Genomic DNA, 57,671 nt, shown 5'->3' on the forward strand with positions numbered 1-57,671 from the left:
GCAACCCCGCCAAAATCAACGAGGTTATAGATGCAGCTAAAGTCGACACTTTAAAACGCATCCAATGGCTTGAAATCTGTTTATTCTTGTTCATAAAAACCTCTAACTAATCCTAACCTCAGGTTGAACCTGATTTTTTGAGAAATTGTCCCAAACTATATTCAGAAATTTGAGTCGTAAATGGCACACTTAACTTATTTAAGCACTCAGACACCGTGACTTTATCTGCCGCACTAATATCGGTAATAGTCGGATCGATATAACTCGCTCTTTTCAAACACGCATTTATATCTGTCGCAGAAGCACTACTTAACACTGGCATGACAGAAATCGCAGTCACCACCAGCGTTTTTGGCTCATCGATTTTTGCCCCATCAGGATCAGTCCCTTCAGGCACACCACTAAAAGGCAACACAGGTGTAATGGTTGATGTTCCAACACGTACTGAAATCTGCGTCAAAGCTGCAGAACGACCACTACTAAAGAAGCCATCCTCGTATTTACAAAAACTATCAATCGTTCCTAAATTCGATGTTTGTAACTTTGAAGAATTATCGATATACGCAAGCCCTGCTCTGCGTAATGAAAAAAAATCTTTTTCTGAACCTTTGTAGCAAAAAATAAGTTCTCTATTTCGGTTTGCATCCATTTTGGGATAACCAAACAAATTTGTGCCAAGCAAATAGGTTTCAATTTTTGTTTTGTCTTCAATAGGAATAAAAACAGCATCGGTATTTTGATTTAAAATTTGAATGGCTTGACCATTAGTTGCCACCTTAAGCCCAAATAATCCTGACTTTGCCGCCATCGCACCTATAATGGTGATTACAATCAAAACAAAGAGGACTGCAATCAAAGTTGAACCCACTTGTGTATTGGATTTTAGACTCATTGTGCATCTCCTATTGCATTACGTAAGGCAACAGCTTGCTCCAAAGGAACTCTTAAAAATTTCCCAGTAACGCCAGTCGGATTACTGACGGTATATGATTCATTTAAAAGTGTGTAAGTGGTAGGAATAACTGTGTTTCTACCAGAGTTATCAACAGAGCGTATAAGCACGCCTAATTGAAGTGTGACAGGTCGAATCGTACTTGCAGCATCCGCAAATTGCTTTAGGGTAAGATAGCTCATTTGGTTTGAAGGATTAACAACACCAACAAGCACTTTAAATTGATCCACACGCTGTAAAATCACTTGACCGATACTACTATTGGTGAGATCACTTAATTCAGGGGCTTCTACACTAGAATCATAGCGACCTGCTGCACAAGCGAGAACATAGTCATTTTTACTTTCGTCATCTTTTCTAATAAAATATTTTTGTACAACCACTGTAGTTGCTGAGGTAATTTTTTTCCCTTCACAATCAAAACCATTAAGCTGAGCAGGTTTATATTGAATCACTAAAATGTCACTTTTTACATCAGCTAAAGTGTCACCTGTTGCTGTTGAACTTAAAGCTAAATCAGTAGTTTTTATTGTGGAAGGATAGTTTTCTTTTTTAACAATCAAACCAGATAAACCACTATTTTTCATTATTCGCCCCCCCACATCTAAATTGGTTTGACGAATATCTGCTGTTATATAGCTCATACCAAAACTGGCATTATCTTGTACATTCTCCATAGCTTTTTGGTATGAAAGCGTAGACTGTCCACTAATTAAAAGTTGTATTGCAGCAGCAACTATTATCAGACCAAGCGCCAGAGCTACCATCAACTCAACAAGTGTAAAACCTTTAATATCCAATTCCATTAAAATGCCTCCACTACCACACAACGCGCACCTGACTTATATTTAAATTTATCTGCTTCAGTACATGCCGCTGTATCACTATTACTTTGAGATGCTTCGGTTTCATCCCATGCTACATATATACAATTTCTCAAGTTTTTTGTATCAGGACAGGAAAGTACAGCAATAGTCATATTCTTATTTTTTGCTAGTTGAGTTACATCTGCAATGTCTTTGAGTGCAAATTCATTCGCAGTACAATACTGATTTAAACACTTTGAAGTGACTATCGAACTCACACCTTTATACGTACCTAATCTATTAAAATACATACGCTCACCTAAATTTCGAGCAATATTAACCGCTTCGATTTTACGTAAAGCCTGCTCTCCCATGCTCATAGATTTGTACTGTAACAATGCAAAGCCTAAAACAGCAATTCCCAATAAGAGCATTGCAACTATGACTTCCATCAAACCTACACCTTTTTGATATTTCATATTTTTCTCTTATCTTTTTATTAGCATGATTTTAAAGCCCTAGTGACAAGCCCCAACTGAGTTATAGTCAAAGATTCAACTTTTAAGCTCTTACTGTGTTTTACACTTATACAAACTGGATACTCTGCTTTTTCAGTTTGAACCTGACCATTTGCTAAAAATGAAATTGCCTTCACATTATTATTTTGCAACTCTAGGTTCGTTCCCACCCCTGTGCTTATATCAAAACTTTTTGCCGTAGAAGGAACACTAAAAGAACTATCCAACTTCAGTACAGAAATTTGTCGAGTCAGACGTGCATTATTTTTTGCCTCATTTAAAGTAAAAAGAATCTTATCTATCCCCTTCTTTAATTCATTCCTTTGAATCAAAGATTGAAAAGAAGGTACAGCGATCACCGCTAACACTGCTAACACTGCTATCGTCACCATCAACTCAATTAACGTAAATCCCCTGAAAAATCGCATCGCATTGTCCAAATTACAAATCTACACACATACAACACTAATGTTTTATTTTTAAAAACAAAATAACAGAAAGATAAAAGGTTATTTTTCAAGATAATCGGAATAACACTTTGATTTAAAAAAATTTTATTACAATAAAATGAAATAATTATCACTTAATCAATAGATTAAAAAAAATCTATCACATAATATAAATTATTAACAAAATAAAACTACTATTAGATAGATATCGTGATTAGAAACAACTAATAAAAAAAAATATGGAAAATAAAACAATAATACTTACTATTTTTAGGACTTATTTTTAAAATAAAAAATGATACACCTGAGATTTACATCAAAAAAAACCTAATGAAAACTTCTATTTTCATTAGGTCAATTAAAAATTTAATCAACACAGATAAATACTTAACGCCCATCCCATATTGAACTAGAAGATAATGCACATGTTGTAGCAGCTTTTACCCAGTATTTTTGTCCATCATCATTTAGACAGACAACACCATTATCTTTTTGACTTGTGGTTGAAATAGGCGTAGCGGTTAATCGCCAAGAACGGTTACTAAAACCCACAGTATTAGTCCCATTTGTAGTTGGTGGTTTTCCTGTACCGTCTGTTAAGGTAATCACATAATAAGCTGTGCCTGTCTGTGGAAAATTCATTGAGTTTCCCGTACCACCAATAGTTGTAAAATCTAAATTCTTATAACTCTGATTAGTCACATAATATGCTTGAAATCTATGTGCTATTTCGATCAATTTAGTTTGTACCTCAGCTCTATTTGTCCTTACTTTATATTGAATATAAGATGGATAAGCAATAGCAGCTAATATGCCAATAATTGCAACTACAATCATTAGCTCAATTAATGTAAATCCTTGATTATTCTTATTAGAACTCACCATTCATTTACCCCTCCAACACCACAATTACTATAGCTAATATTGGCGAAAGCCGTATTTTTACATTTATAGCCTTTACTATCTAATAAGAAACTAAATTTTTTACTATAAGAATCGTTAGCATTTGCCTTCATTACCCAGCTTTGTCCTGTCGCAGTACTATCATTTAAAGCTGGATTTGTTGCCATTCCATCTACAATAAGAAGTGTATAACTTGTGTTAGGAATATTATATGTCGTAGAACCAAGAGCAAAGCCAACATAGCTAAAGTTTCTTGCTTTATGTTTTTCTAACTCTTGAGCAATTCTAAGCATTTCTTGGTTCACTTTTGCAGCTTCTGCTCTCCTCATATATTGTTGATAAGATGGAATTGCGATTGCAACAATAATTGCCACAATCACTATCACAAACATCAATTCTATAAGTGTAAATCCTCTTTTCTTCCTTATTGTATTTTTCATTTTTATTCACCTTACATATTTCTTTCAGACCATTTTATTGGCTCAAGCTTTAAAGGTGTTTGATATTGTGCATTTACAGCCCCATCCTTACCACTCAAAGGACCTATTCTTGAACCATTATTTGTACTCATCCCTCCTACAATAACGGGTATTACACCAGCACCAACATCACTTCCCATACTTGTTGCAGTTGAAAAACTACGACCATCGGTTGATGTACCACAATTAACACCATCTGCGTTCATATTTCCAAAAGGTAAACAATAATTTTTGACATATGAGCGACCTTTAATACCTGCGCTACAACTTGAAGATGTTCCATTATCTGCTGCATCAAAATAGCTTGTAAACAAGGTTCCTTTTATTGCAGAGAACTTACTTAAAACTTTATAACGTGCCACGCCAGTTGCTAAATTTGAATCAATGTCATTTCCACTTCTACCTAATGTATTAGCAGATAAAGTATTAAACCATCCTTTAGTTGTTATGAGATTCATATTTTCTAGCATTTTTACTGATGTCAAATTCGCTGCAATATCTTGCATATTTGCTGTAGTTGCAGTCCCAGTAAATAATCCAGTCGTTAAATTAGTATCATCTGTAATTGAATATAAATCTGTACGCCCCACATCACGATCAAAAATACCATACACTCGATCAGGAAGCCCCGTGGTAGTGGTTAAATCATTCGATACTGGCGAGCTTTGATCTCCTGAACCAATACTAATTACAGCATAGCGTGTAGCATTATTTGTGCCAGCTAAACCGCCAGTTAAATGTACTGTAAAAGTTGGCATATTATAAAAACGTGGAGCTACCTTACTTGCTCGCTCAGTATCAGTGATGAAGTTAGCAATTCGCACAATTCGTTTAACACTAAAATTTCTAGCTGGAGTTGCTATTGTTGCATCTGTAGAGCTGATTGAAGCTATATTATCAATATCAACACGAAAGACTTGTCCACCTAAATCTCCAAAATATAAGTTATCAATAAAACCATCACTATCTCGATCTACTGTTTTAATTTCACTGACTACACTATATTTTAGATCACTATTAAGGGTTTTTTGAGTCGTATTATCTGCTGTAGCAGAAGTTGAATTTGCTGTACTGCTCCCCCACCACAATAAATCTCCAGCAGTTACATTTTCTGTTGTATTTGATTCAGCCGCAAAAATATATACTCCATTACCTTTTGTTGCAGTGGTATTCGATTTATAAGATGGAGAGTCATAAACTGGATCATACCCTCCACCAACAATCATGACTAATTGAGGCTTACCTTTCCACTTTATCCAACCAACTGCTGGTTTTGACCAACTTTGCCCCATGCAATTTAAAGGAGTAGTGTTAGTACAAGCTCCAGTAGGAAGACCATTTGCCCCAACGGCTGTATTTCCTAATGTCTTAAATAAAAATTTTGGAGCACTTGATTCAATATTTTTCAAGTCAAGTCCATAATAATTCGCTCCACCACGTCTCAACCCACCATAAACATTGAGCTTATCTGCTTTTAGAGAATTACTTTCATCATTAGCTATATAATTTGCATAAACTGACCATGTACCATCAATACCTGAATAAAAGTCTGCTATTGTACTTTGAAGAGTTTTAGCAACAAAACCTTGCTTTTGTCGATCAATCATTTCTTTAGGTAAAAATGAGAACTTTTCCTCGCCAGAACTTGCATCTACAACTTGCAATAATCCTTGGCTCGTACCAAATAATATATAATCCTTACGATTAATATAATCACCAACATTAACAGCTGTAGCGCCAGAACCAGAGGCTTTTGTTGCAATCTTACTTTGAGTTGTAAATGCTAAAGGTGTTGAATTAATCGTAGCACCCATTTGTCGCAAAGGTGCTGCACCAACTAACGATGTTGGCACTGTTGGGGTTGAAACACCAAAACCCAATAAATTCAATAAATATGCTTTATCTGGATCTTGGCTTGCTCTTAATATTTCTGCTGTATTTGTAGTAGCAGTTGTATTATTAGAAGCAATTAAAGTTAAATCTGTATTCGCAGAAGTAATAGGTGATACTGTACTACCTGCAACAGTTCTATCTGTATAAAGTTTTCTACCTACTGCAGTTTGTACTGGAAGCTTGGCAGATACACCACCTTGAGTAGCATTTGCACTATCTGAACTAGAACTCCAAAAATCTGTTGTTGGGTTTAAATTTCCTGTTGTAGCATTAACAATATTATTTGAGTTTTTATCTTTAAATGTATTATCTACAGCCTTATATTTTTTTATATTTCCCACCCAAGTACCAACTGCTTGGCTTGAGCGTGTATCAGGTTGAAATTGAGAATAGTAAGCAAATGGCAATTGTTGCGTAACATTTAAAGTATCTACTGGAATTGAGGGAAGTCCACTATTTAAAGAAGGAATATCTGTTTGCAAATCAGCTACAAAATTTTTAATGCTATCTGCTAAATCTGAGGCAGATACAATAGGATAAAATCCTCCTTGACCATATCCACCAACTTTACCGCCTGAATTAAGAGCTACACTATCATTTTCCTTCTCCCCCAAATTACAGGCATTGATGGTATCTTGGGTTACTTGGGTTTCTATGTTATTCACAGTATAACTTTGTCCAACTGTTAATGAATTACATTTGTAGTATTTTCTAAGTTTTCCATTTACATCTGTTATATTTATGGATGCTGTATCTGCCATATACGGCATAAAACTATTACCAAAACCAGCTACAGCAACCTTTATACTTTGCTCGTTATTATAGAGTTTTTTTGCAAATTCTCCCATACACGTCCATCCAAAATCTGTAGTTCCACTTCCAACAGATTTTATCCTTCCACCACTATAATCATTTGGGCAAGCAAAACTAGAATCACCTAAAGCGTTTCTCATTAATACTTGAGCTGTTGTTCGAGGAGTTTGTGTTGGTGCAGCATTTGTAAGTAAAAATATTCCTGAACTATTGCAACTCTGACTATTTGCAGGTACAGGAGACAAATATTCATTTACATTTGAACTTTTCTTTGAGTTTGGATTAGAATATTCATAACCACTAGCTGCATAAGGTCCCCATGTTTTTCCACCTGAAATAAAAGCAGAAATAGCTTGTGGTTCAACAGATGTATTATCACTATTTCGAGTTGATTTACCTAACATATAGGCTCCCGCTTCAGCCAGTGCGCTTGCAATGGGTGCTTTACCACCACTATCAAGAGCAGTTACAGCAACCCTTAATTTAAAACGTTGATCACCATCTAAGGGAGTTGCTGTTGTCAAAGCTGGTACTAATATTTTCGCAGATACATCATTACCTCCTTTATGATAAGTATTAGCATCTGTAGCACTTTTACTCTGGAAGAAGCCATTTGCTGGATACTGTTTATTTCCACCTGTTGAAGTAATAATATAACTAGAAGGTGATTGTGCAGACATTTGCCCCAATCCTAGACGGATATTAGAGCTAACACTTTGGTCACCTAATAGTATAGACATAGCGATTTTCATACGATCTTGGCGACTATATTTGAATCCTTTGATCTTATTAATCTCAGCATTTTTTGTTGTAGTATTTGCACTATATAAATTAGAGCTTGTATAAGCCTCCCCACAATAAGGTATATTCCATGCAAAAGTCGAACCTTGTGTTCCATTCGTCAACGTTTGCTTACCATATACGACATCTAAATCATTTGTAGTAATAGATCTTAGATTGATACCTCTGCATTCTGGATAATCTAAATAAATAGATCCAGCATCAGAACCATCAGCTCGTGGCGGTCTAGGTCGTGGTGCTTGGCTTGATCCATCATTATCATCCATTCCTCCTGAAGAATCTAACATTAATAGTAAGCTAGTAACACCTTGTGTCGGTTGACGATAAATAAGTAAATCTGGAGGAGGTTCACTACTTACATTTGATGAAAACAACCCTCCAGCAACAAAAAAACCAATTGCAATTGCTAGTGTTTTTTTCTTGAAGTTCATGCTTTTTTTTTCAAAATTATTCATTTGTATTCTCCAATTTTTCACACTATTGAGGTGAGTTACTTTGTTTATAATCAGTAACTTGTGCGTTGTAAGGAATATCATTTGTTCTTAAACAACTGGTTTTTGTTGTTCCTGTAGGTGTTGCAGCTTCAGCAGGGTTGTTTTTCAAACAATTTATAAGGGTTGTATTCGTAGCACTTGACATCGCAGGCATTAGTGAAACAACATTTACTCTTATTCTCATTGCTGGATTTACGAGTTCAGTATCTGTTCCTGGAATATAATTTTCTAAAGGACTACTCGCTTTATTTTCCACCTTGATTGTAACTTGTGTCATAACTGCCTTACGACCACTGGTAAAATTATCAGCACTAGCTGGGTTACAATAACCCTTACTTAATCCAGTTCCGCTCACAAACTTGCCCACTGTGTTTGTATCAAAAGCCTGCTCATTATTACGTGTAAAACAATATGAAATTTCTTGCCCAATGTTTTCAGGCTGAGCTGCATAACCAATAGGACCAAATTTACTTGCATTAAAAATTTTCTGCTTCTCTGTTCCAGCTTCAAGTTTAAAGAAATAAGCATCCGTATTTTGTAGTAGTAATGATTGAGCTTGACTATTTGTTGCTACTTTTAAACTCAGTAAACCTTGACGTATTGCAATCGTTCCAATAATGGTAATCACGACCAATAAAATCAAAATAATAACCAAGGTATTTCCCAACTGCTGAGAAAAAGATGATGTCTGTCTATTCATGAACTCGCCCCCAAAGCATTTCTCAGCGCAATCGTTTGTGTTACAACTTGATGTAAAAACTTCTTGTCTTTAGTCACTAAACTTACATCTTGATCCAACACTCTAAATGTTGCTTTATTTTTATCTTCTAATTCTTTTGATGAGGAAACACTATCATTTGCTTTCATCAAGAGCCCTAACTGTATCCCCCTAATACGTGGCAAAGTTCCTGATGTTGGATAATTATTAATACTGATATACCTTAAGTTTTTTTGTGCTATCGCATCCACAGGTAAAGCCGATTGGTTTCCTGTACCTGTGCCTGCAGCAGCATTATCATCACTAACAGCCAATAAGATACGCATATACTCAACATTTTTTATAATAGTCTGCGCATTTGCATTTAAACCATTTAAAACGTAGGGCAACACAACCCCATCTGTGCCTTTCTCTGTAGGTTTTGTAAAAGGATAAAATCCAGCATCACACTTTAAATCACTGCCATCAATAAAATAGCGCTGTACAATCATGCTATTTGCTACGACATTATTACCTTCACAATCAACTGTATCCTCAGCAACATAATATTGAATCGTCAACTGATCACTTGCAGTATCAGTCAATTTTCCTGTCGCACTTTGTGAAGCATTGCTAGTTAATAGTGTGGCTGCAGGGCGTGATGTTAAATCACTTGGAAAGTTCGTATCTGCGATCACAATGCCACCAAACTTTGTTGTACTTGTTACTAATGGCTTTTCAGCATTGTAGTTAGCCTTACGTAAATCACTACTAATATAACTAATACCGAAGTTGGAATTATCCTGAATATCAGCCATTGCTTTTTGTAAGTTCAAACTCACTTGCCCAGTAATGAATAACTGTGTAGCAGCTGCCACTATTAATAATCCTAAGACAATTGCAACCATGAGTTCTACAAGCGTAAAACCCTTATTTTTATATTTTTTCATTTAATAAGCCTCCAAAATTACACATTTAGAGTTATCTTTATAAATTCCATACTGTGCACAACTATTTTCATCCGCACCATCACTTGGTGTTGTCTTATCCCAAGCTACATATATACACATTCTCTGATTAGCAATATCAGATGGGGAGACCGTTGTTTCTTCCTTACCATCAGCATTAGTTCCCGTTGTCGTTGTTGAACTTTTACAAGGTATTAAATTTATCTTCATACCTTGTGAAAAAGCCTTATTTACAACTTGCTGAACATCTTGTGTAGCCAACTGTGAACTTGTGCAACTATTTGTTTGATAACAGGATGACCATGTATAAGCATCTTCAGAATCTTTATTATTATTTATGGCACTTACATAAGCTGAACTGTCACTACTACTTTGAATAGCTGTATTATCCGCTTTTAATAATGTTAATGCATATGGATTTATTCGGATTCTTTCAGCAAAATCTCGTGCTATATTCATTGCTTGAACTCGATTTAATGCCTCATTTGTCGCTTCCACTGCTCTCAACTGTAAAGCTGTAAAGCCAAGCACACCAATTGCCAATAACAATAAAGCTACTAGGACTTCGATCATTCCTGCACCTTTTTCTTTTTTTAATTTATGCATTAGCAACTCCCCTCCCCATCCAAAGTAATTCCACCCATTCTTGTTAAAGTTATTGTTTTTGATTTATTAGCAGAAGCGTTACAGATTATGAAACTTGTAGATGAAAACACACCACTATTAGAATTTTTTAACGTTCCATCTGCTGTAAAAATAATAGTTGGAATACTTACAGGTGCCGTTAAAGCAGTTCCAGTACTAGGCTGCCAGTTATAGATATATTGCGTATCTGTGGCTGTTGAATTTAATTGAACTGTGATCTCTTTACGTAATAAAACAGCCTGGGTTTTAGCTGTTGTTAATGTTCTAATAAACTCTCTGGTTGTTGAATTTAACTTTTGCTTAGACAGAATATTTCCCATAGACGGAGCTGCCATGGCGGTAATAACCCCCAAAACCGCAATCGTCACCATGAGTTCAATCAGCGTGAAGCCCCTATTTTTTTTATTCATTTTGGTTCCTAAAACAAAACCTATTTATTAATATTCTATTAACAATTTATACAAAACCAATACATAGTAGACAAAAGGCATAAAAAAACCGATAACTGATTAACAGTTATCGGCATAAAATGTTAAGAAATATTTAAGCTTGCGTGACTTGTATTCTTAATTCTTTAGGTAAGCTAAAAGTTATATTTTCTTCACGTCCATCTAATTCTTGTGGTGCTTCTGCTCCCCAATCCTGTAAACGCTGTATCACTTGTTTAATTAAAATCTCTGGTGCAGATGCCCCTGCGGTTACACCAATTTTTTCAACATCCGTAAACCACTCTTTTTGTAATTCATCTGCATTGTCAACCAAATACGCATGTTTACCCATACGTTCTGCTAACTCACGTAAACGATTAGAGTTTGATGAATTTGGCGACCCTACAACAAGAACAATGTCACATTGCGTTGCTAAATCTCGAACAGCATCTTGACGATTTTGAGTTGCATAACAAATATCGTCTTTACGCGGTCCCTGAATCTTTGGAAACTTCTGACGCAAAGCATCAATAACTTTCGCTGTATCATCAATAGACAACGTTGTTTGTGTGACAAAAGCAACCTTTTCAATATCATTAATTTTTAAAGAATCAACATCTTCCTCATCTTCAACTAAATAAATTTGACCACCATTTTTAGTGTCATATTGCCCCATTGTACCTTCAACTTCTGGATGACCTTCATGCCCAATTAAAATGGCTTCGATGCCTTCACGAGCATATTTCGTCACTTCAATATGAACTTTAGTAACCAAAGGACAAGTAGCATCAAATACTTTTAAGCCACGACGCTCAGCTTCTTGTTGGACTTGTTTTGAAACACCATGCGCACTGAAAATTACAATATTATCATCAGGCACTTCATCAAGCTCATCAACAAAAATTGCACCACGTTGACGTAAATCATCAACTACAAATTTATTATGTACCACTTCATGACGAACATAAATGGGAGGATTAAAACACTCAAGTGCGCGATTGACGATTGCAATTGCACGGTCTACGCCTGCACAAAAACCACGTGGATTAGCCAATACAATTTTCATAACACCCTCAAGGCTCACTTAAATTTACTTAGAAAATGACAAACAATCTATAAAAGCTATTTTGTTTGTTCGCACTCTACTCTAAAATAGAGAAGATATTTTATCATATCAGGAAAAATATCATGTCGGGTCTATTGTTTGTCGTTTCTGCTGCATCAGGAACAGGCAAAACATCTCTCGTTAAAGCCCTGCTAGAACGTGTAAGTAATTTACATGTTTCTGTTTCTCATACTACACGTGGTCAACGTGTTGGTGAACTTGAAGGCGTTCACTATCATTTCACCACAAAAGAAATTTTTCTTGAACAAGTGAATCAAGGTGGATTCATTGAATTTGCTGAGGTTTTTGGTAATTATTATGGTACTTCACAAAGTACTGTAAGAGAACAATTAGCGAAAGGACATGATGTTTTACTCGAAATTGATTGGCAAGGCGCTGAACAAGTTCGCAAACTTTTCCCTGAATCTAAACAAATCTTTATTTTACCACCGACCCAATTTGATTTACGCCAACGCTTATCAAATCGTGGTACAGATTCGGTTGAAGTGATTGAACATCGTTTAAGTTGTGCTGTTGAAGACATGCAACAATATGTCAATTTTGACTATATCATTATTAATGATGATTTTAATAAAGCATTGCATGACTTAGAATCTGTGATTAATGCAAATCGCTTAAAACTCAGCCAACAAGCAAACAGACATCAACTTTTAATTCAAAAATTAATTACGCCTCAAGACAAAGGAAGCGATGATTAAACTTGAGTATAAAGTTAAAGCATTTTATACTGCACAGTCTATTTAAAAATTTACATTCATACGAGAACTCTTATGGCACGCGTAACCGTTGAAGATTGTTTAGACCATGTAGACAACCGCTTTGAGCTTGTACTAGTGGCAAGCAAACGCGCGCGTCAATTGGCACGTCAAGGCATTGAACCAACTGTAGAATGGGACAATGATAAACCAACTGTTGTTGCACTACGTGAAATTGCAGTCGGTCATGTAACCAAAGATATCTTGAAACAACGTGATCAAGATTACCAAACTTCAAGTCTTGACCTTGCGCTTTCAGTAAACAATTTAAATTTGGACGGTTTTTCTTTTCAATAAGTTGAACTTTCTTAAAAAGCCTAGTATTTACTAGGCTTTTTTATTGCAATTTATTTAGATAATCAATCGACAAAATTCAAAATATTTGTTAAAAAAATAGATACTTTTTAATTTTAAAATTGACAATTCATTCAATATGCTTTTCATTAGGGCATTAGTGAAATCTTTTTTAATTTTGTAACTCGGAAAATAGGTGTTCTATGCCAGGCCAAGAGGTCAGCCAAGCCAAGCGACAGCTCAATATTATTATCGACGCTTACTTAAAACCAAGCGAAGTCGAGCAAGTGCTTGCGGCATGTGATTATGCAGATATTGCACATGATGGCGTAACACGTAAAAGTGGTGAACCCTACATTTTACACCCTATTGCTGTGAGCTGTATCTTAGCGCACATGCGAATGGATGCAGAAACATTGATGGCTGCCTTATTGCATGACGTCATTGAAGATACTGATTTTAGTAAAGACGATATCACTGATAAATTTGGTCGTATTGTGGCTGAGCTTGTAGATGGAGTGACTAAACTCAGCCATTCTAGTGATAAAGAATACAATAAAGCCGCTTCATTTCGAAAAATTCTACAAGCGACTCTACAAGACCCACGTGTCATTATTATTAAGCTTGCTGACCGTTATCATAATATGACAACTTTGGGCTCTCTACGCCCTGATAAACGTGCTCGTATTGCTCAAGAAACCTTTGATGTTTTTGTACCTATGGCACGTTTAGTCGGTATGAATGAAATGGCAGATAACCTTGAGCATCTGTGTTATCAAAATCTTGACTTAGATATGTATAATGATGTGCAAGAATCTTTGCTATCAACCAAACCTGAACGATGTCAATATCAGACTGTTTGGGAACAAAATCTTGCAGACTTATTACATACTTATAGTATTGAAGGTCGTATTAAAAAGAAAAATAACAATATTGAATTACTGCGTCACTTTGTAAAAAATGAAATTGATTTACAAGAACTTACCCATAGCCATGCCTTCGAAATTATTTTAAAAACGATTGCTGACTGTGACCGTTTAGTTGAAGCTTTACGTGAAAATTTCCAAGTTCTGCATTATGAAGATCACATTCGTTATCCACTGCCTGGTGGAAATCAATCCTTAATGATTCGCCTTAAAGGTGAAAAAACCACATTATCTTTAACCATTCAAACCGAGTTAATGCGTAAAGCTGCTCGCTTTGGCGTAGTCTTGGGTGAAAATGCGCCTCAAGCCTGCCGCTCAGCCATTCAAGCCTCCATGAAAAATTTAAATATTTTAGTGGATGGTGACTGTGCTAAAACGACCTTTAATGATCTGTTAGATTATTTACATCAAGAGAAAATTTGGGTCTACACACCACATGGTCAACTTCATGAACTTCCTCAGGGAGCAACAGCCGTAGACTTTGCCTATTCTGCAAGTTTGTTTTTAGGTAATCATGCTGTAGGTGCTAAAATTAATGGTGAAATCAAACCACTTTCCACTCCCCTACAAAGTGGTCAAGTCATTGAAGTAATTACCGATGTATTAGCAACGCCAAATCCTGATTGGCTAAGTTTCATCAATACACAAAAAGCACGCCGTGCGATTCAAAATATTTTAAAAGATCAAGATATTGAAGAACAACGTTTAGTTGGGCAACAAGCCTTAAATCGTGCTTTAAAATTATTTAATTTATCAGTAAAAGATTTATCTGAGTCTGATTGGGCTGATTTATTACAATGGCGACATGTCAGCACCAAAGAAGCACTATTTGAACAAATCGCTGTTGGTGATTTACTGCCACAATTGGTTGCTAACCATTTATTTGCGCAAGACCAAGATGAAAATAATGCGTCACAACGTTTGATTCAAGGCACAGAAGGCGTTGATGTAAAATATGCACATTGTTGTAACCCTGTTCTTGGTGACCCAATTCAAGGGCATATTTCACGTCGTGGCTTAATTGTGCATCGCGCACGTTGTCATAACTTACTGCACGAACAACATTTGCATCCTGAAAATATTATGCCTTTGCATTGGAATTCAGAAACTGAAGATGATATTAACTTTAGTGCATATTTAAGTATTGATTTAGTGCTCAGTGATGAACAGATTTCTGAACTTATTTATTTATGTCGTAAATTAAAAACAGGTGTTGAGTCTGTACAAAGCCGTGATGACAAAACTTTTGTCAATATTGTGGTGAAAGATCGTAAACAAATTGCACAAATCATTCGTGAGCTACGCATGCTTTTTGGTTTCCCTCGCGTAACACGTCTTGCTATGCCCATTGCAATAACACCTGTTTCCAAAGCGTGTTAATCAGATAAACCGATATGTCTTTGGAGAATACAATTCATCCGATATGATGAATCTAATTGAAAAATAGGAGAAATTGATGTCCCGCCAAGTGATTCATACCGAAAATGCCCCAGCCGCAATTGGTACTTATTCTCAAGCAATTTTAGTTGGAAATACGCTATATCTTTCGGGTCAAATTGGTTTAGATCCGTATAGTATGGAATTGGTCGAAGGCATTGAAGCTCAAATTCGTCGTGTTTTTGATAACTTAAAAGCTGTATGTGAAGCAGCGGGTGGTTCTCTAGCAGATATTGTAAAACTGAATATTTTCTTAACCGATTTATCTCACTTCCAACTTGTAAACCAAATTATGGGTGAATATTTTGCTCAACCTTATCCTGCTCGTGCAGCTTTAGGTGTTGCTAGTTTACCAAAATCGGCTCTGGTTGAAATGGATGGTATTGTTGTAATAAACCAATAACATTATATTTATTCAATACTTATTTTAATTATAAAATACCACCGATCAGGTGGTGTTTTTTTATCCAAAAATACGATAAATAATTTTTAGCTATTTAAATGAATTTCATTGACAAACGATAACAATTATCAATAATATCTATTATCGCATTTAACACTGTGGTTCATTCTCATGTACGTTTGCTTGTGTCGTGGTATTACAGATCAAGATATTAAAGATGCCATGGCTGATGGCGCTGAAAGCTATCGTGAAATTCGTGACTTACTCGACTTGGGTACATGTTGCGGACGTTGTGCCTCTGAAGCAAAAAGTATCATTAATGAAGAACTGGCTTTAATTGCAGCACGTCTTTCTGTTGCTGCTTAGCATCTTAAACTCACACCAGATAACAATAATACTCTATGATCCTAACAGATCATCTTCCTCTCCCGCTTCGACTCAAGGCGGGTTTCTTTTATATAATAATCTTATTTTTAAAGATCACTTTGCAGCAAAAATATTATTTAAGATGAAATGATCTTTTCTCATGATTTTGATTGCGATTTTCATTTGCCGTTCAATAAAGCCCTCGAAACTTTTGATAAATTTGATTAATATAAATTATGGATTGCCTTGAAATAATTTAAGGCACACGTTTTAAATGGAGCATTCACCATGAAAGGCAATCGTGACGTTATTAATCAACTTAACCAAGTGCTTTATCATCACTTAACAGCAATTAATCAATATTTTTTACACTCACGTATGTTTAATGATTGGGGTATTGAGCAATTAGGTTCAGCAGAATATAAAGAGTCTATTCGCCAAATGAAGCATGCCGATAAAATCATTGAACGTATCTTATTTTTAGAAGGCTTACCAAATTTACAACATTTAGGTAAATTATATATTGGTCAACATACGCTAGAAGTACTCAATTGTGATGTTCGTAAAGTGAAAGAAAATATTGAGGCTTTACAAAAAACCGTTGCGCTTGCTGAACAGCATCTAGATTATGTAACACGTGATCTTGCCCAAGAAATTTTAGAAAAGGAAGAAGAGTATTGGGATTGGTTAACCACACAAATTGATTTAACAGATAGCGTTGGTATTGAAAATTATATTCAAAGCCAGCTCTAACCAAGACTTAAATAAAAATCCCTTTATCAATGTAAAGGGATTTTTTTTATTGTTATTTCTCAGATTTAGGGAGTAAATCCTGATAATCATGTTTCTCTCGGTGTAATTCACCTAAGATCCAAAGTTGATGTTCTGCTTCTGCCTGCTTGCCATTAAAAGCTAAAACTTGAGCATATTTAAATAAATCATATTTAGAAGCTAAATTTGCCACCATACGATCAATATACTGTAACTGCTCATCAGACAACTTAGTAAATGGATTTAATCCAATCCACCAAATACGTTCTTTAAATTGTGATAATAACCAAATCTGTTGATTCATTACGTCTTGCTGTGTGGCTGTTAATGGTTTTTTGATATTTACAAACACACTTTGTTGGCGATATAGCTGATAATCTCGATACACCACCCCACATAAAACAATGCCGATCAGCACTAAACTCAATGTAACTGCTGGTTTTAAATTTTTACTTGGTAAATAAGAATATTGTGCCTGAATAATACCAAGCAAGAGTCCCATAGGTAATAAAAAATATGCGTAATGAATTGGATATTCTAAAAATGCATGAATTAAAATTGCACAAACCATTAAAGTTGCAACTAAAGAAATAGGTTCTTTAATGCCTTTATTTAACCAATATAACCAACCTGCAACATATAAAACAATCAACCCACCAATTGGAATACCATTCCAAATTAATAAATCCAAAATGACATTATGTGCAGTCTTATACCATTCCCAATTTGGTCTTAAATCAAAAGCTGCAATTTGTGCCATACCTGTTTGATTCCAACCATAACCAAACCATGGCTGTTGTTGAATGGCTACCCAAGCTTGCGACCACATATCTAAGCGCTTATAACCTGAAGAAGCTCGCTCCACAACAGTTGCAGTATCTACAACGCCTTGTGTTGAAATTTCATTCATTAAATGATTTAAATAAGGCAAACAACCAATCGCAGCGACAAAAACACCAACCCACATTAATAATTTTACAAAATTAAATCTTTTTGGTTTATTAAATTGTTTGATCGCTAAATAAATTAAAACAAATATACATACGACCCAAGAAGTACGTGATTGAGTCAAGGCAATTGTAAAAAGTAGAACCAAGCTTGAAGGTACAAGAATAAAATTCGAAATCAAGCGTTTTTCATAAAAATATAAACAGGCGAAAACACCCATTGTTAAAAAAGTCGCTAAGTTATTGGGTTGGGCAAAGTTAGCATAAGGACGATTTCCTTTTAAAAAATTCATGAATGGTGCAAAGTATGAATTTATCCCAAGCCATTGGAAAATCGCAATCATGCTTGAAAGCAAAGCCACAATCAAAATCACAATACTTATCGCTGTAAAGGTTTTTTCTCGATGCGCTTTTTCTAATGATAAGTTATAACCTACCACAACCATCAGCCAGAACATCAACAGATATGCTGTACATAACAAAGCATTACTAAAATAAAGAATCTGCCCAAAACCATATTGAATTATTGGAATCAATAGAATAGGAAGTGCTAAAAGCTGTGGTTTTGGAATTTTTAAATCTTTTTTCACAAACATACATAACAGTGTAATGCCTGATAAAAAAGCCAAAACTTCACTACCAAAAGTTGTCCATGGCAGTTTATGAAATGGCAAGAGATATGCCAATGCTAAAAACAATGCGGAGAGTATAGGTAAAATGGCTTTCATTGAAAAATGCGCAAAAAAAAACTGAGTGAATTATACACTTAGCTTAATGTATCTCGATAACTAAATACCCTTACAAGTCGATGGCAAATATATCTGCCTTATATTATTAGAGGCACATTCCCATTGAGCTGCTCCATTCCCAGCATAATTCATCATCGCAAAAATTAGTTGTTTACCTGCTATCCCTGCATTTACACCAACATTTGAAAATTTAAACTCAAAAGCACATACTGCACCAGTATAAGTTGTATTTAAAGCAATAGATTGAACATATTTAGAATTAATGAAACCTGATGAGTCAAACCCTAAATCACTAACAGTAGTTGGGCAAGTACCACTTTCTCCATAAATAGTTATTAACTCTCCTTTATATATAGAAGCCATATTTAAAGCTTCTGATACATGAGCACGAGTCGTATAGTTTTGATATGCTGGAATGGCTATAGCCCCTAAAACTCCAATAATCATAACCACAATCATAAGTTCAATGAGTGTAAAACCTTTCGTAACTCCCATTTCTCATTCTCTATAAAGATGTAAGGCACTTAAAATATTACTTAAAAATTACTCATAAATAAAACAATTAAATTATTGTAAGAGAAAATTGACGTATTATGCCCTTTAGTGTCATTAATAGATATTATATTGCATTCTGTACCCTAAATAAGCTAAAAATCGATTATACTATTAAAGTAGTTTATAAATCCTAAACATTATGTCTAAGAAAAGAATTTTAATTATTACTCGAAATCTCCCTCCCCTTATTGGTGGAATGGAACGATTGAATTGGCATATAGCAGATGAGCTTAGCCATAATCATGAGGTAATATTACTCAGCCATAATAAAGGAAAAAAAATTGCTCCTGCAAAATGTAATTTTTATGGTGTAAGACTGAGTCCTTTACCTATTTTTCTTATTTTAGCTTTTTTAAAAACTTTTTTTATTTGTTTAACTCAAAAACCTGATGTACTTTTCGCAGGAAGTGGATTAACTGCTCCAATTGTCGTTTTTTGGGCAAAAATATTCAGAAAAAAGAGCATTGTCTACATTCATGGACTGGATATCGCAACAAATCATCCTATTTATAATTTTATATGGGTACCTGCAATCCGAATAGCAGATAAAATTATTGCAAACAGTACACCTACATTTGATATTTGCATTACAAAAGGAGTCCAACAAAATAAATTAGCAATCATCTACCCTGGTGTTAGTTTTCCTCCAAAATTTAGAGATGAACAACTCATTCAACAATTAAAAAATCAATATAATTTACAGAATAAAAAAATACTGATTTCTGTGGGTAGATTGACAGAACGCAAAGGCCTAAATGAGTTTATTGATTTAAGTTTTTCTAACATTGTAAAAGCAATACCGAATACTGTACTTGTGATTATTGGGGATACACCAAATCAGTCTTTAAATAAAAATCTACAATCCAAAGAGCTTATTTTATCTACTGTAAAGAAACATAATATTGAGAATAATATTATCTTTACAGGTAATATTAATGATGATGAAGTATTATCGAGCTTTTATTATTTAGCTGATTTACATATTTTTCCAGTGAAACATATTCCAGATGACCCTGAAGGTTTTGGTATGGTGGCAATAGAAGCGGCTGCACATGGTACGCCTACCGTTGCTTTTGCTACAGGGGGAATTGTGGATGCAGTAAAAGATGGTGTTTCAGGTTGTTTGGTAGAAAAAAACAACTACGAAGTGTTGGCTAAGCAAACGATAATGGCATTAAAACAGACTAAAAATATTGAGCAATGTCAGCATTTTGCAGGGCAGTTTGAATGGAGTATTTTTGGCAAAAAGATTGTTGAAGCGAGTGTACTGAAGTGAATATTCTATTCATCGGAAAACGTTTTTATACAAATCGAGATGCACTTACAGAAAAGTATGGGCGAATTTATCAATTACCCTATCATTGGGCAAAGACTGGAGTTGATACCAAACTCTGGCTCATTGACTATCACTCAACTGAGTTTATAGCACAACAAGACGACAGTTTAGCAATCATTTCTACACCAGTAAAAAATGGCAGAGTGATCAAACAATATTGGCAAGAAAGTAGAAGTAAAAAAAAGCCAGATATTATTATAGCTAGTGGTGATTGCTATATTGGCCTGCTAGGTTATCATTTAGCGAAAAAATTAAACGCTAAGTTCGTGTTTGATGTTTATGACAAATATGATGAATTTGGTGGGTATATAAAACTTTTAGGTTTTGATTTATTCGCCTATTTGTTAAAAAAATCAGACCTAAGAATGTTCGCTAGCCAAGCTCTGTTAAAACAATTGGGTATATTGGAACATGATTTTATCCTAACAAATGGAATCGATAGAAAACTATTTAGAAAGATCGACAAAAGTGAAGCTAGAGATAAACTAAATATTCACACAGGGAATAAAATAGTAGGTTATTTTGGTAGCATGGAGGCTGATCGTGGTGTGGCTGATCTAATTCAAGCGATAATAATCTTACGTTCTCAGTCTATTCCTGTAGAATTATTTCTTGGTGGAAAATCTAACCCTGAGTTAAACCTAAACTTACCTGGAATCCATTACTTAGGAAATATAGCTTTTTCTGAAATTTCTTACGTACTAGCGGCTTGTGATATTCTTGCCATACCTTACAGACGATCACCCTTTATGGATGCGGGTGCATCAAACAAGATAGTGGAATCCATTGCTTGTGAACGCCCAATAGTTGCTACAAAATCACCAAACTTGTATGCAAATTTTGCTAAACAAGCTTTGGAGCTAGAAAAATACCTAGCGGAACCTAGTAACCCTAGGAGCTTAGCTATGGTTATAGAAAGGCAACTGTTGGATCAAAAAATCGTTTCGCAACCAAATAATATATATTGGGAAGATATTTCAACCAATGCTAAAGAGCATATCGAAAATATGTTAAAATTAGATAATATCAAAATATTTAACAAAGGGTAAATATGAAAAATAAAACAGATTTTGATTGGGAAAAATGGGGCAAGGGCGATCCTTATTCTGAAGTACTTTCTAGCGATACGTGATTCTGAATAGAAAATGAATATGTTGAAAACAATAATATGTGTGGTTGGTACTAGGCCTGAAGCGATCAAAATGGTGCCTGTTATTCGAGCTTTAGAAGCTAGTACATGGGCTAGGTGCGTAGTTATAGCTACCGCTCAGCATCGAGAAATGTTAGATCAAATGTTGCAGCGTTTTAATGTAGTTGTAGATTATGATCTTAATTTAATGCAGGCCAATCAAGGTATGAGTCAACTTTTAGCATGCATACTTTCAGAGTTAGATAATATTATTAAAAAAGAGAAGCCTCATGCTCTTCTTGCTCAAGGGGACACTACCAGCGTTTTGGGTTCTGCATTAGCGGCATTCAATGCACAAATACCCTTTGGTCATGTAGAAGCAGGTTTGCGAACATATAATTTGAAACATCCCTTTCCTGAAGAGGGTTATCGACAAATGATTTCTAAAATAGCAAATTGGAATTTTGCGCCAACAGAATTAGCTGCAAATACTCTTATCAAGGAAGGTGTATTAAAAGAAAAAGTATTTGTTACAGGTAATACTTGTATTGATACTTTATTAATGACCGCCGAGCAGTTACCTCTAGTTAATAAAAGACAAGAGAAAATTTTAGTATTGACAGTACATAGACGAGAAAATTTTGGACAGCCCTTAGAAAATGTTTTTAAAACTGTAATAAAAATTTTAGAAAATTTTAAAAATGTAAAGGTAGTTTATCCAGTACATCCTAATCCACATGTAAAAAATCTTGCTTATTCCTTGCTTATACACCCACGTATAATACTGAAGGATCCTCTTGATTATTTTGATTTTATTGAATTACTATGTCAAGCAGATTTAATTTTAACAGATAGTGGTGGTATTCAGGAGGAAGCCCCTGCTTTAGGAAAACCCGTATTTATTTTGCGTGAAACAACTGAGCGACCAGAACCTGTTAGTGCAGGTAGAGCAAAATTAGTTGGTACAAATAAAGATTATATATATCACGAAGTATCCTCATTACTATTAAACGAGAACTTATACAGAAAGATGGCAAAACCATATTTTCCTTATGGAAAAGGAGATGCTGCGGAAAAAATAATATCAATTTTACAATCTGAACTTAAAGTATGAAAATTTTATTTGTCTTGCCACGAATGGTTACAGGTGGTGTTGAAAGAATAACTTTACGGTTAATAAAAGAATTACAGCAGAGAGGACATGAATGTGCATTTGCTTTAAGAAAAGCACATGGCGAATTTCTTCCTGAAGCAGAAGCTCTATGTCCAGTCTATGAGATAGCGAATAAGAGTTTATATCAATTTATACCAAACCTAAGCAAACTGATTCATACTTGGCAGCCAACCCATATTGTTACAGCATTTTCAGATATCGGATTTCTCACTTTTCTAGCGATTAAGCATTCTGGTCAAAACTTGTATTGGCTACATAGTGTACACGGACCACATGACATTATTACCGCCAGACCAACTTTTATAGGTCATCTACGTTTTGAGTTGGATAAATTATTTGCAACCATAGTATACAAAAAAACCAACAAAATTATTGCTGTTTCTAATGGTGTAAGACAAGATATTCTTAAACAATTTAAATGTGCCAAGACTAAAGTTGTCACTATTTATAATCCTGTTTTAGATAAATCACATTTTATACCTAAGCCAAGCACCCCTCCCAATAGTCCTAAAAAAATTATTGCTTTAGGAAGATTAACGCGACAAAAGGGTTTTGATCTTCTTATTCAAGCAATGCACAAAGTTCCACAACCTTGGCATTTAGAAATTTGGGGTGATGGAGAAGAAAAACAAAATTTACAAAAACTGATTGATTCTTTAGATTTAAACACACATATCACATTAAAAGGTAATACTAACCAACCTTTTAATATCTTAAGACAAGCCGACTTATTTGTTTTATCTTCTCGTTTTGAAGGCTTACCGACGGTTTTAATTGAGGCTATTTGTTGTCAATGTAATATTATTTCAACTAATTGCCCTCATGGTGCAGCAGAAATTTTAGAAGAAGGCCGTTGGGGAATGTTAGTAAAAAATGAAAATATAGAAGCTTTAACACAAGCAATTATTGAGAAACTCAATAATTATAAATCTATTTCTCCAGAACTTCTACTCAACAGAGCATTTGATTTTTCTATAGAAAAAGCTGTAGATGAATGGGAAAAGCTCTTTAAAAAAAATAAGGAAGATTAGTAATGGAAAACTCAACTTGGTCACGTGGCGAACTCACATTTTTAGAATGTTGTCCTGCTTGTAAACATGAAATTGATTATGAACCTATTTATAAAAGAAATGATGATGAAGGGCTCATGCAAGATACCTGGAATATATATAATTGTCCTTTTTGTAAATCTCTCTTTGTTAATCCAAGGCCTGCAGAAAATAGTCTTGCCGCTCTTTACCAAGACTACTTAACACATAAACCAACACAAAGTGAAGCTGTCTTTACTAGTGAATCTTTATTTTGGAAATTAGTGAGGGGATATCTAGCAGAAAGTCTAGGCATTAACTTCGATAAAAATTCGTTGAGTATTGGTTATATATTATTCAACTTATTTCCACCTTTACGTTATAAATTAGATCGTTTTGGGCGAAATCTAACAATAAAAAACTTTAGTAAGAAAGGAAAACTACTCGATCTAGGGTGCGGTGCAGGTGATTTTTTGAATATAGCTAAGCAAATGGGCTGGGATTCTTGCGGATGTGATTTTGATCCTATCATTATTGAACAATGTAAAAATAAAGGTTTAAACGTCCGTTTAGGAGGGTTAGATTCCTTCCATAAAGATGAAATGTTTGATGTCATTACTATGAATCATGTTATAGAACACGTTATAGATCCTCAGCAAACTATTAAAGACTGCTTTAAAAAGCTTAATCAAGATGGATGTCTTTGGATAGGAACACCTAACCCTCAAGCTAGTGTTGCTAAAGCATTCGGTAAGAACTGGGTCGGACTACATCCCCCTTATCATTTATGTATTCCATCACAAGCTGAATTATTACGTTGGCTAGATGAAGCAGGCTTTCAAAATATTAAAATCTTAGATAGAGGACCACATGCAAAATTTAATTGGCTAGAAAGTTTAAAACTGACGGAAACCCTCAAAGATAATCAACCCTCTATTTTACGTACTCTGAAATGGTACTTAATTATGGACTGTATGAATTGCATCACTCCTAAGTATGGTGAGGAGACAGTAATAATTGGTTATAAAAAACCACCTATATCTTAGGTGGTATAATTAACTTACAGTTTGGGTGCTTATCTAATTTTTTTGCATGATTTTCTTTAGTAATACAGGCAATTAAATGCATAAATAATTTTACAGCTAGTGGAGAAAAGCTAATTAACTCCTGTATTTTAGTAATTTTACCCACCTTATAAGGTTGAACATTTTTATTCTTATTTTCATTCCAAATATAAGTATAATCTGATTGCTGTATAAAAATACTTTTATGCTTGGCTTTTTTTGTTCTTACAATAATATAAGTCTCATTTTGAGTTCTAATATTGATACGCTCACCCTGACTAGGTTTCGTCACAGCGTACCATTTTTGCGGATCATATAAATCAGAAAAAAATATTTCTGTTTCTTCAAAGCCATTTTCGTTACTATAAAGCGAGAAGAAGAACTCTGCACTATATTGATAAAACCCATGCCCACAAAAGCCAGCTGCTGGCAAAATATGTAGGATAGTCCCATCTAACTTGCAAACGTCAATTGTATTTTGAAATGCTTGCGCCACATTAAAAATGTGTTCTGAGCAACCAAAGTCTATGATCGTGTGATATTGCTCCTTCAAAGCATTAGGTATTGAATTATTATAGTCATAGATAATACTTGCATCTTCATAATCTGAATTATCTATAGAATCGACATCTGTGGCATTGAAGTGAGTTTTTAACAGCCCCTCACACCATGCTCCTTGATCTGTACCTACCCATTTCTTTGCTAACCTTGGTCCTAGCAATACAGCTTGTCGTCCTAAAGTCAAGGTTTTACCTAAGTTAGAGTTCTTTTGCTTGTTATACTGCAAAAGTTGTAATGCATGAACATCAATACCCATTTTCTAATCAATCTCCAACTTTTTTATAAAATACAATTATTAAACTTAAAATCACCATAGTAGCTTCTGACACAACTAGAGCAAATATAATACCTAATACACTAAAATAAGAAGAAAATATAACTGCAGATGAAACTAGAATCACCATACCTAGAGCCTCTATTAAAGCTCTTAACCATGGTTTATCCATGCTCATTAAAATATTGGCCAAACTAATTCGAAGCAATAAAAATGGTATTACGTAACATAAATAACGTAATAAATCTGTCATTCCATGGTAATGAGAACCAAATATTAATTCAATCCAAGGTGCAATCCACCACAAAAAACCACTAATCACTACACCATAAATAAGTACAGTAATAAGAATCCAAACATTTAATTGCGAGAATGAATTAGCTGGAGCATTATGTGTTCTAAAGAGTTTTGGCAATGCTGCAAGTAACAATGCCATAATCGGCAAAGCGACAGCCCCCATAACTCTAGCTGCTGCAACATATACTCCACTCATGCCTAAAGGTAAAAGCTTAACCGCAAGCATTTTATCCATTTCACTGGGTCCTGCGGCTGTGATTGCTAAAGCAGCATAACCCGCACTATTTTTTAACTCTTGTTTATTGGCTAAACGCCAATCCTTTGGTCTAAGCCAAGCATTAGGCTTAAAAAACTTTCTACAAAATAAAGCAATTAAAGCAGTTCCAAGATACAACCAAGAAAATAATATAAGTGGTTCAGAGCTATTTACTAAAAAGACAAGACCAACTGCACATGTACGTAAAGCTAATGGAAAAATAACCCAAAACTGTGATTTAGCTGCTTCCCCCAATGCTAACTCTTCAATTGTAGATAATAAGAATAACGGCAATAAAATAATTTCCGTGACACCAATACACACAATAACGATAAATGAGGGGTTAAAACTATCAAAGAGCCGTGAACAAATCGCGACATAGAACATGAATAACCCACAACCAAAAATTAAAGTTGTAGGTACAGCAAAGCTTAAAATTTGAGTACAAAGTGTTGGGCTTTTCGACACTTCCCCTAATAACACTAAATGAGTACCAAATGTAGAAAATGTACCTATCAAAACTGCTAGAGCTGCAATACCAGCAAATAATCCGTAATCGCTGGCGCCAAGTAATCGAGCAACGAGCAATAAAGTTCCTGCTTGTACGAGGAGTCTTATCCCTAAAACGAAGCTTGTTCGTAAAGTAGATTTAGTAATTGGCCCCATACATTGATACCATTTAAAAAAGCAAAAAATATTCTTCAATAAAATATCAGGACTGATCTTTATACATTAATGCTGTAATTTGTTCAGAAATCAGTCCCATTAGAAAAATCATGATACTCCCTGTATAAAGTAGAGCACTCATATTTGTAAATCGCCCCATTTCCCATAAAGTATATCCATACCAACCTGTCGCCATCATAAATAAAATAACTGCTATCGGTAAAAACATTTTCAGTGGTGAAAATAACGTAGCAATTTTAAAGATAATAATAAAGAAACGCACACCATCTTTCATCGGCTGAATATGGCTTTTACCAATACGCTTTGCCGCATGAATAGGAATATATGTCACAGAATATCCCGCACGAAAAAAAGCCATCGTGCTAGTCGTTGGGTAAGAAAATCCATTTGGTAATAAATATAGAAACTCTCGAAATTTATCAGCTCGTACTGCACGAAAGCCAGATGTTAGATCTTCAACTTTATGTTCAGTCATATAAGTTGCTAAATTATTATACAAAGCATTTGCTAGACCACGTCCCATACTTGCTTGAGAACCCTTTTGTCTAGCACCAACAACAAGGTCATAACCTTGCTCAATTTTAACTAAAAGTTTCGAAATGTCTTGAGGATTATGCTGACCATCAGCATCCATAAAGATAATCACATCACCACTTGCATTTCGTGCTCCAGTTTTAATCGCAGCACCATTTCCTTTTGAATAAGGATGTGAAACTACTTTAGCACCTGCTTTTTCTGCAATAGTTAAAGTATTATCTGTTGAACCATCATTTACAACTATAATTTCTGTAGCAATATTCAATGCATGAATTTTGCTAATTGTTTCCCCAATTGCTCCAGACTCATTTTTTGCTGGTAAAACAACACTAATTTTCATAAACAACCTTCTTTTTAGAACTGATAGCATTATCAATCTCATGTTGCTCAATTGTAATTTCTTTTTCCCAAGCATTTTCAGTATCTATTTGCTTTGCCCGTTGTATTTGTTCTTCTGCTTGAGTCAATTTATTTTGCAATCGATAAACCTGAGAGAATATCAATCTTCCATTGACATCTTCATGTAACTGAATAGCATGCTCTATAAATTCTTCACCTTTTTTAAAATCAGCAATAACACCAATATAATATTGGACTAATAATTTATAAATTTCTGCTTGAAGTTTATTATCTACACCTTTATTTTGTATTCCTGCAGCAATAATTTGCACAGCCTGATCATGTGGGACATGGCAAAAATTATCAATTTGGCAAGTTGTGAATGCGCTTAAAAAACTAATATTATTATTTTGAAATGGCTCATTTTTCAACCTCCAAATAAGTTCATCAATTGTTTGTTGTTTTATAGGTCTTTTTAAATAAGAATTCAAATGAAGTTCAGCAAACCATGCACCATTTGCTGGATAATAACTTTGTTTAGCTTTCAGCAAAGACTTACTTGCTAATGCGGCATATTCCTCTTGATTCTCTGGATATAATTGCATTAGCTTCATATATATGCGAGCAAGTTGATAATTAGCACGATCTGATCGTGGATGCATTGTCGCCTCATAAACAGCATGATCTACAAGATTTGACCATATCTCCGAACGCTGCCATGTTGTCCATGCTAAATTTAAAATATAGAGGGCACCTAACCCATAGAGAAAAGGTTGAATTTTTTTATTGTTAATTTGAGCAATATAATAGACTGCTGTAAATATAAAGCCAATGATGCCAAAATAATTACGATGCTCATGAATTAACTCAAGACTAATAAAAGTAGATTCAAGTAATTGGCTAATCACATACCAACCCCAAGCGAAAAGTAACATAGGGTGCTTTTTAACCAAGACTATACAAACTAGAGTAATTCCAAGCAGTCCGACCAAAGAGTATAGTGTTGTTATTGGCTGAGTGATTGATTTGGAAATTGCAAAATCATCATGATATAAACTTAAATCCGAAAGTAATGGATAAAATGTCATTTTTAGATAATAAAAAATCACTCGCGATTCAGTAAGCAATCGCTCTACTAAAGTAAACTCACGTCGAGCAAAATTTGCAGGATTAAGATAGGGTGGCAATAAATATAAAAACACTAATCCCGCAACAATCACCCCACCCAAAAGCATATGAATTAGTTTAATTTTTTTAACATAAATAGGTTGAAATTTCAGATTTTTCGCTTGAAAAAAAACCAATTCAACCCAGTAAATCAAGGGAATAAATAAAATTCCAGATTCTTTGCTGAGTATTGAGGCTAATAGACTTAAAGTTATACCGCATAATGCAAGTATAGTATTTAAACCAGTGATTGTTCGAGTACGCCAGACACAATAAATAGCAAGTGCCAATAATCCAAATAATGCGGATAGACTGGTCATACGTTGCACAACATATAATACACTAGTTAAATTTAAAGGATGAATAAGCCAAATTAAACTGACTAAGCAAGCAAGATATGGTACAAGCTGCAAACTAATATTATGATATTGAACACTCAACCACTGGAATAATTTATAACCAATAATAAAAACTAAAAAACCATTGATTAAATGAATAAATAAATTCGTTAACTTAAAATAATAAGGATTAAATCCTGTAAAATAATAGTTTAAAGCAAAGGAAAGCATACTGATCGGACGACCCAATGGACCAGCATCACCAGCATACCAAGCAGCTTTTAAATCTAAATAATTCAAAGATAAAATTGCAATTTTTTTATTGTCTATAATATTTACAATATCATCAAAAACATAATCTCCAGACAACCCAGGCAAATATACAATAAATGAAAAAAACAATATTAAACATAAAATAAAAATAGGCTTTATTTTATAAATTATTTTACTCAAATAATTCCCCTACTTTTCAAAATAAAAAACACCCTAAGAATTAGGGTGTTTTTTATAAAAAAATTAGCGACAGTTTGAAGGACGAAATTTAGAATCTAAATTACCACCTGTACAAGTCCACTCCATACCACCACCTGACGGAGTACCCTTCATAACCAATGTTGCACCTGATGTAACCTTAGTATTATAGGTTACTATAATCGTACTACCATTTACAAGCACAGAACTTACAGCATTACCTTTAATACTGCCAGCAGCTGCCAAGCCAACTGAAGCATTACCAGTAGCGCCAGGCCAGCGGTTATTAGATGAGTAAAACTCAGTAATACCTGTTTTAGCACCACCAGCCAAACTTAAACCTTCAGAAACGTGTGAACGTTTCGTATAGTTCTGATAAGCAGGAATCGCAATTGCAGCAAGAATACCGATAATCGCAACTACGATCATTAACTCGATAAGAGTAAAACCCTTTTGAGCGTTCATAACATTTCTCCAATATTTTAATTTTTTATAAATTAGTGCAGTTAAGTTTTTATTTGGAAGTTAAAAAACGCTAACTGCTTAACACTTTTTTATTTTCATTGAATCTGTTGTTTTTTACAACAACTAAATTAGCTTATGTTTTTTTAAGTTATTTTATGTAAAAAAGTGACATTTTCCGTCACTTTAATACTTTAGTTTAAGATGATTGGTGAGTTTGGTAGCTCATTAAACTCATCTAAATCTATTTGCTCATAATACAAATTCAATATTTTACCAATACTTAATACACCATTTACAACAGCTTGCCTATGGCGTTTATTTTTTAATTCCAGAACAATTTGGTCACATACATCTTGCCAAAGCTTTTGTTGTGTAGCCTTTTTTAAGCCTCGATCTATCACGATTTCAACTTTTTGCTCACACAAATTAAGATAAAGCAAAACCCCACTATTTTTTTCTGTATCCCAAACACCTAGTTCGGCAAATAGCTGCTGAGCACGTAAATATGTATTTTGATAATAAGCTTGATTGCTTGGAATATGCCCTTCAATAACAACTTGAATTTCTCCAATATGCCCTTGCTCTGCTTGTTTCACGGCTTCTGCAATCGCAAATTGATCTTGTTTAGAAAAATAGCGTTTTGATGCGGGCATATAAAAAAAATGTTTTAACCAGCGTGAAAAGCTTGGTGTCACTTGCTGCTGTAATTTAGGTTGTGTCAAAATTGTTGTTGTATCTGTTTTTGTTACCATGAGCCTGAAGCACCTCCACCGCCAAATCCACCGCCACCACCAGTATATCCACCACCGCCACCGAAACCACCACCACTACTTCCTCCTCGCCCGCCACCAGAAAGAAACATTTGAAAAATCAGTTGTGCTAAAGAAGTAATTAATAAGAAAAATATACCAAAACCTAAAACCAAACTCATTAAAATACCAGAGCCGTAGATTAAGCCCGCCGCAAAAGCAGTAACACCCGCTACAGAAGCACTTAAACGATTACCAATAATAAATGAAGCAAATATACCCACAATAAGAATGATAATTGCGGTCGTCATTGTACGGTCTTTAGCTTCTTGCTCTTGAATAGCTTGGTCTTGACGAGCTTTTAACTCATCAGCAGCTTGTTTAGCAATTTCAGGGTCTAGATTTAGAATTCGCTCAATTTCCATCACACCAGCTTGTATGCCTTGACCATATTGTCCTGCTTTAAAGTATGGTGTAATTTGATTACGAATAATTCGGCTCACCATAATGTCAGGCAATACACCTTCTAAACCATAACCTGTCGCAATATGAATTTTTCGATCATTGACTGCAACTGCGATCAATAAACCATTATCTTGTTTCGCTGAGCCTAATTTCCATTGTTCTGCAGTACGCATAGCAAAGTCAAAAATGCCTTCAGCCCCTGTCGTTGGCACAATAATCACACCAATTTGAGCTTTACCTTGGTTATAAATATTGCGAATTTTTGCTTCTAAGTTTTGTTTTTCATTTGCAGACAAAACTTTTGCCTGATCAATAACAGGCTCATTTAAACTGGGTAATTGGCGTATTTTCCCATCTGCCAAATCATTTTTTACCGAAGAAGCTGTCTGATTTGATGTTGATATAACTTCAGGTGAATCATCTTGTACGTTGGTATTATTTTGAATCACTTTGGCGACAACAACAGCATCATCTAACGAATCTGTTGCTGTAGCAGTTTCAGCCCATGCAAATGATTGAAATGTAAGTACTAACGTACAAATCATTAACATGAGGACGGTTTTCATTTTTCGACCAATCCATTGACTCATTTCAAGCATGTAGCATCCTCACAAAGTGTTCAATTTAACTTAGTTGAAATTGACAGTCGGTGCTTTTGCAGCGCCTGCTTCTGCACTAAAGTTTGGCTTGGTTTTCATTCCAATCACTTTTGCAGTCATCGCTTGTGGGAATTGGCGTACATACGTATTGTAATCTTGTACAGTTTCTACATAGCGTGTACGTGCTGTACTAATACGATTTTCAGTCCCTTCTAGCTGTACTTGTAAATCTTTAAATTGCTCATTGGCTTTTAGATCTGGATATTTTTCTTGTACCATTAATAAACGTGATAAAGCACTACTCATTTGTGCTTGTGCTTCTTGATATTTTTTAAACAGTTCAGGATTTTCCAATACTTCCTTATCAACTTTTAGACCAGCAACATTAGCACGTGCTTGGGTTACCTCAGTTAATACTTGTTCTTCGTGCTTAGCATAACCTTTTACAACATTTACAAGGTTAGGGACTAAATCTGCACGACGTTGGTATTGGTTTTCAACCTCAGACCATGCGGCTGTTACAGATTCGTCTTTAGCTTGCAGTGTGTTATAACCACAGCCTGAAAAAGCTAAAGTGCTAGTTAATGTCAATGCAAGTGCGACCTTTTTCATTGAATTCATCATTTAAAACCTCAAGTATTTATTTGTATTTGTTGATATAAACTTATTCTAAACATATTTTGAAAATAGAATTGTTTATTTTCTTTACAACACATCATATTTACTTGCAGTAGTACATCAATCTAATGATTTAAAATATAAATATTCATGAAATTTTTAAATGAAAACTACCACTGTTGAAGTCGAAACCAGATTGAATTATTTACATAATTCATGCGTTTATCGAGAAATTTTTGATCACTAAATTGTAATTTTTTTGCAGAAGAACACATAAAAATAGGAACTTCACTGTCACGTTTAACTTGTACAACTTCTATATTCCCCAGATTAAACATAATTTGTGCTGTCACTGGATACAAAATAAGAAAAGGTTTTTTATTTTCATTCTCTAATTATTCATCAATTTTTGTGGAATTATAAGTTGTCTATAAGAAAAGCCACCCGAAGGTGGCTTTCTTGAACATCATTTATTCATCATCTTTTTTTGCTTCATCAGTAGGAGGTAAATCCTTCACTGCTTCGGCAATAAGACCAAACATATAGTTACCATATGCATTGGTTTTGTCATAATGGAAGCGTAAACGCGGTGTTACACGCGTTTTAATACGATGACCAAGCTCATGACGCAAGAAACCTGATGCTTTATTAAGCACCTCTAACGTTTCTTTATTTGCAGCTTCACTTTGCTCATCGCCTAATTCACGTCCCATTACAGTCACATAAACTTCGGCATACCCTAAGTCTGGGCTTACCTTAACCGCAGAGATGGTTACAATACCACCTAAGCGTGGATCTTTCAGCTCCTGACGAATCAGTTCAGACAACTCTCGCTGAACTGTATCTGCCATACGTTTAAGACGCTGACTACCCGCCATTAAAGACTCCGTTTAATCAATTGAACATCATAAACTTCGATTTTGTCTTTTGCTTTGATATCTTTATAGCCTTTAACTGCAAGACCACATTCCATACCTGCACGGACTTCTTCAACAACTTCTTTGAAGCGACGAAGTGATTCGAGTTCACCTTGGAAAACAACAACATCTTCACGTAATACACGAATTGGTTTATTACGATGTAATACGCCTTCAAGTACCATACAACCTGCTGCTGCACCAAATTTACTTGAGTGGAAGACTTCACGAACTTCAGCCACACCCAAGATCGTTTCACGATGTTCTGGTGCAAGTTTACCGCTCATTGCAGCTTTCACATCATCAATCAATTGGTAAATGATTGAGTAGTAACGAATATCAATGCCATCAGCATCCGCTTTTTGACGCGCTGTATTATCAGCACGAACGTTAAAGCCGAGTAATACTGCTTCTGAAGATTCAGCAAGGATTACGTCAGATTCAGTAATCGCACCAACACCTGAACTAATTACACGTACTTTCACTTCGTCTGTAGACAATTCAGAAAGTGCAACAATCAAGGCTTCCAAAGTACCACGTACATCTGTTTTCAAGACAACATTAACAATAGGCACATCTTTTTTGCCCATTGATGCCATCAAGTTTTCAAGACGCATTGCAGATTGACGCTCAAGACGTTTTTGACGCTCACGATCTAAACGAGCTTCAGCAACTTCACGTGCTTTCTTCTCATCATCTACGACAAGAACTTCATCACCCGCCATTGGCGCTTCAGGAAGACCTAAAATTTCGACTGGAATTGAAGGACCTGCTGATTTGATACGTTGACCATTTTCGTCTGTCATTGCACGGACACGACCATAAGACGCACCAGCAAGTACTAAATCACCAACATTCAATGTACCATTTTGTACAAGAATAGAAGTTACTGCACCACGACCTTTATCAACACGTGCTTCAATTACTACACCTTGTGCTGCACCTTCTTCAGATGCTTTCAATTCTAACAATTCAGCTTGAATTGAAATAAGATCTAGAAGCTCATCAATACCTTGACCTGAGTGTGCTGAAACCAATGCAACTGGTACATCACCACCCCATTTTTCAGGTACGATTTCTTTGGTTGTTAATTCGTTTAATACGCGATCTGGATCAGCAGATTCTTTATCCATTTTGTTGATCGCAACAATAATTGGAGTTCCTGCTGCACGTGCATGATCAATTGCTTCAGCAGTTTGTGGCATTACACCATCATCTGCTGCAACAACCAATACCACGATATCTGTTGCTTTTGCACCGCGTGAACGCATTGCTGTAAATGCTGCGTGTCCTGGTGTATCTAAGAAAGTAATAATCCCTTTCTCAGTTTTCACATGGTAAGCACCAATGTGCTGAGTAATACCACCAGCCTCGCCTTGAGCAACTTTCGCACGACGAATACGATCAAGCAATGATGTTTTACCATGGTCAACGTGACCCATAATAGTAACAACAGGCGGACGAGTTGTTTGAACACCACGTGCTTCTTCTGCTGCTTCAAGTAAATTATCTTCAGCTTGAGTATCAGAAACTAATACTGGGTTGTGCCCCATTTCTTCTACAACAAGTGCTGCAATTTCTTGATCAATCGCTTGGTTTTGTGTAACTAACTCACCCATTTTCATGAGTGATTTGATTACTTCACGCACTTTAACTGCCATTTTTGCAGCCAAGTCAGCAACAACAATTGTTTCACCAATTTCAACATCATAAACTTGCTTTTTAACAGGTTTTTCAAAACCATGTTTATTTGCTTGGCTTGTTTTTAAGCCACGTTTATGTGGATTATGGCTGAAAGATTGCTCTTCTTGACCACGACGACCACCTTTCTTTTGACCACGTGGATTATTCGTGTTTGTACCACGTTTAATTTCACGGTCTTCTTTTGCAAAAGAGTCTTCGTATGCTTGACCAACTAGACCAGCAGCCAATGGTGAATCATCCACAACACGAATCGTTGCTGTTGTATCCTCATTTGAATACTTAGATGCCATTTTGCGCATCTGTTCAAGCGTACGTTGTTGTGCATCCTCAGCAGCTTTACGACGTGCGCTTTCTTCTACTGCTTTTAATTTAGCAGCTTCAGCTTCACGCGCTTTTTTCTGTTCAGGTGTTTCAATTGTTTTTACAGTTGCTTTAGTAATTGGTTTATTCGTAGATTTACGCTTCACCACTACTGCAGCTTTTGGTGTTTCTTTTGCAGCTGTTTGCTGTTTTGCAGCAGCACGCATTTTTTCCAAGTTTGCTTTTGCAGAGCTTTCAGCCTCTTTTGGCGCAGCGTCTACTTTCGCTTTTTGTTCATTGCGTACTTTTGCTTCAGCTTCTGCTTTCGCAAGTGCTTCGGCTTTAATTTGTTCTGGATCTGGCTTGGTAAATGTATGCTTCTTACGCACTTCTACATTAATCGTTTTTGCCTTACCCGATGTACTTGCTACTTTAGCGGTACTAGTCGTTTTACGTTTCAACGTGATTTTTCCTGCCTGACCCACATCTTGACCATGAGATTTTTTCAAATGGTTGACAAGGGTATCTTGCTGTTCTGTCGTAATCTTATCTTCAGCTTTCTTTTGTGGTAATCCAGCTTCACGCACCTGATCAAGGAGCTTTTCTACAGGAAGTCCTACACTGACCGCTAACTCGTTAATTGACTTATCCGTCATGTATTACCTCCTAGTTAAACCATGATTCACGCGCTTTCATAATGAGTTGACCCGCTTTCTCAACATTTAAACCTTCAATATCTGCGATATCGTCAGTTGCTTGATCAGCTAAATCATCCACTGTAATAACACCACGAGCCGCTAAAGCATATGCAATTTCAGAAGTCATACTTTCCATTTCTAGAAGTTCTTGACTTGGCTCTTGAATATTTTCTTGCTGCTTTAAAGCATCAGCTAAGGCTACTTCTTTCGCACGAGCTTGTAACATTTCAACAAGTTCAGCATCTAGCTCAATTTCGTCAAATGTTTCCACTGGCACATAAGCAATTTCTTCTAGAGAAGTAAAGCCCATTTCAACCAATGCCATTGCAAGATCTTCTTCAATATCAAGACGTGTAACAAACATATCTAAATATTGTTGTGCTTCATTTTGTTGACGAGCACGATATTCATCCTCAAGCATCATATTGAGCTTATAACCTGTAAGCTCAGACGCTAAACGAACATTTTGACCTTGTGAACCAATTGCTCGCGCTAATTGATCACTAGTAGCAAAAATAATATCTGCAGTACGTTCTTCTTCATCAATCACAATACCCGATACATCTGCTGGCTCTAAAGCACTTGCAATATATTGAGCAGGATCATCAGACCACACGACAACATCTATTCGTTCGCCATTCAATTCTGATTGTACTGCTTGAATACGTGTACCACGCATACCAATACAAGCACCAACAGGATCAATACGATGATCGTTCGTTTTCACTGCAATTTTAGCACGAACACCTGGTTGGCGTGCGGCTGCTTTAATTTCAATGATTTCTTCAGAAATTTCAGGAATTTCTTTTTTCATCAATGCGATCAACATTTCAGGCTTAGCGCGTGACAATAATAATTGCGCACCTCGACCTTCTTTATTTACGCTATATAAAATCGCATTCATACGTTGTTTAGGACGAAGAATTTCTTTATGAATCATTTCTTCGCGCGCTAAATACGCTTCTGCATTATCACCTAAGTCAATAATAAAGCCATCTTTGGTTTGTTTTTTCACTTCACCATAGATCAGCTCACCAACTTTAGATTCATAAGCTTCAGCAATCAATGCACGTTCCGCTTCACGGATTTTTTGCACAATGACTTGTTTTGCAATTTGTGCAGCAATACGTCCAAACTCAATTGAAGGTACTTCAAGCTCACGGATGTCACCGATTGACCATTTTGCAGGATCTACATCTGAGATTGCATCTTGGCAAGCAGGCATTTCATGATCTTCATCAGCAACGACTTCCCATTGACGGAAAGTACTGTACTCACCTGTTTTACGATCAATTTCTACGCGTAACTGTGCTTCTTCAGAATTTGTGCCTTCGTAGAATTTTTTCTTTGTTGCTGCAACAAGAGCTTGCTCAAGCGCTTCAAAGATTGCTTCACGACTAACACCTTTTTCATTACTAACCGTCTCTGCAACGGTAAGAATTTCACGGCCCATAAGTCACCTACTATTCAAATTCTTATTCGTTAAAATTAATTTAGTCTTGATAGATTAAATTGGCTTTGTCGATATTGTTGCTGTCAATTTCCAATACTTGTTGTTTTTCAACTTCAACTTGAATCATTTCATTTTCAAGATCAACAGCAACAAGTTTTGCTTGGAATTTACGACGGTTTTCAACGGCTGCGATTAAGCGAAGTGCAACTTGTTGACCAACATATTGAGACATTTGTTTCAATTCAAAAAAAGGACGATCCCAACCTGGAGATGATACTTCTAATGCATACTCACCCGAAATTGGGTCATGCACATCAAGTATTGCACCGACTTGCTGAGTCACACGTACACAGTCTTGTACGCCTACGCCTTGACCTGACTCTACCTCACCATCTTCATTGATGATAGGCTCAGCATTTTTATCTACTTCTTTATCGATATAAATACGCAATAAAGAACGCTTACCTTGAGGTAAAAATTCAATACCCCAAAGTTCTACATCACAAGCTTGCACTGCAGGAACAATTAAATCTTGAAGTGCTTGAGTTTTATTTGATAGCTTCATTTACTCTCGTCATTTTGTGCGATTATGATCTTAATAGATCACCACAGACCCATACACACTATAGTAGTAGTGAAACATGACACTTTAACTTTGCCTATACGGCTCATATCGACACTACACGATAGCCAATAAAAAAGGGCGAAATTCGCCCCTATTATTACACAGAAAACTAAAAGCCCACTGTGCAAAAAGGCCCACCTATCTGTGAGCCCTCTTTAGAAACTTGGTAGCGGGAGCTGGATTTGAACCAACGACCTTCGGGTTATGAGCCCGACGAGCTACCAGACTGCTCCATCCCGCATCAACATCGCAAATATTTATCTCAACTTAACTCTCTAAGTTGTTTATTTTAGTTTGCTTCTAAAATAAAATTGATTGGTAGCGGGAGCTGGATTTGAACCAACGACCTTCGGGTTATGAGCCCGACGAGCTACCAGACTGCTCCATCCCGCATCAACATCGCAAATATTTATCTCAACTTAACTCTCTAAGTTGTTTATTTTAGTTTGCTTCTAAAATAAAATTGATTGGTAGCGGGAGCTGGATTTGAACCAACGACCTTCGGGTTATGAGCCCGACGAGCTACCAGACTGCTCCATCCCGCATCAACAGATTTTGCTGCAAACACCAAATTTATAGATTCTGGATATAAATTTGGTGCGGAAGGGGGGACTTGAACCCCCACGCCCGAAAGCACTACCACCTCAAGGTAGCGTGTCTACCAATTCCACCACCACCGCAGCTGTGACGCATTCTAGTAGCTTGTGTCACAAATTGAAAGGTTTAATTGCAAATTTTACATTTATTTTGGTGCAGCTGGCGAAGTTTCACCCGTATTCTGCTGTAAAGGGGCTGCTGGCTGCGATGTGCTTTGTACAGTTTTTAAACCATAAGCATCTGTGGTCTGTTTTTTTGCAAATACTGCCAAACTAATACTGGTCACAAAAAATAAGGCAGTTAAAATTGCAGTTAAACGTGTCAAAAAGTTTGCTGAACCTGATGCACCAAATACAGTTGCTGCGCCACCACCACCAAAAGAAGCGCCAGCGTCTGCACCTTTACCGTGTTGTACAAGAATCAGTACAATCATCAATACGGCTAAAATGATATGTACCACCAGCACAAAATTATGCATGCTGAACTCCTATTATTTTGATTTTGCAAATGCTTGAGCAATTTGATAGAAAGACTCAGCATTCAAAGAGGCACCACCAACGAGTGCACCATTAATATCTGCACATGCTGCTAACTCAGCTGCATTTTCAGGTTTTACACTACCACCATATAAAATTGCAATCTCTGCACCTAATGGTGTGATTTGTGATAAACCTTCACGAATTTTCGCATGCATGGTCTGAGCATCTTCAGGAGAGGCTGTTTTACCTGTACCAATCGCCCAAATCGGCTCATAAGCAACAATAATATTGTTCCATTGTTCTGCTTTTACAAGCGCTGCAATATCACAAATTTGTTGTAAAACGACTTGCTCTGCTTGCCCAGCTTCGCGTTGTTCTAAGCTTTCACCCACACAGTAGATAATTTTCATTTCTGCATTGAGTGCATTTTTTACTTTTTCTTGAATGACATTCACATTGTCACCAAAAATTTCACGGCGCTCAGAATGACCAATTAAAACATAGTCAATATGACTATCTTTAAGTAACTCAGCACTGACCTCACCTGTATATGCACCTGTACCTGCTATACGCGAAAGATCTTGTGCAACACTTAAAATTTCACAAGAAGCATCTAGTAATTGTTGCTGAACAGAAAGTAATGCAATAGAAATCGGGGCGATGCCTATACGACATTGCTGTTCAGAAATAGGATTTTGCTTTAATTGTTGCTTTAAGTCTTGGATGAGTTGCTGCGAATTCGCTTGCATTGGGTTCATTTTCCAATTGCCGACAACCCAAGGAATAATCGTCGAACCCGACATACACTTAACCCTATTCTCGAAAAATGCCCACATTCTACACGGATTTTTAAGTATTTATGCTTTTTTCTTTCTTGGCTTGTTTTAATTTTTTGGCTTTCATCTTGCATAATTCTGACATTTTTGTAACAAAACGACCAGTGACCATTGAATTGGGTGATTTATTTGCATTTTACAACCAAAAAAGTAGATCAAGCGCTTTAGCTTCTGAGCATCTTTGGTTAATATAATTATTATTCAAAATACTTTAGATCACATTTCAAATTTTTTATACAACGGTTTTGGTATGGGGATACTAAAAACCTAGATAAATCAATTTAAAATGTAAAAATATTGAACTATCGACAACAAAGACCAAAGCAAAGAAGTCTAAGATAGACAGTATTTTTTAATGCTAAGTATTTAAATTATAAAATGAATAAATTAAAGGTGTATTGGGGATGGTACAACAGCAAGGCTCACCGAAGTTTTCGGGGTTTATTCGTCGCTTAGTAGATGATGGGGCAATTTCTGCACAACAAATGCAGTCTGCTTTAGATAATGCTAAGAAAAATAAGCTCAATATCGTGGCTTATCTCATTGAGCACGCAAATTTAAAGCCTTTGATGATTGCAGAAACAATTGCTTTAGAGTTTGCTGAGCCATTATTTGACTTAGATAGCTTTGATGCCACTCAATTTTCAAAAGATTTGATTGAAAGTAGTCTTTTGCATAAACATTTGATGGTTCCTCTCGTACAGCGTGGAAATGTCTTACATATTGCTATCAGTGACCCAACCAATATTGAAGCGCTAGATGCAGCTCGCTTAAATAGCCGCTTAAATATTGAAGTTGTTATTGTTGAACATAATAAGTTAGTTAATTGTTTAGAAAAGCATTTTACTGAACAAGTAAATTTCGATTTTGGTGGTGATGACATTGACGTTGATATTATTTCAACAGATGAAGTCAATACTACGGAAGAGCAAGATGATAATCAGTCAGGTGAAGAAGCACCGATTGTCAAATACATCAATAAACTTCTTGTAGATGCGATTCGTATGGGTGCATCAGATTTACACTTTGAACCATATGAAAAGTCATATCGGGTACGCTATCGTGTAGATGGTGTATTAAGAAGCATTACAAATCCCCCACTACAACTTGCAACCAGACTTGCTTCTCGTTTAAAAGTCATGTCACAAATGGACATTTCTGAAAAACGTATTCCCCAAGATGGTCGTATTAAGCTCAAACTGTCTAAAACCAAAGCCATTGATTTCCGTGTAAACTCTCTTCCAACCCTTTTTGGTGAAAAGCTCGTACTGCGTATTCTTGACCCTTCCAGTGCAATGTTAGGTATTGATGCTTTAGGATACGAAGAAGAACAAAAAGCTTTGTTTATGGAAGCTTTAGATAAACCTCAAGGCATGTTACTGATTACAGGACCCACAGGTTCGGGTAAAACAGTCTCGTTATATACGGGTTTAAATATTTTAAATACAGAAAATTCTAATATCTCTACAGCCGAAGACCCTGTTGAGATTAACTTAGAAGGTATTAACCAAGTTAACGTGAACCCTAAAGTCGGACTTTCTTTTTCTGTCGCGCTCAAATCATTTTTACGTCAGGATCCTGACATTATCATGGTGGGGGAGATTCGAGACCTAGAGACAGCCGAAATTGCGATTAAAGCCGCACAGACAGGTCACATGGTTATGTCTACATTACATACCAATAGTGCACCTGAAACATTAACCCGTTTAAGAAATATGGGTGTGCCTTCTTTTAATATTGCAACATCAGTCAATTTAGTGATTGCACAACGACTCGCTCGCCGCTTATGCTCACATTGTAAAACAACTGTAGAAATTCCCAAAAATAGCCTGTTAGAAATGGGATTCACTGAACAAGATTTATCCAATCCAGATTTTCAAATCTTCCAGCCTGTCGGTTGTCCTGAATGTCGAGAAGGATATAAAGGTCGAGTCGGTGTCTATGAGGTTATGAAAGTTACACCTGAAATTTCAAAAATTATTATGGAAGATGGCAATGCACTTGAAATTGCAGAAGCATCGAACAGATCGGGGTTTAATAATTTGCGACGCTCAGGCTTAATCAAAGTCATGAATGGCTTAACATCACTACAAGAAATCAATCGCGTAACTAGCGAATAAACAAATTAAAAAAAGGAATATCGTTATGGCGATCAAGAAAGCTCAAATGATGCCAACATTCATTTATGACGGGGTTGACCGCAAAGGGGTCAAAATTAAAGGAGAGTTACCTGCCCGCAATATGGCATTGGCTAAAGTTACCTTAAGAAAACAAGGCATTAACATTAAAACGATTCGAGAAAAAAAGAAAAATATTCTCGAAGGTTTAATGAAGAAAAAAGTGAGTACTTTAGACATCACGATTTTTACACGACAACTTGCAACCATGATGAAAGCGGGTGTGCCGTTAGTACAAAGTTTTGAAATTGTTGCTGAAGGTTTAGATAACCCTGCAATGCGTGAAGTTGTACTTGGAATTAAAGGCGAAGTTGAAGGCGGAAATACTTTCGCAGGTGCACTCAAGAAATATCCCCAACATTTTGACCGTTTATTTTGCTCCTTAGTTGAGTCAGGTGAACAATCGGGTGCTTTAGAAACGATGCTAGATCGTGTTGCAATTTATAAAGAAAAAAGTGAACTTTTAAAACAAAAAATTAAAAAAGCCATGAAATATCCAGCAGCAGTTATTGTCGTTGCAATTGTTGTAACCATGATTCTGATGGTAAAGGTTGTTCCTGTCTTCCAAGATCTATTCTCTTCCTTTGGTGCAGACTTGCCAGCCTTTACCCAAATGGTCGTAAATATGTCCAAATGGATGCAAAGTTATTGGTTTGTCTTACTTATTGGCATTGCTGTAGCCATTACCGCTTTCTTAGAAACCAAAAAACGAAGTAAAAAATTCCGTGACTTTTTAGACAAAGCCGCACTTAAAGCCCCTATTTTTGGCGATTTAGTTTATAAGGCGATTATTGCGCGTTATAGCCGTACACTTGCAACAACTTTTGCAGCGGGTGTTCCATTAATTGATGCTCTCGAGTCTACAGCAGGTGCAACGAATAATGTCGTCTATGAAGAAGCCGTAATGAAAATTCGTGATGATGTCGCAACAGGTCAACAATTACAGTTTGCTATGCGTTTAACCAACAAATTCCCATCTATGGCAATCCAAATGGTAGCAATTGGTGAGGAATCAGGTTCTCTAGATGCCATGCTTGATAAGGTTGCAACACACTTTGAAAATGAAGTAGATAATGCTGTCGATGGACTCACTTCTATGATGGAGCCTTTAATTATGGCTGTACTCGGTGTACTTGTTGGTGGACTGGTCATTGCAATGTATCTACCAATTTTCCAAATGGGCTCAGTAGTCTAATGACCGAAATACTTAACTATTTTATTTCAACACCGAGTGCCCTTTATATGGCTATTGGTCTACTCGGTTTATGTATTGGTAGTTTTTTAAATGTTGTCATTTATAGAACACCCAAAATGATGGAGCAAGAGTGGCATCAAGAATGTCAATTTTTGCTTCATCCTGAACAGCCAATCATTGATCAAAGTAAATTAACATTAAGTACACCTGCTTCTACTTGCCCAAAATGTAAATCACCAATCCATTGGTATCAAAATATTCCTGTTCTAAGTTGGTTATTTCTAAAAGGTAAATGTGGTACTTGCCAAAACCCGATCAGTTTTCGCTACCCGTTTATTGAGTTATTGACTGCTGCATGTTCTTTAATTGTCGTTGCAGTTTATGGACCTACACTTGCTATGTTGTTTGGTCTTATACTCACTTGGGTACTTATTGCTTTAACCTTTATTGATTTTGACACTCAACTATTACCCGATCGTTTTACCCTACCCCTTGCAGCACTTGGCTTAGGTATTAACAGTTTCGCAATTTATACCTCAGCAAATTCTGCGATTTGGGGATATATCATTGGCTTTTTATGCTTATGGGTCGTTTACTATCTCTTTAAAATCATTACTGGTAAAGAAGGCATGGGCTATGGTGATTTCAAATTACTCGCTGCTCTAGGCGCATGGATGGGTCCTCTCATGCTCCCACTCATTGTTTTATTGTCTTCCTTAGTCGGCGCAATCATTGGTATTATTTTACTCAAAGTTCGTAAAGAAAATCAGCCTTTCGCTTTTGGTCCTTACATTGCTATTGCAGGTTGGATTGCTTTTTTATGGGGCGAACAAATTATGAAAATTTACCTCGGTCAATCATAACAGGGTTTAATAATGACATTTATTTTGGGCTTAACAGGTGGTATTGGTAGCGGAAAAACAGCAGCAACTCAATGGTTTGAGTCTCAAGGCATTCAAGTCGTTGATGCTGATCTTGTTGCCCGTGAAATTGTTGCTCAAGGTGAACCTGCCTTACAAAAAATTGCTGAAACTTTTGGTACTTGGGCATTACTCGAAAATGGTGAACTCAACCGTAGAGCCTTACGTGACCACATCTTCAAAGACCCTCAAGCACGCCAACAGCTTGAAGCCATTACACACCCTGCTATTCGACACTCAATCATTGAACAACTGAAAGCAGCAACAAGCCCTTATGTCATTTTAGTATCTCCACTGCTATTTGAAACTAATCAACATGAATTAACTCAACATACATTATTGATTGATGCGACAGAAGAGTTACAAATTGCAAGAGCGTCACAACGTGATGGTCAAGATATTGAACAGATTAAAAAAATTATTGAAGCACAAATGCCTCGAACAAAAAAGCATACGATTGCAGATGATATTGTAATGAATGATGGGCAGCTAGAACATTTGTATGCAAAACTAAAACCTTTACACCAAAGCTATTTAAAACTCGCACAACACATTGGGTAATTAAAAATCAGAAAAAGTAAGCATATTTTAATGATCACTTTCACGATAATTAAACGCTATTTTTCATTTTTTTGCTGATCTAATTTTACTTGTAAAGTATCTTTACGTCCTAGCCAACGCCAAGGTTGTAGTGCGCCAATTCCCATACCAACTAGACCACATAACATAGCCAAACTTAAAGGCTCATTTAACAATGGCACAGCAATAATTGCAGCAATAAAAGGAGCCAGTGTCACAATACTTCCTGTTTGAAATGCACCCAAACGTTTAATCGCTTCTACATAGCTTAAAGTTGCAATAATAACGACAAAAATACCATGAAAAATAGTCTGAATCGCCAAATGAGAAAAACTCGCTTGATCTAAATGTTTCGGTAAAAATAATAAATAAATAGGAATGTAAATAATCGCAGACCAAATTGCGACGCCTGCCATACTGTGCCATGCAGACAATTTCCATTGCTTTAATAAAACTGTAAAAATGCCCCACCAAATTGCACTTAGAAAAAATAATCCATCACCAAAACCAAAAGCAACCCCTGTTTCTTGATACATTAGCGCACTCATTAAAATAACCGCACTGATCATAATGACAAGACTAATCCATGTATTTCGGTCAAAAGGCTGCTGAAACAAAAAGAATGCCGCAATCGCTGTGGTTAAAGGAATACAGCCATTTAAAAAAATAGCTGCATGTGCCGCAGGGACATAATGAAAAGCGCTATAGGAGGTTAAGCAGTAAATCACACCACCTAACATTGCCAAGATAAAAGGCTCTTTCTTCCACAAAAATGCGGTGTCTTTTTTGATAATCAAAATAGGCATTAAAATACAAAATGCCAAAGAAAAGCGTAAAGCCGTAATATCCCAAGGGCTAATATGCCAAAGTGCATTTAGCCTTGATGTAATCGTGAAACCTCCCCATATACACATCGTGATTGCTACAAAAACATAGCCTTGCGTGCGGGAGGTCATCATGATCTTTCTCGAATAAAATTAAAAAATAGTAAAATTAATGACTTTGGCGTTGACGACATGCCTCATAAAGCGCCATGCCTGTCGCTACACTCACATTTAAACTCTGTAAGTTACCTGACATTGGAATATAAACTGTTTGATCACATTGTGACTGTGTAATAGGACGCAAACCTGTATCCTCTGCTCCCATCACGACACAAACAGGTGTTCCTGTAAAGTCAAATTGTTGAATAGGCAAGGCTTTTTCATCAAGCATCGTACCTACAACACGAACATTAAATTCTTGTTTGATTTGCCCTAAAGTACGTGCCAAATTGGTCACTTGAATAAATTTTACTTTTTCAGCACCACCTGCCGCAACTTTTCGTGCTGTTGGTGTCAAGCTTGCCGCACGATCACGTGGCACGATCACAGCTGCAACACCCATCGCTGCTGCAGTACGAATACATGCACCTAAATTATGCGGATCAGTAATATGATCTAAAGCGAGTAACAACGGTTGCTGTTCACCTTGCAACAACTGCTCTAAATCTTTTTCATTCAATACTGGATGTGGGCGTACTGCTGCCACAACACCTTGATGAAATGGCAAGCCTGCTAGCTTTTCTAAACTATCACGACTGGCTTTTTGAACACTAATACCAAAAGGTTCAGCCATTTGTAAAATATGTTGTAAGCGTTGGTCTTCTCGACCTTTTAAAGTAAAAAGAGTTAAAACACGTTCTGGTTCTAACTCCAATAATGACTCAACTGAATGCACGCCATAATAATATTCGGGCTTCGCCATGAACGACCTCAAGTGACTTATCAAAATAGAAAAGAAAAATCCTGCAAAGCCAACTTTACAGGATTTCATTGAATATCTAGTTTAACCGATTTAAGCTCAAATTGCCTTGCTTATCTGCATCGCACTTTGTTGAATTTAGCCTTCTAAATGGCAAACATAATCGAGCACATCATCTGTCTCAATTTTAAAACGGCTATTGCCTGGTACATAAAATGATTGTCCAGCACGGAAAAGCTCGCTTTCTTCATTGTCTGCGATTTTGACACGGCATTCACCTGAAATAATCTCCATACGCTCAGGCACATGAGTTTCAAAGGTAAGCGCTTCTTCAGTTGGTAAAATTACCCCTAAAGTTTTTTTCGTTCCGTCTTCAAACTGTACTGTGTGGCTAATACATAAACCACCAAAATAAACGTTTGATTTTTTTATCACTGATACATGATCAAACTGAGTAGGCATGCGTATCTCCAGATAATGCACACTAAAATTTATAGTCGTTGCGCTAGTTTAATTGTACTGGTCAAACTAATCAATCTATTGTTTAAGCAAAATAAATGAAGTAAAAATATGCTATTTTACAGAAAATGAAATTATCAGTCAGATCATTATTTTTTCTTTTAAATTAAGCTAAAATATCTAAAATTCATCACCCTTTAGAATTTGTTCTGACTTGTGACTAAAACAAAATTTGACTATCTTAGAACCGAACTTTCCGCAGCTTGGATGCGTGTATGCTGACACATTTAAATCTACTTAACTTTGCTCTGGCAGATCACCTTGCGATTGATATCGAACAAGGTTTTAATGTTTTAACAGGTGAAACTGGTGCTGGTAAATCGTTACTTTTAGATGCATTATCAGCATGCTTAGGAGAACGCACTGACACCAATTATGTACGCTATGGCACTGAAAAAGCAGATGTTACTGCTATTTTTAGTTATCAAGCTGACAGCCCTGAAGCGCTCTGGCTCAAAACACATGAACTTGATGACGAATCTGGTGAAATTCATCTACGCCGTGTGATTTTTGCGACAGGTCGTAGCAAAGCATGGATTAATGGTCGCCCAAGCAGCTTGTCTGAACTAAAAGAAATTGGACGCTTATTAGTCCAGCTTTATAGTCAGCATAGTCAGCAACAACTGTTAGAACCGCCTTATCCTAAACATTGGCTTGACCGTTATAGCGACTTTCATCTACCTGCTCAAGCGGTGCGAGATGCCTATAGCATTTGGCAAAAAAACATTAAAATGCATCAGGCTGCTTTAGATGCCCAAGCCACACGCTTACAACGCATTGAAACTTTAGAGCGGCAACTTGAAGAACTCGAAGAAGTCATTTCTATTGATTATAAAGAGATTGAGCAAGAATTTGATCGTCTGAGTCATCATGAGCATATTATGCAAGACTGTAGTTATAGCTTAAATGTTTTGGATGACTCTGAACAAAATATTACGCAAGAATTATCGTCTTTATTGCGTCGTATTGAATCGCATGCAGGACGCAGTGAACAACTCTCTGAAATTTATAATTCGATGTTAAATGCGCAAAGTGAACTTGAAGATGCCACAGCAAATTTACGTCAATTTATTGATCGTCAAAGTTTTGACCCTGAACGTATGGAGCAGCTTAATGCTCAATTGGAAATTTTCCATCGTTTAGCACGCAAATATCGTACTCAACCTGAGTTACTCAAAACCGAATATGACGAATGGCAACAAGAGTTGCAAAAATTACATCAACTTGAAGACCCCGAAACTTTAGCGGAGCAAGTGGAACTATCACAGCAAGATTTTTTAAATAAAGCCCAATATCTTGACCAAATTCGTCGTGAAGCAGCACCACCACTGGCAAAACAATTAACAGAACAAGTTAAACAATTGGCATTACCAGAAGCTTATTTTGAGTTCCGTTTTGATCCACTTGAACAAGCATCGGCTGAAGGCTTAAGCTTTATTCAGTTACTTTTTACAGCAAATAAAGGTATACCCGCACAACCTTTAGCGCGTGTCGCATCTGGAGGTGAACTATCTCGTATCGCCTTGATTATGCAAGTCATGAATGCTGAAAAAACCGAATCTGAAGTTTTAGTATTTGATGAAATTGATGTTGGAATCAGTGGTGGAACAGCTGAAATTGTTGGGCGTTTGTTGGCGAGTTTAGGGCAGCATGTACAAATTTTATGTATTACCCATCAAGCTCAGGTTGCAGCTCAGTCTGATCAACATTTATTAGTCAAAAAGCTTCAAACAGACCCTGCAAGCAGTACGATCATTGAACTTAAAGAAGAACAATTAGTTTTAGAGCTAGCTCGTATGACGGGTGGCGTAGAAATTAATGAAACGACTTTGCAGCATGCCAAACAATTACGTCAGCTTAAGTTTCAACATAGCTAATCCATGTAAATAAATAAACAAAAAAACCAGTGAATAATTCACTGGTTTTTTATGCTGAATGCCAGATGATGAATGAGTAAAACTACCATTTAATTGGCTGCTCACTTGAACCTGGTGTCATGTCATATGTTGGTGTAAAGGTTGTACTCTGATTGCCATAAGATGTATTGGGTTGCAATTTTAAGCCCACCAAAATTTCCTGACTTAAATTTTGTGCTAATGTTTCTGCACTACTGTCATTTAAAGTATTGTTTAAAATATTCTGTACTGAGTTTTTAGGTAATGCGCGGTTAAATGTTCCTGAAGCCACAACTTTACTACTATTCGCTTCAATCACACGCCATGTTAAACGAACTTGTTCAGAACCTTGATTTAAACCATACATTTGCTGTGAGTTTGCAGCAGAAAGATCATTGATCCGTCCAACTAATAAATAGTCTGCACCCACTTTTTGCCCAATACGTGCCATTTCATGCGGTGCGCCATCCCATTGTAAAAATGCATTTTCATATTGCATTTCATCAATATAATGACGATCTAATAAACTTAACTGTCCAGATTGAGCAATATAATTTCCTAAAGCATCTGCAAGTTCTTCACTAAACTCACCTGCAGAATCTGCCTGTGCGGAGCGATTATTTTTTTCATAAAACTGAAAAGGCAATACAGCAATACGTCTTAAATGTTGATCTTGTACTGTAGATTGATATTGCACAACATGCGCACGGACACGTGCACGATAATTATTTTTAGAACCACTTACACTTAAAACTTGAAATTTTGTAACAGAACCAAAACCTACGCTGTCCGCACTAAATACAGGTGAAACTTTGCCTGAATAGTTCCAGTTATTGCCATTCATCGACATATTTACTGTTTCTTCAAGATCAGCACGTGGAGAAACTGTTGCACCATTCACAGATTGTACAGCCACAAGTAATGCTTCAGAAATAGCTTGATGTTGTGTTGCTCCACTGCCTGAAGCCTCTTTGACAACTTCTTTTAATGCTGCAAATGCCGAAGAACTCAAGCATGCTGCAAATAATGCAGAAAATATAATTTTTTTCATCATTCTCGTGATCTCATGCAACTGCCCAATTACAGTTGCACTTTGAGTAAATTACAAACCAAAAGTAGAGCGTTTAGACGATTTACGAATTTCTTTTTCACTCGTCCATTCCACAATACCTGTTTGAACATTTTGTAGTTTTAAAGTGAATTTATAGTACACATCACTCTTATTGCCAGCATTTTTTACGATGCTTGATAAGTTGCCATTTAGCATATATTCAGCACCAATATGACCACCCGCTTTCACAGAAGTCGCTTGGTTCACCAAACCGCTATTTTTTTGATATGCCAATTGTTCTGCCATCGCATTTGCAGAAGTCATATCAACAAAACGGAATTTACCTGAGTTAATTAATTTATTTTGAATTGTATCTGTGATTGATTCGGTATCAATATGTTCTTGAGTTTTATTACGAATACGCTCAACAAACATGACTGGACGACGATTTTGTGTCAATTGTACAACAACAGGGAAAGTCAACATATCGTCAACCATCTTATCTGCAATCATTTGCAAATCAGTTGAACCAAAGTCTTTTGTTAAAGACTCAACAGCTTGCGCATCGCCATAACTAACATTTGTACTCGCACAACCTGTTAAAACAGAAGCTGCAAAAAGTGAAGCAACAACGAATTTCATTTTCATGAATTTTTTACCCTTTTTAATCATTTTTTAAATAAACAACAATATCGACAGCAGATGGGTTTGGCGCAACAGATTGCACTGTTTTGACTTCACGCCCTGTGAGTTGAATTGGTTTCCAACGTGACCCTTCTGGATTAATTTCCATGCCTTGTGCATCAACCCAAACAATTTTGTACTCAAATGATCGACTGACAAACCAACGATCTTTAATAGCAAGTGATACTTTTTTTAAGTCGCCCACATAAACCATGTTGATACGATCAACACCAACTTTAGTGCTTAATATCGGGTTATTACTGATTGTTTTTACACTATAACTACCATCCGCAGCAGTTTGCGTCGAAAGCGAATTAGGTGCTGTACACCCTACCATTGTTGCAGTGAGCATGCTTGCAAAAACAAGTTTCAAAGCTGTTTTCATATATTTTCTCAGTTTTTAAAATGAATGGTTAATCGCACTAACACTGGTTGAAATCTTATTATTGACATCATTGACATAAACAAATACGGTTTGATTCGCTGTCGCATTGACCTGAATCGTGTCACTTACAGTACCATTACCAGAGATTTGTAAATGATGTGTTCCAGGTTTAACTTCAAAACGCGCAATTTGTGTATTACTTGGCAATGTTGACCATGCTCTTAGATCTGCACGTTCAGTTGCGACATTCATCAAGTTACCTGCAAGTTGACCTAAAGCGCCTAAATGCTGTCCTAATTGTTGCTGAGCAACAAATTTTGTAGTCGCCCGAACAATTTGACCAGATACATTGCCTACAGTGCGTTCTTTTAATTCTTTGACTGCCAATGCGCCAATGTCATTGAGTACAAAACTTTGTTGAGTTGTACGATCACCTAAACGTACATTTAAACTTTTTGGTATGGTATATGTACTTGGCTCATAAGTCGCAAAAGCAATATTAACAATGCCATTAGGTACAGGAATCGCCAGTTTATTTTCAATTTTTTTCGGCACAATTCCTTGTTCAATAAAAACAACCACAGGCACAGTATCTTTATTTTTACTGGTCATACGATCTAGACGTTGTACGTCTTTTGCAATATTACTATCTGCTTGTAGTTCATAGGCTTTTTTATAATCGACCAAAGCATCATTATATTCACCTAAAGCTTCCCACAGATTTGCAGCCATATAAAACGCATAGGCATTTTGATAGGTATTTTTAATACGCCCTGCGATCGGGTCTAAACCTGCAAAAGCTTCATCTAAATTATTGACTGCTTGAGGGTTTTCTTGTTTAGCTTTTTCTTTTTCAGACTTTTTTTGTAGCTCTTTTTCATGTTCAATTTCAATTTCACGCTGAATACGCTGTGCAACACGCATTTCTACACTTGCAGCTTCGGCATTGTTTAATTGAATATAATTTTTTGCCTGAGAAATATGAGCCAGTACCTGCTCATAAGGTGGTACATGATAAGGAACAATAGAATCATTACTCAACATTGAAAGTGCTTTAAAACCTAAGCGAGAGGCGCTGACAGTAGCACGATTGTTCTGTTTATCGAGTAATTCAAAGGCTTTTTTATATAACTGACTACTTTCTTCGTACTGTTGATTGACCTGTAAAATACGTGCTTTTTCTAAATGATATAAAATAGCATCTTTTGAATCCATTTTTTTATCAATATTCGTTGCAAATGCTGTTGGCAGCGTTGCATTTAAACTACTTCTAAATGCTGAGCCCTCATCCTCATAATTTCCAAAAATTCCTGCTTGTGAATTTACTGAAACAGCCAATAAAATAACTAGAAATTTATTATTCAAACGCTTCATAAAGTTAGATTTTAGAATTTTAGTACATGAATCATACAAATTTAAGTGATTTGTTTCAATAAATAAACGAAAAATACTGAATATTTACTTATTTTATTCATTAAAAAAGCTAAACCAAAATACGATTATGATTTAAAAAAACAAACTTATATCTCTTTTTTATTAAGATAAGATGCAAAATACAGCATAAATCATGTACATTTAAAACATTGCCATTTGTTTATATTTTAAACGCAACCTTAACCAAAATGTACCATTCTTGACTTAAAACTGTAAAAATATACTGCTTTAGCATGAAAGATTGACCTATTACAACATAAATAAGTTATGGTATTTTAAAGTAATTTAATTTAAAAATTGAGAAATAAGGAGCGGCTTTTTCAGTGACTAAACAATACTTAAAACATCGTTGTCTGATTGCGCCACCTGACTTGGCTGATCATTTTTTTTCGAATACAGTCATTTATCTGGCTAGACATGATGAAGATGGCGCACAAGGCTTGATCATTAACCGTCCAACAGGTTTACAAATTAAAGAATTACTTAGTGATTTAGAAATTGAAGCAGATCATGTTCATCCACATGAAGTTTTACAAGGTGGACCTTTACGACCTGAAGCAGGCTTTGTTTTACATACAGGTCAGCCGACTTGGCATTCTTCTATTGCGGTAGGTGAAAATATTTGTATCACCACAAGTAAAGATATTTTGGATGCAATTGCACATAATGAAGGCGTTGGACGTTATCAAATTGCCTTGGGCTACGCCAGTTGGGAGAAAAATCAATTAGAGAATGAAATCTCTCGTGGTGATTGGCTGATTTGTGATTCAGATATGGATTTGATTTTTAATTTACCCTATGACGAGCGTTGGGATGCCGCATACCGTAAAATAGGAATTGATCGTACTTGGTTATCTTCTGAGATTGGACATGCCTGATTTATCCCAACCACAACTAATCCTTGCTTTTGATTTTGGTACTCAAAAAATGGGGATGGCTGTAGGCTCCTCATTGATTGAGAGTGCTACCCCACTCAGTTTATTTGCAATGAAAGATGGTATTCCCAATTGGGATGAGCTTTTAAAGATTGTGAAACAACATCAACCCAATTTATTTTTAGTGGGTTTGCCTTTAAATATGGATGATTCTGAATCAGAATTATCTGCACGTGCACGTAAGTTTGCACGTCGCTTGCGTCATCAAACCAATATCGAAACCCTCATGGTCGATGAACGTTTGACCACACGTGAAGCACGAGATGAATTAGAACACTATCAAACCCAAGGTCGTGCAAAAAAACTGGCTGCCGATAGTGTTGCTGCGGCTTTATTTATTGAAAGTTGGTATCGTCATCCTGAAGGTCTTACACCTTAATTTTTCAGTATTTTTATTTATTTTACCAATTTATCAAATGAAAATTTTATAAGCTGATTGAGTCTTTTTATCTTCATTTTATTAAATTTTAGAATTTTTCATAAAAAATTGGGCGATTAATTTAATCGCCCAATGTATTTGAATCATCAATAATTCAAATTATTTTTTAGCAGCTTCGATTGACTTCAATACTTCAGCTTTAGCAACTTCAGAACCTTCCCAACCTGTCAATTTAACCCATTTACCAGGCTCTAAATCTTTGTAGTGTTGGAAGAAATGTTCAATTTGGTTGATCAACAATGGTGGAAGATCTGTATATTCTTGAACATCTTTATAAAGCGGTGTTAATTTTTCATGCGGAACTGCAACCAGTTTAGCATCGATACCACCGTCATCTTCCATGTTCAATTTACCAACTGGGCGGCAACGAATCACAGAACCATGTACTAAAGGATGTGGAGTTACAACCAATACGTCTAATGGGTCACCATCTTCAGATAAAGTATTTGGTACATAACCGTAGTTTGCAGGGTAGAACATTGCAGTACCCATAAAACGGTCTACAAACAACGCATCAGAATCTTTATCTACTTCGTATTTGATTGGAGATGCATTTGCAGGAATTTCAATAATTACATAGATGTCGTTAGGTGCATCTTTGCCTGCTGGGATATTGCTATAGCTCATAGGATACTCTTTTTAGTGAAAACCAATAAAAAATCTGGTCGATTATAACGCTAATTTAGCGAACAGGGAGCCATTATACAATTTGCAGCATAAAATTGGATATGCCACTCATTGTAAATTTTATTAGAGCATTCGAATAATCGTGATCAACAAAATAATTGGGCATGCCATTGATAAAAACCAGATAATTGAACGTAATGTTGCTAAATTGAGTAAATAGCAAATCGCATAGATCATTCTTAATACTATATAAGCACTACCCATCATCATCGTAAAATACTGCGGTACAACCATATATTCTGCCATCAAAATCGCAGCAATAAATAAAGGTAAGCTTTCAAAACTATTTTGCTGTACAGCATTTGCCCGCGCAGCCAAGCCTGTTGTTTTTGCTAAAAATTCACGTGGATCTTGGTTATCTCTTATCCGAAAACCACCCGCAATTTTGGCAATAATGGTAAATACATAAGGCAATAAGCAGGCAATTAAAATTAGATATATGATGCCATCTATCCCAGACATGAATTTATTCTCATGAAATTTCTAAGTTAGACATCATAGCACGGCAATGTTGTTATAATTTTCAAGAAATATAGAGTTTTGCAAAAATTGTGTAATGGAGAAAACATGAAACCTTCAGATCAACAAGATCTATTGAATGTATTAGAGCAACAGAGGCAACAGCTCCAACATATTGATCGTGTTTTAAAAATTGTATTACCGATTGCCGCATTTTTACTCTGTGTTATTTGTGCAAATTTTAATTGGCAATCGACTTTAGGTACATTTATTATTTTGCTCATCGCATTTTATGCGGTCGGCATTGCTCGAATGAATCTGTATCTCTGGCTATTTATCATTGCTATTTATTGTTTAATTGATATTTATTTTACATATGCAGGTCTACCGCCTTCTGCAATTGGTCGACAAATGGGTACGATGCTCATCTTTACCGCTATTGTGGGTTATAGCCGTCCTTATATTGACCAATGGTATTTAAAAAGTCAGGGAAAAAGTTAAAACAGACTTTTTCTAAATAAAAAAAGCGCCGTTTTGGCGCTTTTTTACTTAAATTTTGATTATTTACGCAAATCTTTACGTAAGATTTTACCTACGTTTGATTTTGGTAATTCATCCATAAACTCCACATAACGAGGACGCTTATAACCTGTTAAGTTTTCTTTTGCATATGCTAAAACTTCTTCAGTGGTTAAAGATGGATCTTTTTTCACTACAAAAAGCTTAGGTACTTCACCTGATTTTTCATCAGCAACACCAATTGCAGCAACTTCCAATACTTTTGGATGCTGTGCAATTACTTCTTCAATTTCAGATGGATAAACGTTAAAGCCTGAAACTAAAATCATATCTTTTTTACGATCTACAATTTTAAAGTAACCACGCTCATTCATGATCCCAATATCACCTGTACGGAAATAACCATCAGCAGTCATCACTTTTGCAGTTTCGTCAGGGCGGTTCCAATAACCCTTCATCACCTGTGGACCACGAATCGAAATTTCACCTTGCTCACCTTGAGCCAAATGATTGCCATCATCATCTAAAATTGCAACATCCGTTAATGGCAATGGAATACCAATTGTGCCACTAAATTCTTTAGTTGCTGGTGGGTTTGCTGTTGCAACAGGCGATGTCTCAGATAAACCATAACCTTCAATAATGATGGTATTGGTGATTTTTTTCCATGCTTCTGCTGTAGATGGTAATACTGCCATACCACCACCCATTGCCATTTTAAGTTTGCTATGGTCAAGTTGCTTAAATTCTTCATTATGTACTAAAGCATTAAACAAAGTATTTACAGCAGGGAAGAATGTCGGTTGGTATTTGCGTAATTCTTTCATGACCGCAGGCAAATCACGCGGATTAGGAATTAGAATATTGGCTTGACCTTTATACATACCATAAAGAGCACACACCATGAATGCAAAGATATGATAGAGCGGTAAAGCACAGAAAATACGATCGTCTTTAGCACCGTCACCTTTACCAAATTTACTTTGGAAAATAGCATCACTTTGTAATAAGTTCGCTACAAGATTACGATGTGTTAATTCTGCACCTTTAGATACACCTGTTGTTCCACCTGTATATTGTAGAACGGCTGTATCACTTAATGTCATCGTTGGGCGCTTGTAGTTATTTGCACTCACTTTTGACATAGCCGCATTAAATTTAATGTGACCTGGAATATTCCAAGCAGGAATTTGTTTACGAACAGAACGCAGTACAAAATTAACCAATGTACCTTTGAGTGTTCCTAACATATCACCTACAGACGCGACAATGACATGCTTAACAGGTGTTTTACCAATAATTGCTTGGTAAACAGTCGCAAAGTTTTCAATGATTACTAATGCTTCAACACCTGCATCATTGAGTTGATGCTCAAGCTCACGTGCAGTATAAAGTGGGTTAACGTTCACTAAAACCAAGCCAGCTCTGAACACACCTAATGCAACCACAGGATACTGTAGTACGTTTGGCATCATCACAGCAACACGACTGCCTTTTGCCAAACCTAAACTTTGAAGATATGTGGCAAATTTGCGACTAGCAAGTTCTAATTCACTAAAAGATAAGGCTTTATCCATAAAGATAAATGCATCTCGTGAACCAAATTTTTGGAAATTACGCTCAAAAATATCAATAAGCGATGTATTTTCCTGTGGCAATTCTACAGTCTCAGGAATGCCTGTTTTTTGATATTCTGCGTACCAAATCTTTTC

At 36.0% G+C, this 57,671-nt stretch carries 58 protein-coding genes and 4 tRNA genes (2 of these 62 only partly in view); 19 read left to right on the forward strand and 43 right to left on the reverse strand.

The genetic code is table 11. The annotated features are described in order from the left end of the window. From HX124_RS07435 to ispH, 13 genes are all read right to left on the reverse strand, one after another. Window positions 1-94, reverse strand: partial view of a pilus assembly protein gene (locus HX124_RS07435; RefSeq protein ID WP_286383704.1) — the 5' end (the start) only. Its footprint begins 3,368 nt before the window's first position; only the first 94 of its 3,462 coding nucleotides appear in the window; it begins with the start codon at window positions 92-94; its stop codon lies off the left edge, out of view. A 24-nt stretch (window positions 95-118) separates the two neighbouring features. Next, window positions 119-892, reverse strand: a complete 774-nt coding sequence (locus HX124_RS07440) for a hypothetical protein (protein WP_286383705.1) — start codon at window positions 890-892, stop codon at window positions 119-121. Then, window positions 889-1,758 carry a prepilin-type N-terminal cleavage/methylation domain-containing protein gene (locus HX124_RS07445; protein ID WP_286383706.1) on the reverse strand — a complete coding sequence of 290 codons (870 nt, stop codon included), beginning with the start codon at window positions 1,756-1,758 and terminating at the stop codon, window positions 889-891. The genes HX124_RS07440 and HX124_RS07445 overlap by 4 nt, the downstream gene beginning before the upstream one ends. Beyond that, the gene (gene pilV, locus HX124_RS07450; protein WP_286383707.1) at window positions 1,758-2,237 is read right to left on the reverse strand and encodes a type IV pilus modification protein PilV; all 480 of its coding nucleotides are present in this window, start codon (window positions 2,235-2,237) and stop codon (window positions 1,758-1,760) included. The genes HX124_RS07445 and pilV (HX124_RS07450) overlap by 1 nt, the downstream gene beginning before the upstream one ends. 20 nt (window positions 2,238-2,257) lie before the next feature. Next, complete coding sequence (locus HX124_RS07455; protein WP_353619603.1) at window positions 2,258-2,704, reverse strand: pilus assembly FimT family protein; 447 nt, start codon at window positions 2,702-2,704, stop codon at window positions 2,258-2,260. A gap of 408 nt (window positions 2,705-3,112) precedes the next feature. Beyond that, the gene (locus HX124_RS07460; protein WP_286383709.1) at window positions 3,113-3,610 is read right to left on the reverse strand and encodes a type IV pilin protein; all 498 of its coding nucleotides are present in this window, start codon (window positions 3,608-3,610) and stop codon (window positions 3,113-3,115) included. Continuing rightward, on the reverse strand, window positions 3,604-4,068 hold the full coding sequence (locus tag HX124_RS07465; protein ID WP_286383710.1) for a type IV pilin protein: 465 nt from the start codon (window positions 4,066-4,068) through the stop codon (window positions 3,604-3,606). Before HX124_RS07465 ends, HX124_RS07460 begins: the two co-directional genes overlap by 7 nt. A gap of 11 nt (window positions 4,069-4,079) precedes the next feature. Next, window positions 4,080-8,069, reverse strand: coding sequence for a pilus assembly protein (locus HX124_RS07470; protein ID WP_286383711.1), 3,990 nt, complete (start codon window positions 8,067-8,069; stop codon window positions 4,080-4,082). Window positions 8,070-8,091: 22 nt separating this feature from the next. Then, window positions 8,092-8,808: a PilX N-terminal domain-containing pilus assembly protein gene (locus HX124_RS07475; RefSeq protein ID WP_286383712.1), complete on the reverse strand. Its 717-nt coding sequence runs from the start codon at window positions 8,806-8,808 to the stop codon at window positions 8,092-8,094. After that, complete coding sequence (locus tag HX124_RS07480) at window positions 8,805-9,755, reverse strand: PilW family protein (protein WP_286383713.1); 951 nt, start codon at window positions 9,753-9,755, stop codon at window positions 8,805-8,807. The genes HX124_RS07475 and HX124_RS07480 overlap by 4 nt, the downstream gene beginning before the upstream one ends. Further along, window positions 9,756-10,379: a type IV pilus modification protein PilV gene (pilV, locus tag HX124_RS07485; RefSeq protein WP_286383714.1), complete on the reverse strand. Its 624-nt coding sequence runs from the start codon at window positions 10,377-10,379 to the stop codon at window positions 9,756-9,758. Further along, window positions 10,379-10,828 (reverse strand): GspH/FimT family pseudopilin, encoded by a 450-nt coding sequence (locus HX124_RS07490; RefSeq protein ID WP_286383715.1) that lies wholly within the window; start codon window positions 10,826-10,828, stop codon window positions 10,379-10,381. The genes pilV (HX124_RS07485) and HX124_RS07490 overlap by 1 nt, the downstream gene beginning before the upstream one ends. 133 nt (window positions 10,829-10,961) lie before the next feature. Next, the gene (ispH, locus tag HX124_RS07495; protein ID WP_107007126.1) at window positions 10,962-11,912 is read right to left on the reverse strand and encodes a 4-hydroxy-3-methylbut-2-enyl diphosphate reductase; all 951 of its coding nucleotides are present in this window, start codon (window positions 11,910-11,912) and stop codon (window positions 10,962-10,964) included. A 122-nt stretch (window positions 11,913-12,034) separates the two neighbouring features. On the opposite strand from ispH, the gene gmk reads away from it, so the two are divergent. The 6 genes from gmk (at window position 12,035) to bfr (ending at window position 16,906) form a co-directional block, all read left to right on the forward strand. Then, window positions 12,035-12,670 (forward strand): guanylate kinase, encoded by a 636-nt coding sequence (gene gmk / locus HX124_RS07500; protein ID WP_107007127.1) that lies wholly within the window; start codon window positions 12,035-12,037, stop codon window positions 12,668-12,670. Between the two features lie 72 nt (window positions 12,671-12,742). Then, a complete protein-coding gene (gene rpoZ, locus HX124_RS07505; RefSeq protein WP_107007128.1) occupies window positions 12,743-13,024 on the forward strand; it encodes a DNA-directed RNA polymerase subunit omega in 282 nt (93 codons plus the stop codon). 200 nt (window positions 13,025-13,224) lie between these two features. Further along, the gene (locus HX124_RS07510; RefSeq protein WP_107007129.1) at window positions 13,225-15,327 is read left to right on the forward strand and encodes a RelA/SpoT family protein; all 2,103 of its coding nucleotides are present in this window, start codon (window positions 13,225-13,227) and stop codon (window positions 15,325-15,327) included. A 76-nt stretch (window positions 15,328-15,403) separates the two neighbouring features. Beyond that, a complete protein-coding gene (ridA, locus tag HX124_RS07515) occupies window positions 15,404-15,787 on the forward strand; it encodes a deaminase RidA (RefSeq protein ID WP_107007130.1) in 384 nt (127 codons plus the stop codon). A gap of 171 nt (window positions 15,788-15,958) precedes the next feature. Then, window positions 15,959-16,153: a bacterioferritin-associated ferredoxin gene (locus tag HX124_RS07520; protein WP_286383716.1), complete on the forward strand. Its 195-nt coding sequence runs from the start codon at window positions 15,959-15,961 to the stop codon at window positions 16,151-16,153. Window positions 16,154-16,441: 288 nt separating this feature from the next. After that, window positions 16,442-16,906 carry a heteropolymeric bacterioferritin subunit Bfr gene (gene bfr / locus HX124_RS07525; protein WP_107007132.1) on the forward strand — a complete coding sequence of 155 codons (465 nt, stop codon included), beginning with the start codon at window positions 16,442-16,444 and terminating at the stop codon, window positions 16,904-16,906. Between the two features lie 52 nt (window positions 16,907-16,958). Here bfr and HX124_RS07530 read toward each other — a convergent pair whose 3' ends face one another. Together HX124_RS07530 and HX124_RS07535 are read right to left on the reverse strand one after the other, a co-directional pair. Beyond that, window positions 16,959-18,599: a PglL family O-oligosaccharyltransferase gene (locus tag HX124_RS07530; RefSeq protein ID WP_286383717.1), complete on the reverse strand. Its 1,641-nt coding sequence runs from the start codon at window positions 18,597-18,599 to the stop codon at window positions 16,959-16,961. 60 nt (window positions 18,600-18,659) lie between these two features. Next, window positions 18,660-19,115 (reverse strand): pilin, encoded by a 456-nt coding sequence (locus tag HX124_RS07535; protein ID WP_286383718.1) that lies wholly within the window; start codon window positions 19,113-19,115, stop codon window positions 18,660-18,662. A gap of 199 nt (window positions 19,116-19,314) precedes the next feature. On the opposite strand from HX124_RS07535, the gene HX124_RS07540 reads away from it, so the two are divergent. The 5 genes from HX124_RS07540 (at window position 19,315) to HX124_RS07560 (ending at window position 24,888) form a co-directional block, all read left to right on the forward strand. Beyond that, window positions 19,315-20,451, forward strand: coding sequence for a glycosyltransferase family 4 protein (locus HX124_RS07540; RefSeq protein ID WP_286383719.1), 1,137 nt, complete (start codon window positions 19,315-19,317; stop codon window positions 20,449-20,451). After that, entirely contained in the window at window positions 20,448-21,560 is a 1,113-nt protein-coding gene (locus tag HX124_RS07545; RefSeq protein ID WP_286383720.1) for a glycosyltransferase, read from the forward strand. The genes HX124_RS07540 and HX124_RS07545 overlap by 4 nt, the downstream gene beginning before the upstream one ends. 102 nt (window positions 21,561-21,662) lie before the next feature. Then, window positions 21,663-22,754 (forward strand): non-hydrolyzing UDP-N-acetylglucosamine 2-epimerase, encoded by a 1,092-nt coding sequence (wecB, locus tag HX124_RS07550; protein WP_286383722.1) that lies wholly within the window; start codon window positions 21,663-21,665, stop codon window positions 22,752-22,754. Further along, complete coding sequence (locus tag HX124_RS07555) at window positions 22,751-23,845, forward strand: glycosyltransferase (protein ID WP_286383724.1); 1,095 nt, start codon at window positions 22,751-22,753, stop codon at window positions 23,843-23,845. The genes wecB and HX124_RS07555 overlap by 4 nt, the downstream gene beginning before the upstream one ends. 2 nt (window positions 23,846-23,847) lie before the next feature. Beyond that, window positions 23,848-24,888 carry a class I SAM-dependent methyltransferase gene (locus HX124_RS07560; RefSeq protein WP_286383725.1) on the forward strand — a complete coding sequence of 347 codons (1,041 nt, stop codon included), beginning with the start codon at window positions 23,848-23,850 and terminating at the stop codon, window positions 24,886-24,888. Here HX124_RS07560 and HX124_RS07565 read toward each other — a convergent pair. The 18 genes from HX124_RS07565 to tpiA all read right to left on the reverse strand — a co-directional run bounded on the left by HX124_RS07565 (window position 24,878) and on the right by tpiA (window position 40,305). Beyond that, complete coding sequence (locus HX124_RS07565) at window positions 24,878-25,723, reverse strand: hypothetical protein (protein WP_286383727.1); 846 nt, start codon at window positions 25,721-25,723, stop codon at window positions 24,878-24,880. The two genes, HX124_RS07560 and HX124_RS07565, sit on opposite strands and share 11 nt — an antisense overlap. 7 nt (window positions 25,724-25,730) lie before the next feature. Then, window positions 25,731-26,960 (reverse strand): lipopolysaccharide biosynthesis protein, encoded by a 1,230-nt coding sequence (locus tag HX124_RS07570; protein ID WP_286383728.1) that lies wholly within the window; start codon window positions 26,958-26,960, stop codon window positions 25,731-25,733. Window positions 26,961-27,006: 46 nt separating this feature from the next. Then, window positions 27,007-27,858 (reverse strand): glycosyltransferase family 2 protein, encoded by an 852-nt coding sequence (locus HX124_RS07575; protein ID WP_286383729.1) that lies wholly within the window; start codon window positions 27,856-27,858, stop codon window positions 27,007-27,009. Further along, window positions 27,848-29,815, reverse strand: coding sequence for a hypothetical protein (locus HX124_RS07580; RefSeq protein ID WP_286383730.1), 1,968 nt, complete (start codon window positions 29,813-29,815; stop codon window positions 27,848-27,850). The genes HX124_RS07575 and HX124_RS07580 overlap by 11 nt, the downstream gene beginning before the upstream one ends. A gap of 63 nt (window positions 29,816-29,878) precedes the next feature. Then, window positions 29,879-30,298, reverse strand: coding sequence for a pilin (locus HX124_RS07585; protein ID WP_353619605.1), 420 nt, complete (start codon window positions 30,296-30,298; stop codon window positions 29,879-29,881). 191 nt (window positions 30,299-30,489) lie between these two features. Continuing rightward, on the reverse strand, window positions 30,490-31,050 hold the full coding sequence (locus tag HX124_RS07595; protein ID WP_286383731.1) for a TPM domain-containing protein: 561 nt from the start codon (window positions 31,048-31,050) through the stop codon (window positions 30,490-30,492). Next, on the reverse strand, window positions 31,044-32,111 hold the full coding sequence (locus HX124_RS07600; RefSeq protein ID WP_286383732.1) for a TPM domain-containing protein: 1,068 nt from the start codon (window positions 32,109-32,111) through the stop codon (window positions 31,044-31,046). The genes HX124_RS07595 and HX124_RS07600 overlap by 7 nt, the downstream gene beginning before the upstream one ends. Before the next feature lie 30 nt (window positions 32,112-32,141). Beyond that, window positions 32,142-32,732, reverse strand: coding sequence for a LemA family protein (locus HX124_RS07605; protein ID WP_107007271.1), 591 nt, complete (start codon window positions 32,730-32,732; stop codon window positions 32,142-32,144). A 467-nt stretch (window positions 32,733-33,199) separates the two neighbouring features. Further along, window positions 33,200-33,607 carry a ribosome-binding factor A gene (locus HX124_RS07610; protein WP_107007137.1) on the reverse strand — a complete coding sequence of 136 codons (408 nt, stop codon included), beginning with the start codon at window positions 33,605-33,607 and terminating at the stop codon, window positions 33,200-33,202. Next, window positions 33,607-36,306 (reverse strand): translation initiation factor IF-2, encoded by a 2,700-nt coding sequence (gene infB, locus HX124_RS07615; RefSeq protein ID WP_107007138.1) that lies wholly within the window; start codon window positions 36,304-36,306, stop codon window positions 33,607-33,609. The genes HX124_RS07610 and infB overlap by 1 nt, the downstream gene beginning before the upstream one ends. Before the next feature lie 10 nt (window positions 36,307-36,316). Then, window positions 36,317-37,801, reverse strand: a complete 1,485-nt coding sequence (gene nusA, locus HX124_RS07620) for a transcription termination factor NusA (RefSeq protein ID WP_286383733.1) — start codon at window positions 37,799-37,801, stop codon at window positions 36,317-36,319. 40 nt (window positions 37,802-37,841) lie between these two features. Then, window positions 37,842-38,366: a ribosome maturation factor RimP gene (gene rimP / locus HX124_RS07625; RefSeq protein WP_107007140.1), complete on the reverse strand. Its 525-nt coding sequence runs from the start codon at window positions 38,364-38,366 to the stop codon at window positions 37,842-37,844. A 224-nt stretch (window positions 38,367-38,590) separates the two neighbouring features. Beyond that, window positions 38,591-38,667: transfer RNA gene (locus tag HX124_RS07630), tRNA-Met, on the reverse strand. Between the two features lie 75 nt (window positions 38,668-38,742). Further along, a tRNA-Met gene (locus tag HX124_RS07635) sits at window positions 38,743-38,819 on the reverse strand. Window positions 38,820-38,894: 75 nt separating this feature from the next. Beyond that, window positions 38,895-38,971 (reverse strand) — tRNA-Met (locus HX124_RS07640). 50 nt (window positions 38,972-39,021) lie between these two features. Next, a tRNA-Leu gene (locus HX124_RS07645) sits at window positions 39,022-39,106 on the reverse strand. 62 nt (window positions 39,107-39,168) lie between these two features. Then, window positions 39,169-39,501, reverse strand: coding sequence for a preprotein translocase subunit SecG (gene secG, locus HX124_RS07650; RefSeq protein WP_107007141.1), 333 nt, complete (start codon window positions 39,499-39,501; stop codon window positions 39,169-39,171). Between the two features lie 12 nt (window positions 39,502-39,513). After that, a complete protein-coding gene (gene tpiA / locus HX124_RS07655; protein WP_107007142.1) occupies window positions 39,514-40,305 on the reverse strand; it encodes a triose-phosphate isomerase in 792 nt (263 codons plus the stop codon). Window positions 40,306-40,742: 437 nt separating this feature from the next. On the opposite strand from tpiA, the gene pilB reads away from it, so the two are divergent. The 4 genes from pilB to coaE are packed head-to-tail and all read left to right on the forward strand — an operon-like array spanning window position 40,743 to window position 45,191. Continuing rightward, window positions 40,743-42,458, forward strand: a complete 1,716-nt coding sequence (gene pilB, locus HX124_RS07660) for a type IV-A pilus assembly ATPase PilB (protein WP_286383036.1) — start codon at window positions 40,743-40,745, stop codon at window positions 42,456-42,458. A gap of 25 nt (window positions 42,459-42,483) precedes the next feature. After that, entirely contained in the window at window positions 42,484-43,710 is a 1,227-nt protein-coding gene (locus tag HX124_RS07665) for a type II secretion system F family protein (protein ID WP_286383035.1), read from the forward strand. Next, window positions 43,710-44,573 (forward strand): prepilin peptidase, encoded by an 864-nt coding sequence (locus tag HX124_RS07670; RefSeq protein WP_286383034.1) that lies wholly within the window; start codon window positions 43,710-43,712, stop codon window positions 44,571-44,573. The genes HX124_RS07665 and HX124_RS07670 overlap by 1 nt, the downstream gene beginning before the upstream one ends. Window positions 44,574-44,585: 12 nt before the next feature. After that, complete coding sequence (gene coaE / locus HX124_RS07675) at window positions 44,586-45,191, forward strand: dephospho-CoA kinase (RefSeq protein WP_286383033.1); 606 nt, start codon at window positions 44,586-44,588, stop codon at window positions 45,189-45,191. Window positions 45,192-45,247: 56 nt separating this feature from the next. Here coaE and HX124_RS07680 read toward each other — a convergent pair whose 3' ends face one another. From HX124_RS07680 to ppnP, 3 genes are all read right to left on the reverse strand, one after another. Next, window positions 45,248-46,165 carry a DMT family transporter gene (locus HX124_RS07680; RefSeq protein ID WP_502872815.1) on the reverse strand — a complete coding sequence of 306 codons (918 nt, stop codon included), beginning with the start codon at window positions 46,163-46,165 and terminating at the stop codon, window positions 45,248-45,250. A 37-nt stretch (window positions 46,166-46,202) separates the two neighbouring features. Beyond that, a complete protein-coding gene (gene rlmB / locus HX124_RS07685) occupies window positions 46,203-46,955 on the reverse strand; it encodes a 23S rRNA (guanosine(2251)-2'-O)-methyltransferase RlmB (protein ID WP_286376081.1) in 753 nt (250 codons plus the stop codon). Window positions 46,956-47,090: 135 nt separating this feature from the next. Then, window positions 47,091-47,414 carry a pyrimidine/purine nucleoside phosphorylase gene (gene ppnP, locus HX124_RS07690; RefSeq protein ID WP_107007149.1) on the reverse strand — a complete coding sequence of 108 codons (324 nt, stop codon included), beginning with the start codon at window positions 47,412-47,414 and terminating at the stop codon, window positions 47,091-47,093. 272 nt (window positions 47,415-47,686) lie between these two features. Between ppnP and recN the strand changes: the two genes are divergently transcribed. Beyond that, complete coding sequence (recN, locus tag HX124_RS07695; RefSeq protein ID WP_286383031.1) at window positions 47,687-49,348, forward strand: DNA repair protein RecN; 1,662 nt, start codon at window positions 47,687-47,689, stop codon at window positions 49,346-49,348. A gap of 82 nt (window positions 49,349-49,430) precedes the next feature. Here the strand turns inward: recN and HX124_RS07700 are convergent, their stop codons facing one another. The 4 genes from HX124_RS07700 to HX124_RS07715 are packed head-to-tail and all read right to left on the reverse strand — an operon-like array spanning window position 49,431 to window position 52,860. Further along, window positions 49,431-50,417 (reverse strand): LpoB-related protein, encoded by a 987-nt coding sequence (locus HX124_RS07700; protein ID WP_286383042.1) that lies wholly within the window; start codon window positions 50,415-50,417, stop codon window positions 49,431-49,433. A gap of 51 nt (window positions 50,418-50,468) precedes the next feature. Beyond that, window positions 50,469-51,065, reverse strand: a complete 597-nt coding sequence (gene lpoB / locus HX124_RS07705; RefSeq protein WP_286383030.1) for a penicillin-binding protein activator LpoB — start codon at window positions 51,063-51,065, stop codon at window positions 50,469-50,471. A gap of 16 nt (window positions 51,066-51,081) precedes the next feature. Beyond that, a complete protein-coding gene (locus HX124_RS07710; protein WP_286376084.1) occupies window positions 51,082-51,486 on the reverse strand; it encodes a DUF1425 domain-containing protein in 405 nt (134 codons plus the stop codon). Window positions 51,487-51,501: 15 nt separating this feature from the next. After that, entirely contained in the window at window positions 51,502-52,860 is a 1,359-nt protein-coding gene (locus tag HX124_RS07715; protein WP_286376085.1) for a COG3014 family protein, read from the reverse strand. A gap of 383 nt (window positions 52,861-53,243) precedes the next feature. On the opposite strand from HX124_RS07715, the gene HX124_RS07720 reads away from it, so the two are divergent. Both HX124_RS07720 and ruvX read left to right on the forward strand, forming a co-directional pair. Then, complete coding sequence (locus HX124_RS07720; RefSeq protein WP_107007153.1) at window positions 53,244-53,798, forward strand: YqgE/AlgH family protein; 555 nt, start codon at window positions 53,244-53,246, stop codon at window positions 53,796-53,798. Continuing rightward, window positions 53,791-54,234 carry a Holliday junction resolvase RuvX gene (gene ruvX / locus HX124_RS07725; RefSeq protein WP_107007154.1) on the forward strand — a complete coding sequence of 148 codons (444 nt, stop codon included), beginning with the start codon at window positions 53,791-53,793 and terminating at the stop codon, window positions 54,232-54,234. Before HX124_RS07720 ends, ruvX begins: the two co-directional genes overlap by 8 nt. Window positions 54,235-54,393: 159 nt before the next feature. Here the strand turns inward: ruvX and ppa are convergent, their stop codons facing one another. Together ppa and HX124_RS07735 are read right to left on the reverse strand one after the other, a co-directional pair. After that, window positions 54,394-54,921 carry an inorganic diphosphatase gene (gene ppa / locus HX124_RS07730; protein ID WP_065993797.1) on the reverse strand — a complete coding sequence of 176 codons (528 nt, stop codon included), beginning with the start codon at window positions 54,919-54,921 and terminating at the stop codon, window positions 54,394-54,396. A 123-nt stretch (window positions 54,922-55,044) separates the two neighbouring features. Next, entirely contained in the window at window positions 55,045-55,443 is a 399-nt protein-coding gene (locus tag HX124_RS07735; RefSeq protein ID WP_286383029.1) for an MAPEG family protein, read from the reverse strand. Between the two features lie 105 nt (window positions 55,444-55,548). Here HX124_RS07735 and HX124_RS07740 point away from each other — a divergent pair, with 105 nt between their 5' ends. Further along, complete coding sequence (locus HX124_RS07740) at window positions 55,549-55,941, forward strand: hypothetical protein (RefSeq protein ID WP_286383028.1); 393 nt, start codon at window positions 55,549-55,551, stop codon at window positions 55,939-55,941. Between the two features lie 59 nt (window positions 55,942-56,000). Here the strand turns inward: HX124_RS07740 and HX124_RS07745 are convergent, their stop codons facing one another. Further along, window positions 56,001-57,671 carry the 3' portion of an AMP-binding protein gene (locus HX124_RS07745; protein ID WP_107007157.1) on the reverse strand. The gene runs 3 nt beyond the window's last position, so only the last 1,671 of its 1,674 coding nucleotides appear in the window; its start codon lies off the right edge, out of view; the stop codon is at window positions 56,001-56,003.

It is taken from the genome of Acinetobacter sp. 226-1 (genome assembly GCF_030329325.1).
Lineage (GTDB): Bacteria > Pseudomonadota > Gammaproteobacteria > Pseudomonadales > Moraxellaceae > Acinetobacter > Acinetobacter sichuanensis.

Excerpts from the sequence above, each read along its gene's own strand:
- HX124_RS07440 (WP_286383705.1), bottom strand. The coding sequence starts at position 892 with ATGAGTCTAAAATCCAATACACAAGTGGGTTCAACTTTGATTGCAGTC.
- HX124_RS07445 (WP_286383706.1), bottom strand. The coding sequence starts at position 1,758 with ATGGAATTGGATATTAAAGGTTTTACACTTGTTGAGTTGATGGTAGCT.
- pilV (WP_286383707.1), bottom strand. The coding sequence starts at position 2,237 with ATGAAATATCAAAAAGGTGTAGGTTTGATGGAAGTCATAGTTGCAATG.
- HX124_RS07455 (WP_353619603.1), bottom strand. The coding sequence starts at position 2,704 with ATGCGATTTTTCAGGGGATTTACGTTAATTGAGTTGATGGTGACGATA.
- HX124_RS07460 (WP_286383709.1), bottom strand. The coding sequence starts at position 3,610 with ATGGTGAGTTCTAATAAGAATAATCAAGGATTTACATTAATTGAGCTA.
- HX124_RS07465 (WP_286383710.1), bottom strand. The coding sequence starts at position 4,068 with ATGAAAAATACAATAAGGAAGAAAAGAGGATTTACACTTATAGAATTG.
- HX124_RS07470 (WP_286383711.1), bottom strand. The coding sequence starts at position 8,069 with ATGAATAATTTTGAAAAAAAAAGCATGAACTTCAAGAAAAAAACACTA.
- HX124_RS07475 (WP_286383712.1), bottom strand. The coding sequence starts at position 8,808 with ATGAATAGACAGACATCATCTTTTTCTCAGCAGTTGGGAAATACCTTG.
- HX124_RS07480 (WP_286383713.1), bottom strand. The coding sequence starts at position 9,755 with ATGAAAAAATATAAAAATAAGGGTTTTACGCTTGTAGAACTCATGGTT.
- pilV (WP_286383714.1), bottom strand. The coding sequence starts at position 10,379 with ATGCATAAATTAAAAAAAGAAAAAGGTGCAGGAATGATCGAAGTCCTA.
- HX124_RS07490 (WP_286383715.1), bottom strand. The coding sequence starts at position 10,828 with ATGAATAAAAAAAATAGGGGCTTCACGCTGATTGAACTCATGGTGACG.
- ispH (WP_107007126.1), bottom strand. The coding sequence starts at position 11,912 with ATGAAAATTGTATTGGCTAATCCACGTGGTTTTTGTGCAGGCGTAGAC.
- gmk (WP_107007127.1), top strand. The coding sequence starts at position 12,035 with ATGTCGGGTCTATTGTTTGTCGTTTCTGCTGCATCAGGAACAGGCAAA.
- rpoZ (WP_107007128.1), top strand. The coding sequence starts at position 12,743 with ATGGCACGCGTAACCGTTGAAGATTGTTTAGACCATGTAGACAACCGC.
- HX124_RS07510 (WP_107007129.1), top strand. The coding sequence starts at position 13,225 with ATGCCAGGCCAAGAGGTCAGCCAAGCCAAGCGACAGCTCAATATTATT.
- ridA (WP_107007130.1), top strand. The coding sequence starts at position 15,404 with ATGTCCCGCCAAGTGATTCATACCGAAAATGCCCCAGCCGCAATTGGT.
- HX124_RS07520 (WP_286383716.1), top strand. The coding sequence starts at position 15,959 with ATGTACGTTTGCTTGTGTCGTGGTATTACAGATCAAGATATTAAAGAT.
- bfr (WP_107007132.1), top strand. The coding sequence starts at position 16,442 with ATGAAAGGCAATCGTGACGTTATTAATCAACTTAACCAAGTGCTTTAT.
- HX124_RS07530 (WP_286383717.1), bottom strand. The coding sequence starts at position 18,599 with ATGAAAGCCATTTTACCTATACTCTCCGCATTGTTTTTAGCATTGGCA.
- HX124_RS07535 (WP_286383718.1), bottom strand. The coding sequence starts at position 19,115 with ATGGGAGTTACGAAAGGTTTTACACTCATTGAACTTATGATTGTGGTT.
- HX124_RS07540 (WP_286383719.1), top strand. The coding sequence starts at position 19,315 with ATGTCTAAGAAAAGAATTTTAATTATTACTCGAAATCTCCCTCCCCTT.
- wecB (WP_286383722.1), top strand. The coding sequence starts at position 21,663 with ATGTTGAAAACAATAATATGTGTGGTTGGTACTAGGCCTGAAGCGATC.
- HX124_RS07555 (WP_286383724.1), top strand. The coding sequence starts at position 22,751 with ATGAAAATTTTATTTGTCTTGCCACGAATGGTTACAGGTGGTGTTGAA.
- HX124_RS07560 (WP_286383725.1), top strand. The coding sequence starts at position 23,848 with ATGGAAAACTCAACTTGGTCACGTGGCGAACTCACATTTTTAGAATGT.
- HX124_RS07565 (WP_286383727.1), bottom strand. The coding sequence starts at position 25,723 with ATGGGTATTGATGTTCATGCATTACAACTTTTGCAGTATAACAAGCAA.
- HX124_RS07570 (WP_286383728.1), bottom strand. The coding sequence starts at position 26,960 with ATGGGGCCAATTACTAAATCTACTTTACGAACAAGCTTCGTTTTAGGG.
- HX124_RS07575 (WP_286383729.1), bottom strand. The coding sequence starts at position 27,858 with ATGAAAATTAGTGTTGTTTTACCAGCAAAAAATGAGTCTGGAGCAATT.
- HX124_RS07585 (WP_353619605.1), bottom strand. The coding sequence starts at position 30,298 with ATGAACGCTCAAAAGGGTTTTACTCTTATCGAGTTAATGATCGTAGTT.
- HX124_RS07595 (WP_286383731.1), bottom strand. The coding sequence starts at position 31,050 with ATGGTAACAAAAACAGATACAACAACAATTTTGACACAACCTAAATTA.
- HX124_RS07600 (WP_286383732.1), bottom strand. The coding sequence starts at position 32,111 with ATGCTTGAAATGAGTCAATGGATTGGTCGAAAAATGAAAACCGTCCTC.
- HX124_RS07605 (WP_107007271.1), bottom strand. The coding sequence starts at position 32,732 with ATGAATTCAATGAAAAAGGTCGCACTTGCATTGACATTAACTAGCACT.
- HX124_RS07610 (WP_107007137.1), bottom strand. The coding sequence starts at position 33,607 with ATGGCGGGTAGTCAGCGTCTTAAACGTATGGCAGATACAGTTCAGCGA.
- infB (WP_107007138.1), bottom strand. The coding sequence starts at position 36,306 with ATGACGGATAAGTCAATTAACGAGTTAGCGGTCAGTGTAGGACTTCCT.
- nusA (WP_286383733.1), bottom strand. The coding sequence starts at position 37,801 with ATGGGCCGTGAAATTCTTACCGTTGCAGAGACGGTTAGTAATGAAAAA.
- rimP (WP_107007140.1), bottom strand. The coding sequence starts at position 38,366 with ATGAAGCTATCAAATAAAACTCAAGCACTTCAAGATTTAATTGTTCCT.
- secG (WP_107007141.1), bottom strand. The coding sequence starts at position 39,501 with ATGCATAATTTTGTGCTGGTGGTACATATCATTTTAGCCGTATTGATG.
- tpiA (WP_107007142.1), bottom strand. The coding sequence starts at position 40,305 with ATGTCGGGTTCGACGATTATTCCTTGGGTTGTCGGCAATTGGAAAATG.
- pilB (WP_286383036.1), top strand. The coding sequence starts at position 40,743 with ATGGTACAACAGCAAGGCTCACCGAAGTTTTCGGGGTTTATTCGTCGC.
- HX124_RS07665 (WP_286383035.1), top strand. The coding sequence starts at position 42,484 with ATGGCGATCAAGAAAGCTCAAATGATGCCAACATTCATTTATGACGGG.
- HX124_RS07670 (WP_286383034.1), top strand. The coding sequence starts at position 43,710 with ATGACCGAAATACTTAACTATTTTATTTCAACACCGAGTGCCCTTTAT.
- coaE (WP_286383033.1), top strand. The coding sequence starts at position 44,586 with ATGACATTTATTTTGGGCTTAACAGGTGGTATTGGTAGCGGAAAAACA.
- HX124_RS07680 (WP_502872815.1), bottom strand. The coding sequence starts at position 46,165 with ATGACCTCCCGCACGCAAGGCTATGTTTTTGTAGCAATCACGATGTGT.
- rlmB (WP_286376081.1), bottom strand. The coding sequence starts at position 46,955 with ATGGCGAAGCCCGAATATTATTATGGCGTGCATTCAGTTGAGTCATTA.
- ppnP (WP_107007149.1), bottom strand. The coding sequence starts at position 47,414 with ATGCCTACTCAGTTTGATCATGTATCAGTGATAAAAAAATCAAACGTT.
- recN (WP_286383031.1), top strand. The coding sequence starts at position 47,687 with ATGCTGACACATTTAAATCTACTTAACTTTGCTCTGGCAGATCACCTT.
- HX124_RS07700 (WP_286383042.1), bottom strand. The coding sequence starts at position 50,417 with ATGAAAAAAATTATATTTTCTGCATTATTTGCAGCATGCTTGAGTTCT.
- lpoB (WP_286383030.1), bottom strand. The coding sequence starts at position 51,065 with ATGAAAATGAAATTCGTTGTTGCTTCACTTTTTGCAGCTTCTGTTTTA.
- HX124_RS07710 (WP_286376084.1), bottom strand. The coding sequence starts at position 51,486 with ATGAAAACAGCTTTGAAACTTGTTTTTGCAAGCATGCTCACTGCAACA.
- HX124_RS07715 (WP_286376085.1), bottom strand. The coding sequence starts at position 52,860 with ATGAAGCGTTTGAATAATAAATTTCTAGTTATTTTATTGGCTGTTTCA.
- ruvX (WP_107007154.1), top strand. The coding sequence starts at position 53,791 with ATGCCTGATTTATCCCAACCACAACTAATCCTTGCTTTTGATTTTGGT.
- ppa (WP_065993797.1), bottom strand. The coding sequence starts at position 54,921 with ATGAGCTATAGCAATATCCCAGCAGGCAAAGATGCACCTAACGACATC.
- HX124_RS07735 (WP_286383029.1), bottom strand. The coding sequence starts at position 55,443 with ATGTCTGGGATAGATGGCATCATATATCTAATTTTAATTGCCTGCTTA.
- HX124_RS07740 (WP_286383028.1), top strand. The coding sequence starts at position 55,549 with ATGAAACCTTCAGATCAACAAGATCTATTGAATGTATTAGAGCAACAG.